At 60.2% G+C, this 54,736-nt stretch carries 58 protein-coding genes and 1 riboswitch (1 of these 59 cut by a window edge); of the genes, 36 read left to right on the top strand and 22 right to left on the bottom strand.

The features are described 5' to 3' along the window. Positions 1–356 carry the 3' portion of a C40 family peptidase gene (locus ACM110_RS25465; RefSeq protein ID WP_338582302.1) on the top strand. 181 nt of this gene lie to the left of the window's left edge, so 356 of the gene's 537 nt are visible here — the last part of the coding sequence; its start codon lies beyond the left edge, outside the window; it ends in the stop codon at positions 354–356. 18 nt (positions 357–374) lie between these two features. Beyond that, positions 375–1,028 (top strand): O-methyltransferase, encoded by a 654-nt coding sequence (locus ACM110_RS25460; RefSeq protein ID WP_416129932.1) that lies wholly within the window; start codon positions 375–377, stop codon positions 1,026–1,028. A gap of 117 nt (positions 1,029–1,145) precedes the next feature. On the opposite strand, the gene ACM110_RS25455 is transcribed toward ACM110_RS25460, so the two are convergent. Next, complete coding sequence (locus ACM110_RS25455; RefSeq protein ID WP_416129931.1) at positions 1,146–2,459, bottom strand: PQQ-dependent sugar dehydrogenase; 1,314 nt, start codon at positions 2,457–2,459, stop codon at positions 1,146–1,148. A 67-nt stretch (positions 2,460–2,526) separates the two neighbouring features. Then, entirely contained in the window at positions 2,527–3,111 is a 585-nt protein-coding gene (locus tag ACM110_RS25450) for a hypothetical protein (protein WP_416129930.1), read from the bottom strand. 152 nt (positions 3,112–3,263) lie between these two features. Then, positions 3,264–3,496, top strand: a riboswitch (cobalamin riboswitch). A gap of 82 nt (positions 3,497–3,578) precedes the next feature. On the opposite strand from ACM110_RS25450, the gene cobO reads away from it, so the two are divergent. The 14 genes from cobO (at position 3,579) to ACM110_RS25380 (ending at position 15,063) form a co-directional block, all read left to right on the top strand. Then, on the top strand, positions 3,579–4,190 hold the full coding sequence (gene cobO, locus ACM110_RS25445; RefSeq protein WP_416129929.1) for a cob(I)yrinic acid a,c-diamide adenosyltransferase: 612 nt from the start codon (positions 3,579–3,581) through the stop codon (positions 4,188–4,190). 10 nt (positions 4,191–4,200) lie between these two features. Beyond that, positions 4,201–5,601: a cobyrinate a,c-diamide synthase gene (locus ACM110_RS25440; RefSeq protein ID WP_416129928.1), complete on the top strand. Its 1,401-nt coding sequence runs from the start codon at positions 4,201–4,203 to the stop codon at positions 5,599–5,601. Continuing rightward, positions 5,598–6,248, top strand: a complete 651-nt coding sequence (gene bluB / locus ACM110_RS25435) for a 5,6-dimethylbenzimidazole synthase (protein ID WP_416129927.1) — start codon at positions 5,598–5,600, stop codon at positions 6,246–6,248. Before ACM110_RS25440 ends, bluB begins: the two co-directional genes overlap by 4 nt. Further along, the gene (cbiB, locus tag ACM110_RS25430; RefSeq protein ID WP_416129926.1) at positions 6,245–7,153 is read left to right on the top strand and encodes an adenosylcobinamide-phosphate synthase CbiB; all 909 of its coding nucleotides are present in this window, start codon (positions 6,245–6,247) and stop codon (positions 7,151–7,153) included. Before bluB ends, cbiB begins: the two co-directional genes overlap by 4 nt. Further along, positions 7,146–8,138, top strand: a complete 993-nt coding sequence (cobD, locus tag ACM110_RS25425) for a threonine-phosphate decarboxylase CobD (RefSeq protein ID WP_416129925.1) — start codon at positions 7,146–7,148, stop codon at positions 8,136–8,138. The genes cbiB and cobD overlap by 8 nt, the downstream gene beginning before the upstream one ends. Beyond that, the gene (locus tag ACM110_RS25420) at positions 8,135–9,586 is read left to right on the top strand and encodes a cobyric acid synthase (RefSeq protein WP_416129924.1); all 1,452 of its coding nucleotides are present in this window, start codon (positions 8,135–8,137) and stop codon (positions 9,584–9,586) included. The genes cobD and ACM110_RS25420 overlap by 4 nt, the downstream gene beginning before the upstream one ends. A 145-nt stretch (positions 9,587–9,731) precedes the next feature. Further along, positions 9,732–10,253, top strand: a complete 522-nt coding sequence (gene cobU, locus ACM110_RS25415) for a bifunctional adenosylcobinamide kinase/adenosylcobinamide-phosphate guanylyltransferase (protein ID WP_416129923.1) — start codon at positions 9,732–9,734, stop codon at positions 10,251–10,253. Then, positions 10,250–11,305: a nicotinate-nucleotide--dimethylbenzimidazole phosphoribosyltransferase gene (gene cobT, locus ACM110_RS25410; RefSeq protein WP_416129922.1), complete on the top strand. Its 1,056-nt coding sequence runs from the start codon at positions 10,250–10,252 to the stop codon at positions 11,303–11,305. Before cobU ends, cobT begins: the two co-directional genes overlap by 4 nt. After that, the gene (gene cobC, locus ACM110_RS25405) at positions 11,302–11,877 is read left to right on the top strand and encodes an alpha-ribazole phosphatase family protein (RefSeq protein ID WP_416129921.1); all 576 of its coding nucleotides are present in this window, start codon (positions 11,302–11,304) and stop codon (positions 11,875–11,877) included. Before cobT ends, cobC begins: the two co-directional genes overlap by 4 nt. Positions 11,878–11,879: 2 nt before the next feature. Further along, the gene (locus tag ACM110_RS25400) at positions 11,880–12,611 is read left to right on the top strand and encodes an adenosylcobinamide-GDP ribazoletransferase (RefSeq protein WP_416129920.1); all 732 of its coding nucleotides are present in this window, start codon (positions 11,880–11,882) and stop codon (positions 12,609–12,611) included. A 54-nt stretch (positions 12,612–12,665) separates the two neighbouring features. After that, positions 12,666–13,070 (top strand): MarR family winged helix-turn-helix transcriptional regulator, encoded by a 405-nt coding sequence (locus tag ACM110_RS25395; RefSeq protein ID WP_416129919.1) that lies wholly within the window; start codon positions 12,666–12,668, stop codon positions 13,068–13,070. Between the two features lie 52 nt (positions 13,071–13,122). Continuing rightward, positions 13,123–14,331 (top strand): MFS transporter, encoded by a 1,209-nt coding sequence (locus ACM110_RS25390; protein WP_416129918.1) that lies wholly within the window; start codon positions 13,123–13,125, stop codon positions 14,329–14,331. Next, positions 14,328–14,450: a hypothetical protein gene (locus tag ACM110_RS25385; protein ID WP_338582286.1), complete on the top strand. Its 123-nt coding sequence runs from the start codon at positions 14,328–14,330 to the stop codon at positions 14,448–14,450. The genes ACM110_RS25390 and ACM110_RS25385 overlap by 4 nt, the downstream gene beginning before the upstream one ends. Positions 14,451–14,493: 43 nt before the next feature. Further along, positions 14,494–15,063, top strand: a complete 570-nt coding sequence (locus ACM110_RS25380; protein ID WP_416129917.1) for a glutathione peroxidase — start codon at positions 14,494–14,496, stop codon at positions 15,061–15,063. Between the two features lie 89 nt (positions 15,064–15,152). Here the strand turns inward: ACM110_RS25380 and ACM110_RS25375 are convergent, their stop codons facing one another. The 3 genes from ACM110_RS25375 to ACM110_RS25365 form a co-directional block, all read right to left on the bottom strand. Beyond that, positions 15,153–16,433 (bottom strand): OmpP1/FadL family transporter, encoded by a 1,281-nt coding sequence (locus ACM110_RS25375; RefSeq protein WP_416129916.1) that lies wholly within the window; start codon positions 16,431–16,433, stop codon positions 15,153–15,155. A 147-nt stretch (positions 16,434–16,580) separates the two neighbouring features. Further along, positions 16,581–17,063: a hypothetical protein gene (locus ACM110_RS25370; RefSeq protein WP_416129915.1), complete on the bottom strand. Its 483-nt coding sequence runs from the start codon at positions 17,061–17,063 to the stop codon at positions 16,581–16,583. Positions 17,064–17,335: 272 nt separating this feature from the next. After that, on the bottom strand, positions 17,336–17,560 hold the full coding sequence (locus ACM110_RS25365; protein ID WP_130908481.1) for a hypothetical protein: 225 nt from the start codon (positions 17,558–17,560) through the stop codon (positions 17,336–17,338). 995 nt (positions 17,561–18,555) lie between these two features. On the opposite strand from ACM110_RS25365, the gene ACM110_RS25360 reads away from it, so the two are divergent. Continuing rightward, on the top strand, positions 18,556–18,879 hold the full coding sequence (locus tag ACM110_RS25360) for a sel1 repeat family protein (protein WP_416129914.1): 324 nt from the start codon (positions 18,556–18,558) through the stop codon (positions 18,877–18,879). Positions 18,880–19,054: 175 nt separating this feature from the next. Beyond that, positions 19,055–20,419 carry a DNA recombination protein RmuC gene (gene rmuC / locus ACM110_RS25355; protein ID WP_416129975.1) on the top strand — a complete coding sequence of 455 codons (1,365 nt, stop codon included), beginning with the start codon at positions 19,055–19,057 and terminating at the stop codon, positions 20,417–20,419. A gap of 108 nt (positions 20,420–20,527) precedes the next feature. On the opposite strand, the gene ACM110_RS25350 is transcribed toward rmuC, so the two are convergent. The 3 genes from ACM110_RS25350 to ACM110_RS25340 form a co-directional block, all read right to left on the bottom strand. Then, positions 20,528–23,998, bottom strand: a complete 3,471-nt coding sequence (locus ACM110_RS25350; RefSeq protein ID WP_416129913.1) for a NahK/ErcS family hybrid sensor histidine kinase/response regulator — start codon at positions 23,996–23,998, stop codon at positions 20,528–20,530. 147 nt (positions 23,999–24,145) lie between these two features. Then, the gene (locus ACM110_RS25345) at positions 24,146–25,627 is read right to left on the bottom strand and encodes a methyl-accepting chemotaxis protein (RefSeq protein ID WP_416129912.1); all 1,482 of its coding nucleotides are present in this window, start codon (positions 25,625–25,627) and stop codon (positions 24,146–24,148) included. A 102-nt stretch (positions 25,628–25,729) separates the two neighbouring features. Continuing rightward, positions 25,730–26,539: a TatD family hydrolase gene (locus ACM110_RS25340; RefSeq protein ID WP_338582280.1), complete on the bottom strand. Its 810-nt coding sequence runs from the start codon at positions 26,537–26,539 to the stop codon at positions 25,730–25,732. A gap of 235 nt (positions 26,540–26,774) precedes the next feature. Between ACM110_RS25340 and ACM110_RS25335 the strand changes: the two genes are divergently transcribed. From ACM110_RS25335 to ACM110_RS25325, 3 genes are all read left to right on the top strand, one after another. Further along, entirely contained in the window at positions 26,775–28,196 is a 1,422-nt protein-coding gene (locus tag ACM110_RS25335) for a transglycosylase SLT domain-containing protein (protein WP_416129911.1), read from the top strand. Between the two features lie 103 nt (positions 28,197–28,299). After that, entirely contained in the window at positions 28,300–28,734 is a 435-nt protein-coding gene (locus tag ACM110_RS25330) for a DoxX family protein (protein ID WP_338582278.1), read from the top strand. 248 nt (positions 28,735–28,982) lie between these two features. Further along, a complete protein-coding gene (locus ACM110_RS25325; protein ID WP_338582277.1) occupies positions 28,983–29,291 on the top strand; it encodes a class I SAM-dependent methyltransferase in 309 nt (102 codons plus the stop codon). A 5-nt stretch (positions 29,292–29,296) separates the two neighbouring features. Here ACM110_RS25325 and greB read toward each other — a convergent pair whose 3' ends face one another. From greB to ACM110_RS25310, 3 genes are read right to left on the bottom strand one after another with little or no spacing between them, the layout of a single operon-like run. Further along, positions 29,297–29,794, bottom strand: a complete 498-nt coding sequence (greB, locus tag ACM110_RS25320; protein ID WP_416129910.1) for a transcription elongation factor GreB — start codon at positions 29,792–29,794, stop codon at positions 29,297–29,299. A gap of 34 nt (positions 29,795–29,828) precedes the next feature. Next, the gene (locus tag ACM110_RS25315; protein ID WP_416129909.1) at positions 29,829–32,333 is read right to left on the bottom strand and encodes an ABC transporter permease; all 2,505 of its coding nucleotides are present in this window, start codon (positions 32,331–32,333) and stop codon (positions 29,829–29,831) included. After that, positions 32,333–33,016, bottom strand: coding sequence for an ABC transporter ATP-binding protein (locus tag ACM110_RS25310; RefSeq protein ID WP_034150171.1), 684 nt, complete (start codon positions 33,014–33,016; stop codon positions 32,333–32,335). The genes ACM110_RS25315 and ACM110_RS25310 overlap by 1 nt, the downstream gene beginning before the upstream one ends. Positions 33,017–33,026: 10 nt before the next feature. Between ACM110_RS25310 and ACM110_RS25305 the strand changes: the two genes are divergently transcribed. The 3 genes from ACM110_RS25305 (at position 33,027) to ACM110_RS25295 (ending at position 35,635) form a co-directional block, all read left to right on the top strand. Beyond that, positions 33,027–33,632 carry an arylesterase gene (locus ACM110_RS25305; RefSeq protein ID WP_416129908.1) on the top strand — a complete coding sequence of 202 codons (606 nt, stop codon included), beginning with the start codon at positions 33,027–33,029 and terminating at the stop codon, positions 33,630–33,632. A 56-nt stretch (positions 33,633–33,688) separates the two neighbouring features. Then, positions 33,689–33,982, top strand: coding sequence for a hypothetical protein (locus ACM110_RS25300; protein WP_003226812.1), 294 nt, complete (start codon positions 33,689–33,691; stop codon positions 33,980–33,982). 681 nt (positions 33,983–34,663) lie between these two features. Continuing rightward, complete coding sequence (locus ACM110_RS25295; protein WP_416129907.1) at positions 34,664–35,635, top strand: L,D-transpeptidase family protein; 972 nt, start codon at positions 34,664–34,666, stop codon at positions 35,633–35,635. A gap of 123 nt (positions 35,636–35,758) precedes the next feature. Here the strand turns inward: ACM110_RS25295 and oprI are convergent, their stop codons facing one another. After that, on the bottom strand, positions 35,759–36,010 hold the full coding sequence (gene oprI / locus ACM110_RS25290) for an outer membrane lipoprotei OprI (protein WP_003183784.1): 252 nt from the start codon (positions 36,008–36,010) through the stop codon (positions 35,759–35,761). Positions 36,011–36,649: 639 nt separating this feature from the next. On the opposite strand from oprI, the gene ACM110_RS25285 reads away from it, so the two are divergent. Beyond that, positions 36,650–36,937, top strand: a complete 288-nt coding sequence (locus ACM110_RS25285) for a GNAT family N-acetyltransferase (protein WP_416129906.1) — start codon at positions 36,650–36,652, stop codon at positions 36,935–36,937. Positions 36,938–37,020: 83 nt separating this feature from the next. On the opposite strand, the gene ACM110_RS25280 is transcribed toward ACM110_RS25285, so the two are convergent. Both ACM110_RS25280 and ACM110_RS25275 read right to left on the bottom strand, forming a co-directional pair. Further along, positions 37,021–38,097 (bottom strand): 3-deoxy-7-phosphoheptulonate synthase, encoded by a 1,077-nt coding sequence (locus ACM110_RS25280; protein WP_095634708.1) that lies wholly within the window; start codon positions 38,095–38,097, stop codon positions 37,021–37,023. A gap of 128 nt (positions 38,098–38,225) precedes the next feature. Continuing rightward, positions 38,226–38,669 (bottom strand): PilZ domain-containing protein, encoded by a 444-nt coding sequence (locus tag ACM110_RS25275; RefSeq protein WP_416129905.1) that lies wholly within the window; start codon positions 38,667–38,669, stop codon positions 38,226–38,228. Here ACM110_RS25275 and ACM110_RS25270 point away from each other — a divergent pair. The 5 genes from ACM110_RS25270 to cysB all read left to right on the top strand — a co-directional run bounded on the left by ACM110_RS25270 (position 38,668) and on the right by cysB (position 42,624). Beyond that, a complete protein-coding gene (locus ACM110_RS25270) occupies positions 38,668–39,054 on the top strand; it encodes a thioredoxin family protein (protein ID WP_416129904.1) in 387 nt (128 codons plus the stop codon). The two genes, ACM110_RS25275 and ACM110_RS25270, sit on opposite strands and share 2 nt — an antisense overlap. Next, a complete protein-coding gene (locus ACM110_RS25265) occupies positions 39,051–40,007 on the top strand; it encodes a putative 2-dehydropantoate 2-reductase (protein WP_416129903.1) in 957 nt (318 codons plus the stop codon). Before ACM110_RS25270 ends, ACM110_RS25265 begins: the two co-directional genes overlap by 4 nt. A 25-nt stretch (positions 40,008–40,032) precedes the next feature. Beyond that, complete coding sequence (locus ACM110_RS25260; RefSeq protein ID WP_416129902.1) at positions 40,033–40,938, top strand: 5'-nucleotidase; 906 nt, start codon at positions 40,033–40,035, stop codon at positions 40,936–40,938. A gap of 94 nt (positions 40,939–41,032) precedes the next feature. Beyond that, positions 41,033–41,536 (top strand): universal stress protein, encoded by a 504-nt coding sequence (locus ACM110_RS25255; protein WP_416129901.1) that lies wholly within the window; start codon positions 41,033–41,035, stop codon positions 41,534–41,536. 113 nt (positions 41,537–41,649) lie between these two features. After that, on the top strand, positions 41,650–42,624 hold the full coding sequence (cysB, locus tag ACM110_RS25250; RefSeq protein ID WP_008049066.1) for an HTH-type transcriptional regulator CysB: 975 nt from the start codon (positions 41,650–41,652) through the stop codon (positions 42,622–42,624). A gap of 6 nt (positions 42,625–42,630) precedes the next feature. Here the strand turns inward: cysB and ACM110_RS25245 are convergent, their stop codons facing one another. Together ACM110_RS25245 and ACM110_RS25240 are read right to left on the bottom strand one after the other, a co-directional pair. Further along, positions 42,631–43,113 carry a GreA/GreB family elongation factor gene (locus ACM110_RS25245; RefSeq protein ID WP_416129900.1) on the bottom strand — a complete coding sequence of 161 codons (483 nt, stop codon included), beginning with the start codon at positions 43,111–43,113 and terminating at the stop codon, positions 42,631–42,633. 2 nt (positions 43,114–43,115) lie between these two features. Next, complete coding sequence (locus ACM110_RS25240; RefSeq protein WP_416129899.1) at positions 43,116–43,523, bottom strand: hypothetical protein; 408 nt, start codon at positions 43,521–43,523, stop codon at positions 43,116–43,118. A gap of 124 nt (positions 43,524–43,647) precedes the next feature. Here ACM110_RS25240 and earP point away from each other — a divergent pair, with 124 nt between their 5' ends. Continuing rightward, positions 43,648–44,805 carry an elongation factor P maturation arginine rhamnosyltransferase EarP gene (gene earP / locus ACM110_RS25235; protein WP_416129898.1) on the top strand — a complete coding sequence of 386 codons (1,158 nt, stop codon included), beginning with the start codon at positions 43,648–43,650 and terminating at the stop codon, positions 44,803–44,805. 48 nt (positions 44,806–44,853) lie between these two features. Beyond that, positions 44,854–45,423, top strand: a complete 570-nt coding sequence (locus ACM110_RS25230; protein WP_007943632.1) for an elongation factor P — start codon at positions 44,854–44,856, stop codon at positions 45,421–45,423. Between the two features lie 166 nt (positions 45,424–45,589). On the opposite strand, the gene ACM110_RS25225 is transcribed toward ACM110_RS25230, so the two are convergent. From ACM110_RS25225 to ACM110_RS25210, 4 genes are all read right to left on the bottom strand, one after another. Further along, positions 45,590–46,600 (bottom strand): alpha/beta hydrolase fold domain-containing protein, encoded by a 1,011-nt coding sequence (locus ACM110_RS25225; protein WP_416129897.1) that lies wholly within the window; start codon positions 46,598–46,600, stop codon positions 45,590–45,592. A 37-nt stretch (positions 46,601–46,637) separates the two neighbouring features. Beyond that, the gene (locus ACM110_RS25220; protein WP_416129896.1) at positions 46,638–47,057 is read right to left on the bottom strand and encodes an organic hydroperoxide resistance protein; all 420 of its coding nucleotides are present in this window, start codon (positions 47,055–47,057) and stop codon (positions 46,638–46,640) included. Positions 47,058–47,406: 349 nt separating this feature from the next. Continuing rightward, the gene (locus ACM110_RS25215) at positions 47,407–47,871 is read right to left on the bottom strand and encodes a MarR family winged helix-turn-helix transcriptional regulator (protein WP_416129895.1); all 465 of its coding nucleotides are present in this window, start codon (positions 47,869–47,871) and stop codon (positions 47,407–47,409) included. Positions 47,872–47,941: 70 nt separating this feature from the next. Beyond that, positions 47,942–48,898 carry a LysR family transcriptional regulator gene (locus ACM110_RS25210; protein WP_416129894.1) on the bottom strand — a complete coding sequence of 319 codons (957 nt, stop codon included), beginning with the start codon at positions 48,896–48,898 and terminating at the stop codon, positions 47,942–47,944. Between the two features lie 109 nt (positions 48,899–49,007). Between ACM110_RS25210 and ACM110_RS25205 the strand changes: the two genes are divergently transcribed. Beyond that, on the top strand, positions 49,008–49,757 hold the full coding sequence (locus ACM110_RS25205) for a sulfite exporter TauE/SafE family protein (RefSeq protein WP_416129893.1): 750 nt from the start codon (positions 49,008–49,010) through the stop codon (positions 49,755–49,757). On the opposite strand, the gene ACM110_RS25200 is transcribed toward ACM110_RS25205, so the two are convergent. Continuing rightward, complete coding sequence (locus ACM110_RS25200) at positions 49,747–50,601, bottom strand: LysR substrate-binding domain-containing protein (protein ID WP_416129892.1); 855 nt, start codon at positions 50,599–50,601, stop codon at positions 49,747–49,749. The genes ACM110_RS25205 and ACM110_RS25200 overlap by 11 nt on opposite strands. Before the next feature lie 95 nt (positions 50,602–50,696). Here ACM110_RS25200 and ACM110_RS25195 point away from each other — a divergent pair, with 95 nt between their 5' ends. Both ACM110_RS25195 and ACM110_RS25190 read left to right on the top strand, forming a co-directional pair. Then, a complete protein-coding gene (locus ACM110_RS25195; RefSeq protein ID WP_416129891.1) occupies positions 50,697–50,912 on the top strand; it encodes a DUF1127 domain-containing protein in 216 nt (71 codons plus the stop codon). Between the two features lie 79 nt (positions 50,913–50,991). Further along, positions 50,992–52,221: a winged helix-turn-helix domain-containing protein gene (locus ACM110_RS25190; RefSeq protein WP_416129890.1), complete on the top strand. Its 1,230-nt coding sequence runs from the start codon at positions 50,992–50,994 to the stop codon at positions 52,219–52,221. Positions 52,222–52,329: 108 nt separating this feature from the next. Here the strand turns inward: ACM110_RS25190 and ACM110_RS25185 are convergent, their stop codons facing one another. Continuing rightward, complete coding sequence (locus tag ACM110_RS25185) at positions 52,330–53,676, bottom strand: class II 3-deoxy-7-phosphoheptulonate synthase (RefSeq protein ID WP_416129889.1); 1,347 nt, start codon at positions 53,674–53,676, stop codon at positions 52,330–52,332. Between the two features lie 114 nt (positions 53,677–53,790). On the opposite strand from ACM110_RS25185, the gene ACM110_RS25180 reads away from it, so the two are divergent. Then, positions 53,791–54,546 (top strand): spermidine synthase, encoded by a 756-nt coding sequence (locus ACM110_RS25180; RefSeq protein WP_416129888.1) that lies wholly within the window; start codon positions 53,791–53,793, stop codon positions 54,544–54,546. The last annotated feature ends 190 nt before the right edge of the window (positions 54,547–54,736 follow it).

Genomic DNA, 54,736 nt, shown 5'->3' with positions numbered 1-54,736 from the left:
ATCGCTGGGGCGGCAACACGCCGGATTCAGGTTTCGATTGCAGTGGGCTGATCGGCTACGTGTACCGTGATGTCACTGGCATTTCCCTGCCGCGCACGACCCGTGAAATGATTTCCATGCAAGCGGCCAACGTCGGCAAGGAAGGCCTGCAAACGGGTGACCTGGTGTTCTTCGCCACCAATGGCGGTTCCCAGGTCAGTCACGCTGGCATCTACGTCGGCGAAGGTCGTTTCGTGCATGCGCCAGCCACGGGTGGCACGGTCAAGCTGGATAGCTTGTCCAAGGCGTATTGGCAGAAAGCCTACCTGAGCGCCAAACGCGTCCTGCAACCGGAGCACCTGGCGCGCAATCCGTAATAGCCGGAGGTTGTGGTCATGACCGCTCGCACGCTCAATCTCGACGATTCGCTGTACCAATATCTGCTCGACGTGTCCCTGCGCGAAACGCCGCTGCTCAAGCGTTTGCGCGACGAAACCCAGGCGCTGCCCATGGCGCGCTGGCAGATTGCGCCGGAGCAGGGGCAGTTTCTCGCGTTGCTGGTGAAACTCACCGGCGCCCGGCGATTGCTGGAAGTCGGCACCTTCACCGGTTACAGCGCCCTGTGCATGGCGGCGGCATTGCCGGATGACGGTTCCCTGATCTGTTGCGACATTCCCGGCGATTACAATGCCACGGCCCGCCGTTATTGGCAGGAAGCCGGATTGGCCGGGCGAATCGATCTGCGTCTGGCGCCTGCGCTGGAGACCCTCGGCAAGCTGGACGAGCCCGGCCAGTTCGATCTGATGTTCATCGATGCCGACAAGGCCAACTATCCCGCCTATCTGGAGCATGCTTTGCGGTTGCTGCGGGTCGGTGGGCTGGCGGTGTTCGATAACACGCTGTGGAGCGGGCGGGTGCTGGAGGACAATCCAGATAGCGCGGACACCCGCGCCATCCAACAACTCAATCGAGCGTTGAAGGATGATGCGCGAGTGGATTTGTCGTTGTTGCCGCTGGGTGATGGGCTGACGCTTTGTCGTAAGCGCTGAATGCCGACCCTGTGGGAGCGAGCTTGCTCGCGATAGCGCCGGCTCATTCAGCAAGGATGTCGTCTGACACGACGCCATCGCGAGCAAGCTCGCTCCCACAAGGTACGCGGTTTGCAGTTACTTAATTGCGGACACCCGCCACACCTTGTTCCCCACATCATCCGCCACCAGCAAATCGCCCTGCTGATCAATCACCACGCCCACCGGCCGGCCCATGGCTTTTTCATCTTCATTGAGGAAACCAGTAAGCACGTCCACCGGTTGCCCGGTCGGCTTGCCGGCGCTGAAGGGTACAAAAATCACTTTGTAGCCACTGTGCGGCTTGCGGTTCCATGAGCCGTGCTGGCCGATGAATGCGCCTTCCTTGAATTGCGCCGGCAACGTGTTGCCTTTGGCAAACGTCAGGCCCAGTGACGCGGTATGTGGCCCGATCGCGTAGTCCGGCGCAATTGCCTTGGCCACCAGGTCCGGGTTTTGCGGTTCGACGCGCACGTCGACGTGCTGGCCGTAGTAGCTGAACGGCCAGCCATAGAACCCGCCGTCCTTGACCGAGGTGATGTAGTCCGGCACCAGGTCGCTGCCGATTTCATCGCGCTCGTTTACCGCCGTCCACAATGCACCGCTTTGCGGTTCCCAGGCCATGCCGTTGGGATTGCGCAAGCCTGAGGCGAAGATCCGGTGGTTGCCGGTGGCGCGGTCCACTTCCCAGATCGCCGCGCGTCCTTCTTCCTGATTCATGCCGTTTTCGCCGACGTTGCTGTTCGAGCCGACGGTAACGTACAGCTTGCTGCCGTCCTGGCTGGCGATGACGTTTTTGGTCCAGTGGTGATTCAGCGTTCCGCCCGGCAGGTCGACGACTTTGATCGGCTGCGACTTGATGGTCGTGTCGCCGGTTTCATAATGGAAACGCAGCAGTCGATCGGTATCGGCGACGTACAGATCATTGCCGACGAGGGTCATGCCGAAGGGCGAATTGAGATTTTCCAGGAACACCGTGCGGGTTTCGGCGATGCCATCGTGGTTGGTGTCGCGCAATAGTATGATGCGGTTCGGGCTTGGTACGCCCGCCCCGGCGCGGCTCATGACCTTTTTGGTGATCCAGCCCTTGATGCCTTTGTTGTCATCGGGTTTGGGCGGCGCATTGGTTTCGGCGACCAGTACGTCGCCATTGGGCAACACGTATAACCAGCGTGGATGATCGAGGCCTTCGGCAAACGCGGCGACTTGCGTGCCGCTGGCGGCGACGGGTTTTACGCCGTCCGGCCAGCCGATCGCCGGGGCGATGTTCATCGTCGGGAACAGGGTTTTGTTGGGTTCGGGCAGCTTGGGCGACGGGCCGGTGCCGTCGGAGACTTGCAGGCTGGAGGTTTCACCGCAAGCGGCGAGCCCTCCGGCGAGAGCGACAACGAATACGAGCTGAGACGTGCGCATTGCTGATCTTCCCTATGAGTGCCTTGATTTAATCATAGAGAAGCGTGGACGCAGGATGGTTCAACCTTCAGCTACGCGCCTCCTTGAGCAGCACGGCGATACCAGGGTGATAGTGACCCGCTTCGTTGCGCAATTTGCGATAGGCGTAGGGGAAATACCAGGCCACGGCGCAGGTGTGCTCTTTTTGCAGATCGTCGACCATGTCCTGGAGTTCTTCCGGGGTGGCGCCATGCTGGAGTTTTTGCGGTGCGACGAACAGGCAGCCGAGTTTCAGGTCGCTGGCGTAGCTGATGCGCTTGGCATCGCTGGTAATGTCGTGCAGCGCCTGGGTCAGGTTCAGGCTGTTGACCCGCGGCCAGCGTTGCGTGGCCTGCAGCCAGGCGCGTGTTTCGGCGGTGGCGATGAACAGGTCGGCGCGAGCGTTGCGTTCGCCTTCTTCGATCTGTTTGCGGGTGGGCGATTGTTGCAGGGTGATCATCTCGGCCATCCACGCGGCGGAGGAAAGCAGGCCGAGGTTGGCCTTTTCGTCGAGCCAGTAGGGCGTTTCGTTATCGCCGCGCACGGCGTTGTAGCGGTCGATACAGTCAAACCAGCGCTCCAGCACCGGGCGCAGGAATTCGAGCTTCGGATTGCTGATGATCATGCCTTGCATGGGGCTCACCCTTGTTATTGTGTTGTGAGGTTGTGGCTCTTTGATATCACTGCTCGGAGTGTGGCACAAGATTGACGTCAAATTGCTGATCGGCGGCAGTAATTCGCTTTCGCGCCCCGTCTTCAATTGACGCTCCACCCCCAACCCTCTAACCTTCGCGGCTTGTTTCAGGTGCTCTGTGGCTTGGGTCGACAGAGTGAAACAGGGAAGTCGGTGAGTGGTCGCTTCAATACATGAAGCCCGCGATCCCGGCGCTGCCCCCGCAACGGTAAATGAGTGAAAACTGCGTCTTGCGCCACTGTGTCGACTGTCGACATGGGAAGGCACGCAGTCCGGCCAACGCCGCTCATGAGCCCGGAGACCGGCCTGATCCATCCAAGCGGCATCACGGTGGGCGATGCCAGGCTTCTTGCCATCTATTCTTGTGCCTGCCCGCCGTTATTCCTGCCTCAACGGAGAGCTCCCCCATGACTGATACCCCTGATCGTGACGAACGTCATCTGGCGCGCATGCTGCGCAAAAAAGCCGTGATCGACGAGCGCATCGCCAATTCCCCGAACGAATGCGGCCTGCTGCTGGTGCTGACCGGCAACGGCAAAGGCAAGAGCAGCTCGGCGTTCGGCATGCTCGCTCGCGCCATGGGCCACGGCATGCAGTGTGGCGTTGTGCAGTTCATCAAGGGCCGCAACAGCACGGGCGAAGAACTGTTCTTCCGGCGCTTCCCGGAGCAGGTGCGTTTCCATGTGATGGGCGAGGGCTTCACCTGGGAAACCCAGGATCGCCAACGCGACATCGCTGCCGCTGAAGCCGCGTGGGCCGTGTCGCAGGAACTGCTGCGCGATCCGTCCATCGGCCTGGTGGTGCTGGATGAATTGAACATCGCCCTCAAGCACGGCTACCTCGTTCTCGATCAAGTGCTCAGCGATTTGCAGGCGCGCCCACCGATGCAGCACGTGGTGGTCACCGGTCGCGGCGCCAAGCCGGAGATGATCGAACTGGCTGATACCGTCACCGAGATGGGCATGATCAAGCACGCCTTCCAGGCCGGCATCAAAGCGCAAAAAGGCGTCGAGCTGTGAATACTATTTTATGAAAAGCAGTCGACACTGCCCGGCAGTACTGATTGCCGCGCCGGCCTCCGGTCAGGGCAAGACCACCGTCACTGCCGCGCTCGCCCGTTTGCATCGCAATCAAGGGCGCAAGGTGCGCGTGTTCAAATGCGGCCCGGACTTTCTCGACCCGATGATCCTCGAGCGCGCCAGCGGTGCGCCGGTCTATCAACTGGACATGTGGATGGTCGGCGAGCAGGAAAGTCGTCGCCTGTTGTGGGAAGCGGCGGGCGAAGCCGATCTGATTCTGATCGAGGGCGTGATGGGGCTGTTCGACGGCACGCCGTCCAGCGCTGATCTGGCGCGACACTTCGGTGTGCCGGTGCTCGGCGTGATCGACGGCACGGCCATGGCCCAGACCTTTGGCGCATTGGCTTTGGGATTGGCGCGTTATCAGCCGGACTTGCCGTTTGCCGGGGTCCTGGCCAATCGCGTCGGCACCCTGCGTCATGCGCAATTGCTCGAAGGCAGCCTGACAGAAGGTCTGCGTTGGTACGGTGCGTTGTCCCGGGAAACCGGGATCGAATTGCCGAGTCGGCACTTGGGACTGGTGCAGGCCAGCGAGTTGAACGATCTCGATGTGCGTCTCGACGCGGCGGCCGATGCCTTGGCCAGCAGTTGCGAGGTAGCGCTGCCGCCAGCAGTTGAGTTCGCCGCGCCGGACGTAATTACGGCCGAGCCGCTGCTAGCCGGCGTGCGCATTGCCGTCGCCCGGGACGAAGCGTTTGCCTTCACCTATGGCGCCAGTCTGGATTTGCTGCGGGCGATGGGCGCCGAGCTGCTGTTTTTCTCGCCAATCCGTGACGCGCAATTGCCGGAAGCAGACAGCTTGTATCTGCCCGGTGGTTATCCGGAATTGCACCATGTGGCCCTGTCGCAAAACACGTCGATGCTGAACGCAATTCGCGCGCACCACGCAGCGGGTAAACCGTTGTTGGCCGAATGTGGCGGCATGCTTTATCTGCTCGACTCGTTGACCGATGTCGAAGGCACTCGTGCCGAATTGGTGGGTTTATTGAGCGGTGACGCGGTGATGCAAAAACGCCTCGCCGCCCTGGCCTTGCAAGCGGTTGATCTGCCGGAAGGTTCGCTGCGCGGGCACACCTATCACCATTCGCTGACCACCACCGAACTGACGCCGATTGCCCGTGGCTTGAGTCCTAACGGTGGTCGTGGGGCGGAGGCTGTTTATCGCGAGGGGCGGATGACGGCTTCTTATGTGCATTTTTATTTTCCGTCGAATCCACAGGCGATCGCCGCGCTGTTTGCGCCGGACCTTGAGGCCGCTATCGCGAGCAGGCTCACTCCTACAGGGGACCGCGTCTCTTCAGGCGATACATCTTCAAATGTGGGAGCGAGCTTGCTCGCGAAGAGGCCATGACTGACAACGCTTTCTCCGGAGCCGAACGCGCAGCCGTCTACCGCGCCATCGCCGAGCGCCGCGACATGCGTCACTTCAGCGGCGGCACCGTCGAGCCCGAGTTGCTCCGGCGCCTGCTCGAAGCGGCGCACCAGGCGCCGAGTGTCGGCCTGATGCAGCCCTGGCGTTTCATCCGCATCAGCAACCGCGATTTACGCGGCAAGATCCAGGCGCTGGTGGAAGAAGAGCGCATCCGCACCGCCGAAGCCCTCGGCGAGCGCACCGACGAGTTCATGCAACTCAAGGTCGAAGGCATCAACGACTGCGCGGAAGTGTTGGTCGCCGCGCTGATGGATGATCGCGAGCGACATATCTTCGGGCGTCGTACCTTGCCGGAAATGGATTTGGCTTCGTTGTCCTGCGCGATCCAGAACCTGTGGCTGGCATCCCGTGCCGAAGGATTGGGCATGGGCTGGGTTTCATTGTTCGAACCGCAAGCCCTCGCGGATTTGCTGGGCCTGCCATCCGGCGCCAAGCCACTGGCCATTTTGTGCCTGGGACCGGTCAAGGAATTCTATCCGGCGCCGATGCTGGTGCTCGAAGGCTGGGCGCAGGCGCGCCCGCTGAGCGAATTGTTGTATGAGAATTTTTGGGGAGTGAGTCAATGAGTGTGGCGTTGTTGAGTGTCGCCGCGGTGGCGCTGGATGCGCTGCTGGGTGAACCCAAACGCTGGCATCCGCTGGTGGCGTTCGGCCGATTTGCCGAACGCATCGAGCAACGTTTCAACGGCGGTGGTCGTGGTTGGCGCAGTCATGGCGTCACTGCGTGGGTGATCGCGGTGTTGCCGCTGACGTTGCTCGCCACGGCATTTTCCTGGGCGCCTTACGTAGGCTGGATCGTCGAGATTCTCGCGCTCTATTGCGCCCTCGGCATGCGCAGCCTCGGTGAACACGTCGAGCCTGTGGCAAAAGCCCTGCGCAGCGGCGATCTTGAAGAAGCACGCAAACGCGTCAGTTATCTGGTCAGCCGCAAAACCAGTGAGCTGGATGAAACCGAAGTCGCCCGCGCCGCCACCGAATCGGTGCTGGAGAACGGTAGCGACGCGGTGTTCGCCGCGTTGTTCTGGTTTGCCGTAGCCGGTGCGCCGGGCGTGGTGCTCTATCGTTTGAGCAATACGCTGGATGCGATGTGGGGCTATCGCAACGAGCGCTTCGAGCGCTTCGGTTGGGCGGCGGCGAAAATCGACGACGTCCTCAATTACATTCCCGCGCGTCTGGTGGCATTGACCTACGCGCTGCTGGGCAAAACCCGACTGGCCATGAAATGCTGGCGAACCCAAGGACCCACCTGGGACAGTCCGAATGCCGGTCCGGTGATGGCGGCGGGCGCCGGTGCGTTGGGTGTCGAGTTGGGCGGGCCGGCGATTTATCACGGTGAACTGCATCAGCGCCCGCAACTGGGCGAAGGTGTGCCGGCGGATGCCGACTCCATCGACCGTGGCTGGCAATTGGTCCAGCGCGGGGTATGGTTATGGCTGCTGATTCTCTGCGTGGGAGCTGAATTTTATGCTTGAACACGGTGGACGGTTGCGCAAGGCGGCGCTCGAATACGGCATCGAGGAAGCCGATTGGCTTGACTTGTCCAGCGGCCTCGCGCCCTGGCCGTTTCCGGTTCCGGATATCCCGCTGCGGGCCTGGGCGCGGCTGCCGGAAACCGATGATGGTCTGGAGCAGGCAGCCTGTGATTACTACGGCACCTTGCAGGCATTGCCGGTGGCCGGTTCGCAGATGGCCATCCAGTTACTGCCGCGTTTGCGTCGCGCCGGCAAGGTCGGCGTGCTGTCACCGTGTTACGCCGAACATGCCGAAGCCTGGCGCCGCAATGGCTACATCGTGCGTGAAGTGCTGGAGCAGGAAGTCGATTTCTTTGTCGACAGCCTCGATGTGCTGGTAGTGGTCAATCCGAACAATCCCACGGGCCTGAGCCTGACGCCCGCCCGGTTGCTGGACTGGCACGCGCGTCTGGCGCAGCGCGGTGGCTGGCTGGTGGTGGACGAGGCCTTCATGGACAACACGCCGCACCTGAGTGTGGCGCCGTTTGCCCATCAGGTCGGTTTGATCGTGCTGCGTTCGTTCGGCAAGTTTTTCGGCCTGGCCGGCGTGCGTTTGGGATTCGTGCTGGCTGAGCGCAAGTTGCTCAAGTTGCTTGCTGAACAGGTGGGACCGTGGGCGGTCAGCGGCCCGACCCGTGTGCTGGGTCAGGCGTGCCTGCGCGATACCGAAGGGCATATGCGGCAACGGGTTCGCGCCGACGAGGCCAGCGAGCGTCTCGCGTCATTGCTGGCGCTGCACGGGTTCCAACCACAGGGCGGCTGTGCGTTGTTCCAATGGCTGATCACCGAACGCGCCGAAGAATTGCATGAATTCATGGCCCGGCGCGGCATTCTGCTGCGCTTGTTCGCGCACAACAGCAGCCTGCGCTTTGGCCTGCCGGGCGAGGAAGCGGACTGGACGCGTCTCGCCGCAGCCTTCGAAGCCTTTGCCAAGGACAGCCAATGACCACGTTGATGGTGCAAGGCACGACGTCCGATGCCGGTAAAAGCACGCTGGTCACGGCACTCTGCCGCTGGGTTACGCGTCAGGGCGTGAGCGTGGTGCCGTTCAAACCGCAGAACATGGCGCTCAACAGCGCGGTGACTGCCGACGGTGGCGAGATCGGTCGCGCGCAAGCGGTGCAGGCCCAGGCCGCGTATCTCGAACCGCACACCGACATGAACCCGGTGCTGCTCAAACCCAACAGCGACACTGGCGCTCAGGTGATCATCCACGGTCGTGCGGTCACGACGATGAACGCCGTGGCTTATCACGACTACAAAGCCATCGCCATGCAAGCGGTGCTGGCCTCCCACGAACGGTTGAGCGCGGCGTATCCGGTGGTGATGGTCGAAGGCGCGGGCTCGCCGGCCGAGATCAACCTGCGTGCCGGTGACATCGCCAACATGGGTTTCGCCGAAGCGGTGGATTGCCCGGTGGTGCTGATCGCCGACATTAATCGTGGCGGGGTATTCGCGCATTTGGTGGGCACGCTGGAGCTGCTGTCGCCGAGCGAACAGACGCGGGTCAAAGGCTTCATCATCAACCGTTTTCGCGGCGACATCGCTTTGCTGCAACCCGGTCTCGACTGGCTTGAGGAGCGCACCGGCAAACCGGTGATCGGTGTGCTGCCCTACGTGATGGACCTGCATCTGGAGGCCGAGGACGGCATCGATCAGCGCCAGGCCGACAAGGCCGAGCAGGTCCTCAAAGTCGTGGTGCCGGTGCTGCCGCGCATCAGCAACCATACCGATTTCGACCCGCTGCGCCTGCACCCGCAAGTGGACCTGCAATTCATCGGGCCCGGCCAGGCGATTCCACCGGCAGACCTGATCATTCTCCCCGGCTCGAAAAGCGTGCGCAGCGACCTAGCGTACCTGCGCGCCAATGGCTGGGAAACGGTGATTTTCCGGCATTTGCGCTACGGCGGAAAAGTCTTGGGTATTTGTGGCGGCCTGCAGATGCTCGGCGAGCAAGTTCACGATCCATTGGGCCTTGAAGGCGCGCCGGGTTCCAGTGCGGGGCTTGGATTGCTGGCGTTCGAGACGCAGCTCGAACAGGACAAGCAACTGCGCAATGTACGCGGGCGTCTGGCGCTGGAAGATGCCGAAGTCAGCGGCTATGAAATTCATGCCGGCGTGACCACCGGCCCGGCGCTGGAACACGCTGCCGTGCAACTGGATGACGGTCGTTGCGATGGCGCGCAGAGCGTCGACGGGCAGATTTTCGGCACCTATCTGCATGGTCTGTTCGAGTCCCCGGCGGCGTGCAGTGCGCTGCTGCGCTGGGCTGGTTTGCAGGCGGTGCAGGATGTGGATTACCACGGGTTGCGCGAGCGTGATATCGAACGGTTGGCGGATCTGGTGGAGAAGCATCTGGATACCGGGCTGTTGCGCGAGCTCTGTGGGATTTGAGGTGGTTGTGCTGGCCTCATCGCGGGCAAGCCTTGCTCCTACATGATCGCGGCGAGCCGTAATGGTGTGGGCGACACAAAACTGTAGGAGCAAGGCTTGCCCGCGATGACGTCAGTCGCTTCACCAACATTTATAGGATGTAACCATGCTGCAACTGATCCTCGGCGGCGCCCGCTCCGGCAAAAGTCGCCTGGCCGAAAAACTGGCGACTGACAGTCAATTGTCGGTGACCTACATCGCCACCAGCCAGCCGATGGACGGCGAAATGAACGATCGGGTCGCCCATCACCGTGCCCGTCGTCCAGCCGAATGGGCGCTGATCGAAGAGCCGCTCGAACTCGCCCGCGTCCTGCGTGAAAACGCCCGCGCCGATCATTGCCTGTTGGTGGATTGCCTGACGCTGTGGCTGACCAATCTGCTGATGCTCGACGATGCCGAACGCCTGAGCGCCGAGCGTGATGCCTTGCTGGAGTGCCTGGCGTCGCTGCCGGGTGAAATCATTTTTGTCAGCAACGAAACCGGAATGGGTGTCGTGCCGCTGGGCGAATTGACTCGCCGCTATGTCGATGAAGCCGGTTGGCTGCATCAAGCTCTGGCCGAGCGCTGTCAGCGAGTCGTCCTGACCGTCGCCGGCCTGCCCCTGACTCTGAAAGGAACTGCGTTATGACTCAATCCTGGTGGCTGAACCCGTGTCAATCGATCGACGCCCAGGCGGTCGAGCAGGCGCAGGCCCGGCAACAGCAATTGACCAAACCGGCCGGGTCGCTCGGCCAACTCGAATCGGTGGCGGTGCAACTCGCCGGGTTGCAAGGACAGGTCAAGCCAAGCCTGGAACAGCTGTGGATTGCGATTTTTGCCGGTGACCATGGTGTGGTCGCCGAAGGGGTTTCGGCATTTCCCCAGGAAGTCACCGGGCAGATGCTGCACAACTTCGTCAACGGCGGTGCGGCGATCAGCGTGCTGGCGCGGCAGTTGGGAGCGTCCCTCGAAGTGGTCGACCTCGGCACAGTCACCCCGTCCCTGAATCTGCCGGGAGTGCGTCACTTGAACGTTGGTCCGGGCACGGCGAATTTTGTGCAAGGCCCGGCGATGGCTGTGGCTCAAGGTGAGCGTGCGTTGCAGGCCGGTCGCGACAGTGTGCTGCGGGCGAAAGCGGCGGGTGCGCAATTGTTCATCGGCGGCGAAATGGGTATCGGCAACACCACGGCCGCCAGTGCGCTGGCCTGTGCCTTGCTCGATTGCCCGGTGGCGCATTTGACTGGGCCGGGCACTGGTTTGAACGCGGCGGGTGTCAGCCACAAAGGCGAAGTGATCGAGCGAGCATTGGCCCTGCACGGCGCTCAGCGTGGTGATGCGCTGCAAACATTGTTCAATCTTGGCGGGTTCGAAATTGCGGCGTTGGTCGGCGCTTATCTGGCTTGCGCTCAGGAAGGCGTTGCGGTGCTGGTGGACGGTTTCATTTGCAGCGTCGCGGCGGTGGTGGCGGTGCGTCTAAATCCTGATTGCCGGCAATGGCTGTTGTTCGGTCATCGTGGTGCCGAGCCGGGACATCGGCATGTCCTGGAAACCCTCAATGCGCAGCCGTTGCTCGACCTCGGCTTGCGTCTGGGCGAGGGCAGCGGTGCGGCATTGGCGGTGCCGCTGCTGCGCTTGGCCTGTGATCTGCACGGGCAGATGGCGACTTTCGCCGAAGCGGCGGTCGCGGATCGTCCGGCATGACCTTGCGTCTGGACCTGCTGCGCCACGGTGAAACCGAACTCGGCGGCGGCTTGCGCGGCAGTCTTGATGATGCGCTGACTGACAAGGGCTGGCAGCAGATGCGCGAGGCGGTGATTGAGCAGGGGCCTTGGGATCGCTTGGTCAGCTCGCCGTTACAGCGATGTGCGCGGTTCGCCGACGAACTCGGTGCCCGGTTGGCTGTGCCGGTGCAATTGGAGAAAGACCTGCAAGAGCTGCACTTCGGCGCATGGGAAGGGCAGAGTGCTGCCGAGTTGATGAAAACCGACGCACAAGCCTTGGGCCTGTTCTGGGCTGATCCTTATTCATTTACGCCGCCTGAAGGTGAGCCGGTTACGGACTTTTCGCTGCGGGTGTTATCGGCTGTGGCGCGATTGCGCGAGGCATACGCCGGCGAACGCGTGTTGCTGATCAGCCATGGCGGCGTCATGCGCTTGTTGCTGGCCCAGGCGCGAGGCTTGCCCCGTGAGCAGTTGCTCAACGTCGAGGTCGGCCATGGTGCGCTGTTCTCGCTAGCGGTCGAGTCCGATGGTTCGTTAAGGGAAGTGCGCTGATCATGTTGCCGTTCTGGATCGCCCTGCAATTTTTGAGCAGCCTGCCGATTCGTCTGCCGGGCATGCCGGCGCCGCAGGAGCTGGGGCGGTCGTTGCTGTTTTATCCGCTGGTGGGATTGTTGTTCGGCGGGATTTTGTGGGCGTCAAACTGGCTGTTGTCGGGCACACCGCTGTTGCTGCATGCGGCATTGTTGCTGACGGTTTGGGTGTTGCTCAGCGGTGCGCTGCACCTGGACGGACTGGCCGACAGCGCCGATGCATGGCTCGGCGGTTTCGGTGATCGCGAACGCACGCTGACGATCATGAAAGATCCGCGCAGCGGCCCGATCGCGGTGGTCACGCTGGCGCTGGTATTGCTGCTCAAATTCGCCGCACTGGTTGCGCTGATCGAGCAGCAGCACGCGCTGGTCTTGATCATCGTGCCCTTGATTGGTCGCAGTGCATTGCTGGGCTTGTTCCTGACCACGCCTTATGTGCGCGCGGGCGGTTTGGGTCAGGCACTGGCCGATCATCTTCCGCGTTTAGCGGGCAAGCAGGTGCTGGCGTTCAGTGCCCTGATTTGCGTGTTGATCGCAGGCGTCAGCGGTGTTCTGGCACTGCTGTTGGCGGCGGGGGTGTTTGTCTGGCTGCGGCAGGTGATGCTGCGACGCTTGGGCGGAACAACGGGTGACACCGCCGGTGCATTGCTGGAATTGCTGGAAGTTGCAGTGCTGGTGGGCTTGGCGATTTTCTGAACTTCCCACATCATGTAACTTGATTTAACACAACCGCGGGTATATACACGCACCATGCTCGACTCCCAATGTTTATGCATCAACCTGCGTCGCGCCGCCCGTGGCGTCAGCAGGCATTACGACGGCGCTCTCGATGGCTTCGGGATCAACGTTGCGCAGTATTCTTTGCTGTGCAATCTGCAGCGTCTGGATCAGCCGAGCATTTCTACCCTGGCCGAGGCCATGGGCCTGGATCGCAGCACGCTCGGGCGCAATCTGCGGGTGTTGGAGGGCGAAGGGTTGGTGACGCTGGTCGAGGGCGAGGACATGCGCAATCGCATCGTGAAGCTGACCGACGCCGGCGGTGAACGGTTGAAAGCCGCCTTGCCGGCCTGGGAGGCGGCGCAACAGCGATTGATCGATCGCCTGGGCGCCGAAAAACGCGAAACATTATTGAAGTTGCTGGACGAACTGGCTTGATGCCGGTTTGTTCGATCTTAAGCGGGTATATACCCGCGCCCGGAGAACAAGAATGACATCGATGTGGCGTACGTGCGGTTGGGTTTTGTTGGGGAGTGCGCTGATTCTTGCGTTGTCTCTGGGAGTTCGCCACGGCTTCGGGTTGTTTCTGGCGCCGATGAGTGCCGAATTCGGCTGGGGGCGTGAGGTGTTCGCGTTTGCCATCGCCCTGCAAAACCTGATCTGGGGCCTGGCCCAGCCCTTTACCGGCGCGTTGGCCGACCGCTTCGGTGCGGCGAAAGTGGTGCTTGTCGGTGGCGTTCTGTACGCCCTGGGCCTGGTGTTCATGGGCCTGTCCGACTCGGCGGTGACCTTGTCCTTGAGTGCCGGTCTGTTGATCGGTATTGGTCTGTCCGGCACTTCATTCTCGGTGATCCTTGGCGTGGTTGGCCGGGCTGTCCCACCGGAGAAACGCAGCATGGGCATGGGCATTGCCAGCGCCGCCGGTTCGTTCGGCCAATTCGCCATGTTGCCCGGCACGCTGGGGTTGATCGGCTGGCTCGGCTGGTCTGCGGCGCTGCTGGTGCTGGGCCTGTTGGTGGCGCTGATCGTGCCGCTGGTGGGCATGCTCAAGGACAAGCCATTGCCTGTCCTCGGGCATGAGCAAACCCTTTCCGAGGCACTGCGCGAAGCCTGTTCCCACTCGGGGTTCTGGCTGCTCGCGTTCGGCTTTTTTGTCTGCGGTTTCCAGGTGGTGTTCATCGGCGTGCACCTGCCGGCGTACCTGGTGGATCAACATCTGCCGGCGACGGTCGGCACGACGGTGTTGGCGTTGATTGGCTTGTTCAACATTTTCGGCACCTACACTGCTGGTTGGCTGGGCGGGCGCATGTCCAAACCGCGTTTGCTGACCGGTTTGTATCTGCTGCGGGCGGTGGTAATCGGGCTGTTCCTGTGGGCGCCGGTGACCACGACCACCGCGTACCTGTTCGGCATGGCCATGGGTTTTCTGTGGTTGTCGACGGTGCCTTTGACCAACGGCACGGTGGCGACCTTGTTCGGCGTGCGAAATCTGTCCATGCTCGGAGGGATCGTGTTCCTGTTTCACCAGCTCGGTTCATTCCTCGGCGGCTGGTTGGGCGGGGTGGTGTATGACCGGACCGGGAGCTATGACTTGATCTGGCAGGTAGCGATTCTATTGAGCCTGATGGCCGCTGCGCTGAACTGGCCGGTACGGGAACGGCCGGTGGCACGTCTGCAAAGCCAAATGAGTGCGACATGAACAGTCTCTGGCCGCGTATCACGATCCTGGCTGTTTGTGCCTTGCTGTTGGCTCTTGCGTGGTGGGGCTGGCATCAGGGCGGGCTGGCCCTGATGCAGTTGGGCATGGGGGCCTGCTAAAGTAAGTTCCAATCCTGACGATTCCTCACAAGGAAGCACCGATATGCTGATGCGCTGGCTAGCAGTTCCCGCGTTACTGGTGGCGTTTACCGGATTGGCTCAAGCGGCGGATTGCCCGGCGCTGCTGCAAGGTTCTTTGCCCAAGTTGCGCGCCAATGAATCCATCGATTTGTGCAAGAGCTTTGCCGGCAAGCCGTTGGTGGTGGTCAATACCGCCAGCTTCTGTGGCTTTGCCCCTCAGTTCAAAAGCCTTGAAGCGTTGAATCAGCGTTACAAGGATCAAGGGCTGGCGGTGATTGGTGTGCCTTCCAACGACTTCAAGCAGGAGTCCAAGGACGGTGCCGAGACCGCCAAGGTTTGCTACGTGAATTATGGCGTGACGTTCACCATGACCGAACCGCAGAAAGTCCGCGGCGACGATGCGACGAACCTGTTCAAGGTCCTCGCTAAACAGTCCAAAAATGCGCCGAAGTGGAATTTCTACAAATATGTGGTCGATCGCCAGGGCAAGGTGATCGCGAGTTTCTCCAGTCTGACCAAGCCTGATGATCTTGATTTCATCGCTGCCGTCGAGAAAGCCCTGGCTTCGCCACCGCTCGCCTCGGCCCCCTGATCGATGCCCACGAAAAAGCCCCGCCTCTGTAAAAGAGAGCGGGGCTTTTTTGATTCAGGTGGCGAGTGGTTCAGGCTCGCCGTGAATCATCAGAAGCGGTAGGTCGCACCGATACCGAAACCGTTCGCCCAGTTTTCATACTTGGCGCTGTAGCTCTGGTTGCGGGGAGCACCGTTGCTGTTGTTGACCTTGACCGACTCTTCACGCAGGTACGAGTACGCCACGTCGATGGTCAGGTCGTCGGTCGGGCTCCAGCCGGCGCCCAGGCTGAAAATCTTGCGATCGCCAGTCGGGATGCGTGGGGAGCGGTTTTCGTTGTTGGTTGGCGCCTGGTCAACGGACAGACCGGTACGCAGTACCCACTGCTTGTTCAGCTGATACGAAGCGCCAATGGCGTGAGCCCAGGTGTCGTGCCAGTTCTGTTCTTCAGTGATAGTGCCAAGCCCGCGTGCGGCCAGGGCAGCAGGAACGCCTTCGTTTTCAACAGAGATTTCTTTCAGGCGGCTCCAGCGAGTCCAGGTGCTGCCTGCGTAGAGGGTCCACTGGTCGTCCAGCTGATGGGTAACCGAGAAATCAACCGACTCAGGCGTGGTGATGTCCAGCGAGGCGTCGAACTTCTGGTTCGGGTTCTGACCCAGTGCGCCGAGCAGACCGTAGTTGACCTTGGTGTCACCGTCGAGTTTGTACTTCACTTTCGAGTGGTAGGTCAGGCCGACGCGGGTGCTGTCGGTAGCTTGTACCAGGATACCGACGTTGTAGCCCAGAGCAGTGTCGTCACCCTTGATCCGGACTTCGCCGTCCGGTGCGCGCGGGTCCAGCGACAGGTTCGATTCCAGCTTGCCGTCGATACGGTTGATAGTCGGACCGAAACCGATCGACACCTTGTCGTTAAAGGCATAGCTGACGGTTGGCTGCAGGGTGACGATCTTGACTTCGCTCTTGCTGCCGAAGTAACGGCCGGCAAAGCCGTTTTCATAATCTGTTACCAGACCGAACGGAGCGTACACGCCGAAACCGACCGCCCACTGGTCATCGAGTGGCTTGACGTAATAGCCCATCGGCACGCCCATGAAAGGGACCATGTCACCTTTGTTGGTGCCGCCGTTCGGACGAGAGCTGGCATCGCTGATGTCGGTGTGTGCGTCGATGAATGCAACACCGCCGGTCACTTGTTCGCGCTTGAGGCGAGACATGCCGGCAGGGTTGCCAACAATGGTGGATGCGTCGTCGGCAGAAGAAGATCGCCCGGCAAAACCAGTACCCATCCCGCTGATGCTTTGTTCGTTCAGGGCAAAGCCACTTGCAAAGATCTGGGTGGATGCCATGGCAACGGCGAGGCTAATGGTGGTTTTGAGCATTACTTTTTTCATTATTAGAACTCCTGGTGATCACCGGGGCGAAAATTACCAACATTTTCGTCCCAGCGCCATAGGCTGTATGGCTTGATTTAGAGCGGTTTTGTAGGACAATCCGACTAAAATCGCGACGTGTTACGCGATCTTTGGATCCAGGAGTGATCAGCAGGCAACCTGATTCAGCGGTGAAACACAAGTTTGCCAAGCGAAGGTGAAGTCTCTGAGGCGTCCTTGGGGCTGGAAGGTCTGGCGCCAGATTCGGGCCATGCCCAGCAGGTCGTCTGCTTCGGGGAGCGGAGTGTTCTGTTCTTCGACCAGCAGCCAGGCGATGGCTGTGGCGTAACGCAGGTTAACGGTCAATTCCAGGTGCGGGCCACTGAGAAAAGCATGTTGGCTGGCCAGGCCGCGAACCAGGCTGGCGCGCTCGGGGTCGAGTGCCAGGTAATGGTCCCAGAGTGCTTGGTGGCGGGGTTCGGCGATACGATACAGGCCGTGTCCACGGCGGTCATGCAGGGCGGAACCAAGGGCTGACTGACTGGCGGCGATGCCCAGCAGCAGGGATTCGGCAGTTGCGCTATGGCGTCCCAGGTAGATCAGCGTCGGACGGATCACATAACGGCACAGTTCGCTGGCAGCGATACCCATAAAACCCTCGAAACCATCAAATAGGGGCGAGGCCTGATGGGCTTTGGCAGCGGTGGATCGACTCAGGCTCGCCGGAAGCGGAACAAGCCGCTTGAGTTGAAGTGTAGTGTCATATTCGCTACGTAAAGGCCTGTTTTTAAAATATTTCCGGCTTCCAGTTATAACCGTTATATCGGTTGGTGCTAGCCATTGCGCACGCAATGTGAAATGTCGGGCAACAAAAAGCCCCGCTTTTTGAGCGGGGCTTTTGATGTTTCAGCCTTGCTGGCGTCTCAGGCAACCAGTGCCTGACGAGTACGTTCGATCACAGCCTGCAGCGGTTCGGCGCTGGAGTATTGATCGGGGTACAGGCGTTCGCTGTGACGGGCGATGCCGTGTTCGTTGACCAGGGTGAAGCTGAAGCAGCCTTTGCGAGCGGCCATGATCAGGCAGTTCATTGGTGCAAAAGCGTTGGTTAGGGTGCGGATGGCATCCTGTGCATGGATTTGAGTAGTCATTAATGGTGTTCCTGCAAGCGACACGGATAAGAACCGTGCAAAATTAAAACGTTCCAGTAACGACGACCACCATTGGTCGAACGAAGAACCCGACTGGAACAAAGCAGCCAGTTTGAAGCGCTATGATTTTTGCGCGCTTGGGCCGGCAGGTAGGTACTTAGGAGGGCAGGCAACACATCGAGGGCAAAGGTTCTGGGCCCGGGGTGAAGATCCTGATCAATTTGCAGGTTGGTTCGGTCAGAGTAAGTGAGCCTGGCAACACCCTTTGCTTTCGATTCAAAGGCTGTGTTGGCGCAAGATTTACCTGGAAACCATCGAGGTGGTCGATCCCGCTTGTTCGGTGGAAGGCTTCCTGTTGGAAGGCTGACCGGGGGGATTTGTTCGACCAGAATTGACTTTCAGCTTGGTACTAACGCCGCGGATACTAACGGATTGAACTGGCGAAGGGAAGTGTGTTAGCCAAAAAGATTACTGACTTGGGTTGTAAGCACCTGCGAAAGGTCTTTCATCGAAGGTCGTGAACCCCGGTAATGCTCTGAAACAGCTCAGAATCCGACCGATGGTCATCACCGCTCAGCGGGTAGCAAGCGGCCTGGATCACGGGTTTGCCAAGGTTTATCCCCAGGCAAAGAGACAAAGTGCGCCGAAAACGCGCATCGATATAACCGCTGCGAAGATACTTGTGCACATTAGTTGCGCAGTCTGTCACACCGCTGTCATGTAGCGTTCAAGCATAGTGGGTGCCTGTAACCAAAATTTAAGTCAATGAAAAACATCGCTTTTTTTAACTGGTGAAAAAATCGTCAGTTTGACTGCAGGCCCCATTCCACAGGGCTTTGCGCGAGTTCAGGGGCGGTTGTCCACTGAGTTATCCACAGCTTCTGTGGATTGTCCCGAGCGCTTGCTCTAGCACGGGCGTGCCGGGATTTTTTCGGCTTTACCTGTAAGAAAAAAAGAGTAGAGTGGCGCGCCTTCCGATCTGCCCACAGTGCTTTATGAAGTTTCGTACACCTTCCGATTCCTCTTCCTCCAAAACCACCACTGTTGTCCCGCCCAAGCGTTTTTCGATGCGGGTGGCAGAGTGGTTGCTGGACAGCCCGCGCCTGGGCGAAAACCCTAACGTCAAACACATCGCCGGACGATTGCTCAAGCAACCGGCCCGTGAAGGGATCGTGGCAGCGCAAAGTCGTCTCGGCCAGTTGATGTGCCGTGAATGCGGGAATGCCCGCGATCGACGGATCGGCCACGATCTTTTGCGTCAGGCCGCACGGGCAGGGGATCTGCGTGCGCAACAGGAACTGGGCCTGATCGAAGACTGAGCTGTCCAAGACCTGACGCCTTGGTTAACCTTCAAGCATTATTTCAATGGCAGGAATGGCTATGGCTATGGACTTGACCAGCGCATTGCTCGGTCTGGCGGGCGCTGCTCTGCCGTTACTGGTATTGGCCTGGCAGCTCCAGCGCCGGGCGGGCACCGCACAGGCCGACGCGGCGCTGCTGGAAGAGCGCCTCGCTACGGCGCATCTGGCGCAGGATGGCTTGAACGCGCAACTTGAAGCCAGTCGCGATGAGATTGCTGATCTGGGTCAGGCCAATGCCGCGAAACAGGCGGACCTCGCCGCCGTACGCCGTGAAGTCGAACTGCTGCAAATCGAGCGTGACGATGCGCGCGATGCCGCTCACGCCTGGAATATCGAACGTGCCGGCAAAGAAGCTGAATTGCGCCGTCTGGACGCGCAGGCCGCTTCGCTCAACGCCGAGCTGCGTGAGCAGCAGGAAAGCCATCAGCAACGCCTCAACGACTTGCAGGGCTCGCGAGACGAGCTACGTGCGCAGTTTGCCGAGCTGGCGGGGAAAATCTTCGATGAGCGTGAGCAGCGTTTCGCCGAAACCAGTCAGCAACGCCTCGGGCAGTTGCTCGATCCGTTGAAGGAACGCATCCAGTCTTTTGAAAAACGCGTCGAGGAAAGCTATCAGGCCGAGGCGCGTGAGCGCTTTTCCTTGGCCAAGGAGCTGGAGCGCCTGCAACAGTTGAATCTGCGCCTGAGCGACGAGGCCACCAACCTGACCCGTGCCTTGAAGGGGCAGAAGACCCAGGGCAACTGGGGTGAGCTGATTCTGGAACGGGTGCTTGAGCATGCCGGTCTGGAGAAGGGCCGCGAGTACCAGACCCAGGTCAATCTCAAAGGGCCGGACGGCGAACGGTTCCAGCCGGATGTGATCATCTATCTGCCGGGCGACAAGCAGGTGGTGGTCGACTCCAAGGTCAGCCTCACGGCTTATCAGCAATACGTGGCGGCCGAGGACGAAGGCATCGGCCAGATCGCCATCAAGCAACACGTGCTGTCCCTGCGCAATCACGTCAAAGGCTTGGCCGGAAAGGATTACAAGCGACTCGACGGCTTGCACAGTCTCGATTTCGTTCTGTTGTTCGTGCCGATTGAAGCAGCATTTTCCGCTGCATTGCAGGCCGAGCCGACGCTGTTCCAGGAAGCGTTCGACCGCAACATCGTGATTGTCAGCCCGACCACTTTGCTGGCGACCCTGCGTGTGATCGACAGCCTGTGGAAGCAGGAGCGGCAAAGCCAGAATGCCCGGGAAATCGCCGAACGCGCCGGGTGGCTGTACGACAAGTTCGTATTGTTCATTCAGGATCTGGACGAGGTCGGCAATCGCTTGCAGCAACTGGACAAAGCCTACAGCGCGGCGCGCAACAAACTGACAGAGGGCCGCGGTAATCTGGTCAGCCGCAGTGAGCAGCTCAAGTTGCTGGGGGCACGGGCGAGCAAAAGCCTGCCGGCGGATTTGCTGGAGCGGGCGATGACTGATGTCGATGGGTTGGTCGAGTTGCCGGAATAAAGATCAAAAGATCGCAGCCTTCGGCAGCTCCTACAGGAATACTCGATCCTCGTAGGAGCTGCCGAAGGCTGCGATCTTTTTTGAAGTCGCCTCCATCCAGCGAATCCCTTACAACGGCAAATGCCGACTCAACAACGCCCGCAACGCCGCCGGTTTCACCGGTTTTGCCAGGTAATCCAGCCCAGCCGCATGTACCTGGGCCATCGTTTCCGGCCGCCCATCGGCGCTGATCACCACGCCCGGCACCGGTTCGCCCAGTCGGGTGCGCAACCAGGCCATCAGCTCGGTTCCGGTTTCGCCGTCGTCGAGGTGGAAATCCACCAAGGCCAATTGCGGACGCACGCCGTCACTGAGCAGCGCCATGCATTCTTCACGATTGCGCGCCGTCCAGACCTGACAACCCCAGCGGGTCAGCAAGCTGTTCATGCCGATAAGGATGCTGTCTTCATTGTCGATGCACAGCACCTGTGCGCCGTTGAGCAATTTGCCGTTGAGTTCGGCCGCCTTGGCCGGCAACGCGGTTTGCGCGGGGGCTAGCGGAACCCTGACGCTGAACACACTGCCGCGACCCGGCCAGGAACGGACGAGCAAGGTGTGCCCCAGCACTCGGCACAGTCCGTCGGCAATCGCCAGCCCCAATCCCAGACCTTTTTCGGCGCGTGTCTGATGGCTGTCCAGGCGTTTGAATTCTTCGAAGATCACCCGCTGCTTGTCTTCGGGAATGCCCGGCCCGCGGTCCCAGACTTCCAGGCACAACTCGCCCTTGCGCCGGCGAACCCCCAGCAGCACCGGGCCTTTGGCGTAGCGGAAGGCGTTGGTGAGGAAGTTTTGCAGGATCCGGCGCAACAGTTTGATGTCGCTGTCGATGCGCAGCGAGCTGCTTCTGACGCGGAACTCCAGTCCTTGATCCCGCGCCAGCGCCTTGAATTCGGCGCCGAGGGGGGCGAACAACTCGTTGAGCGCGAAGGGTTTGGGGTCGGGGTTGATCTTGCCGTTTTCCAAACGGGAAATGTCCAGCAAATCACTGATCAGGTCTTCGGCCGAACGCAGCGAACTATCCAGGTGATGGATCAGTTTTTGCGCTTCGCCGGACAAGCCGTCGTCCTGGTGGGTGAGGGCGGCGGAGAACAGTCGCGCGGCGTTCAACGGTTGCATCAAGTCATGGCTGACGGCCGCCAGGAATCGGGTTTTCGACTGGTTCGCCGCTTCGGCGGTGCCCTTGGCTTCGGTCAGGGCCACATTGAGCTGCGACAGTTCGTGGGTGCGCTCGGCCACCCTTTGTTCCAGGCCCTCGTTGGCTTCGGTCAACGCCTGCTCGGCTTCGCGGAACGGGGTAATGTCGGTGAAGCTCATGACGAAGCCGCCGCCGGGCATCGGGTTGCCGATCAGCTCGATCACCCGGCCATTGGGGAACAAACGCTCGGACGTGTGCGCCCGGCCCTGACGCATCCAGTGCAGGCGTCGGGCGACATGCACTTCGGCTTCGCCGGGGCCGCACAAGCCACGCTCGGCATTGTGGCGAATGATGTCGGCGATCGGCCGGCCAACGCTGATCAAACCGTCCGGGTAGTTGAACAGTTCGAGATAGCGACGGTTCCAGGCCACCAGTTTCAGCGACTGATCGACCACGCTGATGCCCTGGGTGATGTTCTCGATCGCCCCTTGCAGCAGCGCGCGGTTGAATTGCAGAACTTCCGAGGCTTCGTCGGCAATGCGCACGACGTCCTCCAGTTGCATCTCCCGGCCTTCGATGGCGGCTTTAACCACCGCGCGGGTCGACGAAGCCCCCAGTACACCGGCCAGCAAACGTTCGGTGTGAGCGATCCATTCACCGTCGGCGTTCTGGCTCGGGTTGAAGCCCTTGCCCTGACGGTAGGCAAAGCGAATGAAACTCTGACGGGCGCGTTCCTCGCCGACGAAGCGCGCCGCGAGTTGCAGCAGATCGTCGATCTGTACCGCGAGCATCGAGCGTGCGCTGGGCCGGGCACTGATTTCCTGGCCGATGAAACGACCGGCCTGCCAGTGTTCCGAGACCCGTGTGCGCGACAGCACCGAGACCCAGGCGAACAACGTGAAGTTACCGGCCAGGGACAGGACCACGCCTTGGGTCAGCGGGGTGATCGGCAGGTTCAGCGGGTTGCTGTGCAGCCAGGCGAGGCCCGGAAAACTGTTCAGGGACATGCCGAGGCTGTGGGCGGCGATCGGCAGGATCAGCGTGTAGAACCACAGGAACGTCCCGGCGGCGAGGCCGGCAAAGACGCCGCGACGGTTGGCCTGTTTCCAGTACAGCGCGCCGAGCATGGCCGGCGCCAGTTGCGTCACGGCGGCGAAGGCGATCTGGCCGATGGTTGCCAGGCTGGCGGTCGAACCCAACAGTCGATAGGCGACGTAGGCCAGAAGCAGAATGACCACGATGCTCACGCGGCGCACCGAGAGCATCCATTGGCGGAACACTTCGAACGGGCGCTCGGCATTGTTGCGGCGCAGCAGCCACGGCAACAGCATGTCGTTGGACACCATGGTCGATAGCGCCACACTGGCCACGATCACCATGCCGGTGGCCGCCGACGCACCGCCGATAAAGGCCAGCAACGCCAGCGCCGGATGAGCCTGGGCCAGCGGCAGGCTGATGACGAAGGAGTCCGGCAGTACGGAGCTTGGCAGCAGCATCTGGCCCGCAAGCGCGATCGGTACGACGAACAACGCCGCCAAAGCGAGATAAGCCGGGAACACCCATTTGGCCAGACGCAAATCCTGCGGGTCGATGTTCTCGACGACAGTCACGTGGAACTGTCGCGGCAGGCAGATGATCGCCATCATCGCCACACCGGTCTGCACCACCATCGATGGCCAGTTGATGGTTTCTTTCCAGTATTCCTCTAAGCGCGGGGCGAGCATGGCCTGATTGAACAGATCATCGAAACCGTCATACAGCCCGAAGGTCACGAACGCGCCGACTGCCAGGAACGCGAACAGCTTCACCAACGATTCGAACGCAATCGCCAGCACCATGCCGCGGTGGTGTTCCGTGGCGTCGAGGTTGCGCGTACCGAAGACGATGGTGAACAGCGCCAGCACCAGCGATACGATCAATGCCGTGTCTTGCGCGCGAACCCCCATGGCATCGGCGCCAGCACCGATCAGCAGGTTCACGCCAAGCACGATGCCCTTCAGTTGCAGGGCAATGTAGGGCAGCACGCCGACCAGGCAGATCAGCGCCACCACCACCGCCAGCGACTGGGATTTGCCATAGCGCGCGGCGATGAAGTCAGCGATGGAGGTAATGTTCTCCTGCTTGCTGATCATCACCATTTTTTGCAGGACCCACGGCGCACCGATCAGCAGCAGGATCGGCCCGAGGTAGATCGGCAGGAATGACCACAGCTGTTCGGCCGCCTGGCCCACCGCACCAAAGAATGTCCAACTGGTGCAGTACACCGCCAGCGACAGGCTATACACCCAGGCACGCACCCGCGGCGGCAACGGCGCGCTGCGACGGTCACCATAAAAGGCGATGGCGAACATGATGGCCATATAGGCCAGGGCGACGGCGGCAATCAGCCCGCTGGACAGCGACATGGGAACTCCAGGCAACCAAAGACACCCGGGCCTCCCGCCCGGACAGACAGTCTCGCACGACAGCCCGGGTTAGTCAGTGTCGACCAAGGTCGTGGAGCGGCGCGGTGTCGCAGGGAATCTTTGGCGGATTCGCTCGCGAAGTAACCGTTAAAGTTTGAGTTGCCCGATGGCCTTGCTCAATTCGCCAGCCAATGCCGCCAGTTCATTACTGGTGGTCGCCGAACTGATCGTCTGCTGCACCGTGTTCTCGGTGACGTCGCGGATGCTCACCACTGCGCGGTTCATTTCTTCTGCGACCTGGCTTTGCTGCTCGGCCGCCACCGCGATCTGCGTGTTGCTTTCACGCATCTGCGCCACCGCTCCGGTGATTTCCGCCAGAGCAGCGCCGGCCTCCTGCGCCTGTTGTACACAGTCGTCAGCCTTGAACGAGCTCTCCTGCATGAAGTCCACGGCGTCCCGTGTGCCGGCCTGCAACGCCGAGACCATCACGGTAATTTCGTCAGTGGACGTCTGTACGCGCTTGGCCAGGTTGCGCACTTCATCGGCGACCACGGCAAAACCACGACCCATTTCACCGGCCCGGGCCGCTTCAATGGCGGCGTTCAGCGCCAAAAGATTGGTCTGCTCGGCAATGCTGTGAATCACATTGACCACGCCGTTGATCTTCTGGCTGTCCTCGGCCAGACGCTGGATCATCTCGGCGGTCTGCTGCACGCCGGTGGACAGCCCGGCAATCGACTTCTGTACACGCATGACCACTGCCTGCCCGCTGCCGGCGAGGGTATCGGCCGACTGTGAGAGGTCGCGGGTGGCGCCGGCGTGTTGGGCGATGTGGTAGACCGTGGCGGTCATTTCGTTGATCGCGGTTGCGGCTTGGTCGGTTTCACTCTGCTGATCAAGCATGCCGTGGCGTACTTCGTCCATGCTCGACGCCAGCCGAGCAGCGCCGTCGTCCAATTGCCGCGCGGTACCGGCGACGGTGTTGACCACCCGTTGATAACCGGCCTGCATCGCGTTGAAGGCATTGGCCATTTGCCCGACTTCGTCGCGGCACGCCAGCGGGACGCGGGCCGAGAGGTCGCCGGTTTTCTCGACGTGCAGCATCACGTCTTTCAAGGTGTTGAGCTGGCTGAGCAGAAAGCGGATCAACAATTGCGAAGCGCCGAGCATCGCCAGCATCAGGATGAGCACCGCTACCGCATAGTTGGCAAAGCGTTCACTGAGTAGCTGGCTGAGGCTCGGGCCATGGGCAATCACCGCGACCTGTTGGCCGTCCGCCCGAGTGAATACCTGGGCTCCTATCAGCAGGTTTTTGCCCAGCAGCGGCATGGCATTTATATCGACCCAACCATTGGCATTGGTCAGTTGCGGCACCGCTTGCTCGTTCAGCATCGGAACCTGTCCGCGATTGAACGTCAGCAGGTTTTCGGCTTTGGGTAACGGCTGCCCGGCAGGCCAGGTGCCGAGCAATCGGGCCTGAGCCTGTGCCGAAGCCTGCACGGCCTGGTTCAGGGCTTGCTGTTCGAGCTGCACTGCGTACACCACCAGCAGCAGAGTGGTGATGAACGCGACGGCATTCACCGCCCAGAATTTGTACTTCAACGAGATATTGCTAAGCCAGGCACCCATGGAGGTCTTCTCTGATAGCGGAAACAGTATTGGCAAGGTGCCAGTATTGTGCCGCTATGCAGGGTTCAGATCTTGATGCAGGTCAATGTGTGCGAGCTGTGTTTACAGGGGGATGGTGGGCAAACCATAAAATGCCCGTGCACATGCAGTCGTGTGCGCCGCCAGATCTTCCTCTGTCTCCCCGCGATGCAACGCCACCTCACGCAACACTTCGGTCAGATACGCCGGCTCATTACGGCCGTTCTTCGGCTTCGGCCGCAGGCTGCGCGGCAGCAAGTACGGCGCATCGCTTTCAAGCATCAGGCGCCCGCGCTTGATCTCTTTCACCAGTGGATGCAGATGAGTGCCGCGGCGCTCGTCGCAAATCCAGCCGGTAATGCCGATGTGCAGGTCCATATCGAGGTAACTGAACAGCGCGGATTTTTCCCCGGTGAAGCAGTGCACCACGGCGGCCGGCAATTGGTCGCGGTAGTCGCGCAGGATTTCCAGCAGACGCTGGCTGGCATCACGCTCGTGCAGGAACACCGGCATCTGCAACTCGACCGCCAGCGCCAGATGCTCTTCGAGGACTTTTTCCTGTTGCGGGCGCGGCGAGAAATCGCGGTTGAAATCCAGGCCGCATTCGCCCACGGCGACTACGTTCGATTCCTTGAGCAGGCTGCGCAGTCGACTGGCGCTGTCGGCGTTCCAGTCGCTGGCCGCGTGGGGATGAATGCCGGCGGTGGCGAATAGCCGTTGCGCGCTTTCATCCAGTTGCTGGCACAGTTCCAGCGCCTGTTCGCTGCCCTCGACGTTGGTGCCGGTCAGCACCAATTGGCAGACGCCGGCAGCATAAGCGCGGTCGAGTACAGCCTGATGCTTGTCGGCAAAACTGGGGTTGGTCAGGTTGACGCCGATATCGATGAGTTGCATGGTGCTACCTCGGACCAAAGGCCGGAAAGCATATCAGAGCTGTAGATTTATAAGAAAAACCAAGAACTACAACGAGTTATAGCTGTCTTTTGATTCCGCGGGATTGGGTGGGGTGGTCAGAGTGCCATCACTGTGCCAGTCTCTCGCACTTTGCCAGCGCTCAGGCGCTCTGTTTTTGTCGTGTGATTTCATGAAATCACTCATGTGATCAACCCGAATTCTTTGCGGAGAGTGGATGATTCGTCCCTCGGTTTTGCTCCTGCTGTGCTGTTCGCTGCTGCTGCCGGTTTCGGCGGTCGCGCGTCTGCCCGGGCCGCTGCAAGCCGTGCCGGCGGCCAAGGTCCGGGACCTGACGGAAATCCGCAGCAGTCGCGTGCTCCGGGTGCTGGTCAACCAGAGCCGCAACAGCTCCGGCGAAGTCCAGGGCCAGGCCATCGGCGTCGAATACCATCGTTTGCGCGCCTTCGAGCAATACCTCAACGGTCACGCCCGTGACGGTCAGGAAATCACCCTCAAGATCATCCCCAAGGCCAAGGATCAGTTGCTCGGCGCGTTGCAGCGCGGGGAGGGCGATCTGGTGGCGCCGGGTGAATTGCTCGACCTGCGAGCCGGTTACGCTGTCAGTACGAGTGAGCCGATTGCCAGCAACATTCCGCTGGTGCTGGTCGGCATCAAGGGCGAACGCCGCTATACCCGTCTCGAACAACTGTCGGGCAAAACCCTGGCACTGCCGACCGGCAGCGCCGCCGGAGACGCCGTCAGCCAGATCAATCAAAAGCTCGCGCTGCATAAATTGCCACCGGTGACCATCGAGTGGGTCGATCCGAGCCTGGCGGTCGAGGACGTGCTGGAGATGGTCCAGGGCGGGATTTTTCACCTGACCATCGTCGAACAACCGATTGCCGAGCGCTGGAGCAAGATCCTGCCGAAATTGCGTCTCGACCGGCAGGTGCTGATCAGCGAGCCAGGCGAGGAGTTCTGGTTTGTGCGCCGCGATGCCTCGATGTTGCGGGCCAGCATTGACCGTTTCCTCGCCGGTTACAAAAAGCCGTCGGATCAGGACGTCGCTTTCCTGCGCATCTATCGGCGTCTCTATCAAGTGCACTATCCCTTGGCCAAGGCTGACCGGCAGCGTCTGGAAAAACTTCGCCCGGTGCTGCAAAAACATGCCGACGCCCAGGGCATGGACTGGCTGAACCTGGCGGCGTTGGCGTTCAAGGAGTCAGGCCTGCAACCCAAGGCGCGCAGTGGCGGCGCGCCGACCGGCCTGATGCAGATCACGCCTTCCGCAGCGCAGCGAGTCGGCGTCAGCAACATTCAGGATCTCGATGCCAATGTGCAGGCTGGGGCCAAATACCTGGCGATGATTCGTCGCAAGTTCTTCGCCAGCCCCAAACTCAACGAGCGCGAGCGCATGGCGTTCGTGCTGGCGGCCTACAACATCGGTCCCGAGCGGGTTCAGGGGATGCGCGCCGAGGCACGGCGACGCGGGTTGAATCCCAATCAGTGGTTCTTTCAGGTTGAGCGCATCGCCATGGAGCAGGTGGGAATGGGACCTGTCAGCTATGTTAATAGCGTGAACAAGTATTACCTGGCGTTCGATCGGGAGCGGGAGTCGTTGGAGCCCCAGGGGCAGAAGGTTGCCCTTCGTAAGTGATCGAATAAACTGATTGTTAAGGTGGATTTTTTGCGCTTTTAACATGAAATTTACTGATTAATATAGCGGCCAACCAACACACACAAACAATGGATGACATGGCATGAGCACACTGATCAACAAGGTTCTGTTTACCCGCGCTGGCTACGGCCTGACTGTTCTGCGAATTTTCGTCGGTATCATCTTCGCTGCCCACGGCTCACAGAAACTCTTTGGTGCATTTGGCGGCTACGGTCTGGCCGGCACCGCACAGTACATGGAAAGCATCGGCCTGGCGCCGGGCTACCTGATGGCGACACTGGCGGGCGGTACTGAGTTCTTCGCCGGTCTGGCATTGATCATTGGCCTGCTGGCTCGTCCGGCGGCGTTGGGCCTGACCTTCCTCTCGCTGGTGGCGATTTTCTCGGTGCACATCAGCAACGGTCTGTTCATGGCCAACAACGGCTACGAGTTCGCACTGGCCTTGCTTGGTGGCAGCATCGCGGTACTGATCGAAGGCGCCGGCAAGCTCTCGGCCGACCGTGCCATCGCTGGCTGACCGCTCTGGCTCAAGCAAAAGGCCTGCATTGCGCAGGCCTTTTTTGTTGTGCGTCATTCTTGACACTGTCCGGTCAGCTTCTCTAGGATGCCGCTCATGCGCCGATTTAAACAGCTACTTGCGGGGCGCCAGGTGACTCATTCAGTTGCCGATAGAAGCTTGAAACAGGCTTCGAAATACCGCTAAAGCGCTGGTTCGGTGTTGCCTCTCACCTGCCATGCAGACTTTTGAGGCAGAGACACGACACGATGAATGCACTAAGCCCCGTTATACGTCCCGCGCCGATCACGGCACATCTCACCCAGCGCAATCCAAAAATCCTGCTTGGCGGTAAACATCAGCCGACGCTCTTGCGCTACCTCGATGGCTGGCCACGTCGCACCGGTGGTCCGGCAGCCTTCCTGATCCAGTTTGTTGAAGATGGTGAATCCCTGGCTCGCTTTGCCGGCGACAGTTTCGACCTGGCAGTGATCCAGTCGCCCAGCGCTGAAGATGCTCCTGAAATGATCCGGCAACTGACCCGCGTCGCCCGCCAAGGGCTGATTACCCGGCGCTGAAGCGTTCAGGGATAATCGATCGCCACGATATACACGCACTGTTCGCCGGTAGGCGTCTGGACCCGAACCTCGGCGTCCAGTGGCTTGCCGATCAGGGCGCGGGCCAGCGGTGAGTCGATGCTGATCAGACCTTGCTTCAAATCGAGTTCATCCGGCCCGACGATGCGATAGCGCGACTCTTTGCCGTCTTCGTCTTCGATGGTGACCCACGCGCCAAAATAGACTTTGTTCGGATCGCTGGGTTTTTCGCTGACGACCTTCAGGGCTTCCAGACGTTTGGTGAGAAAACGCACGCGACTGTCGATTTCGCGCAGCATTTTTTTGCCGTAGGTGTATTCGGCGTTCTCCGAACGATCGCCTTGCGCCGCCGCTTCGCTGACAGACTGCGTCACTTGCGGTCGGCGGACGTGCCAGAGCTCATGAAACTCGGCGCGCATCCGCGCTTCACCTTCAGGGGTGATCAGCGCGGTGCCGGCGGTGCGGGGAGGGCGATAACGGCTCATGGCGACTTCTTGTGATTAAGAGCGCTTGAGTCTATCAACCCTCGCGCAGAACTGTCAGCGGGCTGGCGTTCAAGGCGCGTCGGGTGCCAAACACACCGGCGCCGCCGATCAGCACGGCGCCGATCAGCGGCAGCACCAACAACCAAGGGTGCGGATGCCAGGGCAGGTCAAACGCATAACGGTACAGCACCAGGCTCACAACTTCCGAGCCGAGCGCCGCCAACAAACCACTGACCGCGCCGAGCAAACCGAACTCGATCCGCCGCGCCTTCACCAGCAATTGCCGCTCCGCCCCCAGCGCACGCAGCAGCGCGCCCTGACGGATGCGTTCATCCAGCGTCGCTTGCAGGCCGGAGAACAACACTGCCATCCCGGCCGCCAATACAAACAACAGCACATACTCCACCGCCAGGGTGACCTGCGCGAGGATGCTGCGCAGCTGCGCCAGCAGCGCTTCGACTTGCAGGATGGTCACCGCCGGGAAAGACCGCGACAGATCGACGATCTGCTGATCGTGACCCGCCGCCAGATAGAAGCTGGTCAGGTAAGTCGCCGGCAGATCCTTCAAGGTGCCTGGCTGGAAAATCATGAAGAAGTTCGGCTGGAAGTTGTCCCAGTTGATCTCCCGCAGGCTGGTGACTTTCGCTTCGCGATTGGCCCCGCCGACGGTAAAGATCAGGTGATCGCCGAGTTTGAGCTTCAGGCTCTCGGCGACTTTGCCCTCCACCGAGACTCCGGGAATCTCATCCGGTGTCTGTTCCGGCCACCAGTTGCCCGCAGTGAGTTTGTTGCCCGCCGGCAGGTCCGCTGCCCAGGTCAGGCTCAGGTCACGCTGGATCGCCCGGTCTCCGGCCGACTCTTTGGTGACGATTTGCTGCACCGGTTCGCCGTTGATGCTGATCAGTCGCCCCGGCACCACGGGGTATAGCGGCGCCGATTGTGCCGACAGTTCCATCAGGCGATCAGCGAAGGCTTGCTTGTCCGCGGGCAGGATGTTCAGGGCGAAATAGTTGGGTGCGTTCTTCGGAAGCTGGTTTTGCCAGGTGTCGAGCAATTCGCCACGGAGCAAGGCGATCAATGCCATCGACAGCAGGATCAGGCCGAATGCCAGCGACTGTCCGGCAGCGGCCAGAGGATGACGCAACAATTGGCCCAACCCGAGGCGCCAGGGCAAGGAGGCGCGGGCGAGCATGCGCCGCAGGCTTTTGAGCAGCAGCAACAGCAAACCGCCCAGCACCAGCGCGGCAATGACGCCGCCACCGAGCAGGGCGAAGGTCAGCACCAGGTCCAGACTCAGGCGCCACATGATCAGGCCGAGGGCGCCCAACGCGGCGCCGTAGACCATCCAGGTGCTGGAGGGAATCGGCAGCAAGTCTCTGCGCAATACCCGCAACGGTGGCACCCGACCCAGCGCCGCCAGCGGCGGCAAGGCAAAGCCGGCCAGTGCCACCAGCCCGGTGCCGATCCCGGCGATGGCCGGAAACAGGCCACCCGGTGGTACGTCGCTGGGCAGCAAATCATGCAGCAGTGCAAACAGCCCCAGTTGTGCCAGCCAGCCGATGACGGCACCGCTGATGCTGGCGAGCAATCCGAGGACCGTCAGTTGCAAACTGAACAGCAACAGGGTTTCCCGGCGGGACAAACCCAGGCAACGCAACAGTGCACTGGCATCGAAGCGGCGAGTGGCGAAGCGCGTCGCCGACAGCGCCACCGCCACCCCGGCCAGCAACACGGCCACCAGACTGGCCATGTTCAAGTAACGCTCAGCCTTGCCCAAGGCACCACCGATCTGCCGGTTGCCGTCGCGGGCATCCTGAATTCTCTGGTTCGCAGCCAGGCCCGGTTTGATCAGTTGCCGATAGGTTTCCAGCGCCGTGGCGTTGCCGCGCCAGAGTTCGCGGTAACTGACCCGGCTGCCGGGTTGCACCACGCCGGTGGCTTGAAGATCGCTGAGGTTGATCAGCACCCGTGGCGTCAGGCTGTAGAAGTTACCGGCACGGTCCGGCTCATAGGTCAGCACGCGTGCCAGTGTCAGGGTTTTCATGCCGACATCGATGCTGTCGCCGATCTTCAGGTCAAGTGCCGTCAGCAACCGCGCTTCGACCCAGGCTTCGCCGGGTTTCGGCCCGCCACCGGACTCTTCCGGGGCGAAGGGTGCAGGTGCGCTCTTCAGTTCGCCGCGCAACGGGTAGACGCTATCGGCGGCCTTGATGCTGGACAGTTGAATGCCGTTGTCGGTGGCGATGACGCTGGAGAACTCCACCACTTGCGCGTGTTCGAGTCCCAGTTCGGTGCCACTTCTGATCTGCTCGGTTCGCGCGGGCGAGCTGCCTTCAAGCACCAGATCGGCACCGAGGAACTCTGTGGCGCGCAGCATCATGGCGCCGTTGAGGCGGGCGCCGAAATAACCGATGGCGGTACTCGCGGCCACGGCCACCAGCAGTGCGAAAAACAACACGCGCAATTCACCGGCACGCGCATCACGCAGCAATTGGCGGATGGCGAGACTGAACAGGCGCAACAGCGGCAGACGTGCCATCAAGGCTCCAGAGGGGCGACCAGCAGGCCGGCTTCAAGACGGATCAGGCGCCGGCAGCGATGTGCCAGGCGTTCATCGTGAGTCACCAGCACCAAGGTCGTGCCGCGCTCCTTGTTGAGTTCGAACAACAGATCGCTGATGCGCTCGCCCGTGTGGCTGTCGAGGTTGCCGGTCGGTTCATCGGCAAACAACACGTCGGGCTCGGCGGCAAACGCTCGGGCAATTGCCACGCGCTGTTGTTCACCGCCGGAGAGCTGGCGAGGCGAGTGGGTCAGGCGCTGGCCCAGGCCGACCCGTTGCAGCAGTTCGGTGGCACGGCCACGGGCGTCTTTACGGCCATCGAGTTCCAGTGGCAGCATGACGTTTTCCAGGGCGTTGAGGCTGTCGAGCAACTGGAATGACTGGAATACAAAACCCACGTGCTCGGCGCGGATGCGCGCGCGTTGGTCTTCATCGAGATTGCTCAGGCCTTGGCCGGCGAGGGTGACTTCGCCGCTGCTGGGCAGGTCGAGGCCGGCAAGCAAGCCGAGCAGGGTGGATTTGCCGGAACCGGACGCGCCGACGATGGCCAGGCTGTCGCCCTTGTTCAGTTCCAGGCTCAGTTCGTGCAGGATAGTCAGTTCACCTTCCGCGCTGGGAACCACTTTGCTGAGGTTCTTCGCGGTGAGAATGCTTGCGCCCATGGAGAATCCGATGCGTGTGTGGTTTTTGAGTGCTGGCCTGGCCTTGATGTGCATGGCCCAGAACGCAGCGGCGGGTACTGTCCTGATCGTTGGCGATAGTATCAGCGCCGGTTTCGGGCTGGATACCCGGCTGGGGTGGGTGTCGTTGCTTGAACAACGGCTCAAACACGAAGGTTTCGACGATAAGGTGGTCAATGCGTCCATCAGCGGCGACACCAGTGCCGGAGGCCAGGCGCGGCTGCCGGCGCTGCTTGCAGAGCATAAACCGGAGCTGGTTATCCTTGAGTTGGGTGGCAATGACGGGCTGCGCGGATTGCTGCCAACGCAATTGCAACAAAATCTTGCTTCGATGATCGACAGCTCCCGCGCCAGTGGCGCGAAGGTGCTGCTGCTCGGCATGCAATTGCCACCCAATTATGGTGCGCGTTACACCAAGGCTTTCGCTGATGTTTACAGCAGCCTGGCCGAAGAGAAGAAAATCCCGCTGGTGCCGTTTTTTCTCGACGGTGTGGGCGGTCATCCGGACCTGATGCAGGCCGATGGCATACACCCGGCGGCCGGGGCTCAGGACAAGTTGCTGGAAAATGTCTGGCCTACGCTAAAACCGCTGTTATGACACTTTTCTAGAGGCAGGCTTTCGGCTAAGGTGGCGCCCCCGATTTGGAGCCCCCGATGCCGCGTCCCGCCTGGTCACTTTTTGCCTATCAACTGATCGAGCCTGACGAACAGCTGGATCTGTTCGCCTGCCAGGAAGTGCGGGTGCATCTGGTGACTCGTCAGCTGGAGTTGGGTGGTTCGGCTGATCGCACGTTGTGCGGGAGCCTGTTGCCTGCGCAGCCGCGTTGGTCGAGTGTTGATCGGCGGGTGTTTCAGGATCAGCGGTTGTGTTCGTTGTGCCGGGCGATTCTGGAGTCCCAGAAACGTGGGACTTCGCCGATCTGGCCTGAGTTGCGGTTTGAGCTTTGATCTGAAATCGCGTTTTGATTGTGTACATATCCGTTGCTGCGGTAACGGCGGCTTAGGGTTTCGCCCTTACGGCGACTCACTTTTTTGACAAACGCCTCAAAAAAGTAAGCAAAAAAACGCTCGCCCCTTACGTACGGCCCCTCGCTAAGGCTCGGTGTTCCTTCGCTCCGGCATTCATCCGGGGACACTGCCCTCCGGTCTGCTGCGCGACGACCTACATGCAGCGTGTTCGACTGCGTCGAACGGCGCTGCGCGCCACTCCCCGGATAAACGCCTCCACTCAGCCTTCCGATGGGGCGGGTGGATCAAGATCAAGAGCGGCAGGCGAGCTAACGCTCGGCCTGTTGAGTGGTGAAAAGCTTGGGTGTACGCCGATCCATTGTAGGAGTGAGCCTGCTCGCGATGGCGGCCTGACAGCCGACCAATCTCTTCCAGATGTACCCAATCCAAACTGTGGGAGCCAGCCTGGCGGTCGACCAGAGTTTTGCGGATGCATCAGATCAAAGCTAGCAGACTCGCTCCGCTCGACAACTGCGACAGGGGTTACGGCGCGATGGGTATGTACCCCACGCATAAAACGCCTTGCATCGCCTGCACTCGCGGCGACCTCCCCGAAATAACAGACAGCGGTGTACAATCGCGTTCTTATACCCTCTGTTGATCATGCGAAGGATTTTCCGGATGTTGCCGCGCTTTCCTGCCGTCACCCGCTGCCTGACTCTTGCCGCCCTCTGCGTCGCGGGTCCCGTTGCAGCTTTGGAGCTGCCACTACCACCGCCTGGGGAAGACATCGTCGGCCAGGTACAAGTGATCAAGGCCAAGTACGAAGATACCTTCGCTGACCTTGGCACCACTTACGACCTGGGCTACACGGAGATGGTCGCGGCCAACCCTGGCGTCGATCCGTGGTTGCCGGGTGCCGGCACCGAAATCGTGTTGCCGACCCGTTTCATCCTGCCGCCAGGCCCGCGTGAAGGCATCGTCATCAACCTGGCCGAGTATCGCCTCTACTACTACCCGAAAGGCAAGAACACGGTATACACCTTCCCGCTGGGTATCGGCCGTGAAGGCTGGGGCTCGCCGATTGCCCACACCAGCATCATCGCCAAGACGCCGAACCCGACCTGGACGCCTCCAGCGTCGATCAAGGCCGAGCACGCCGCTGACGGTGATCCGTTGCCCAACGTGGTGCCAGCAGGTCCGGACAACCCGCTGGGGCCGTTCAAGTTCACTCTGGGTACGCCTGGCTACCTGATTCATGGTTCGAACAAGAAGTTCGGCATCGGCATGCGCACCAGCCACGGTTGCTTCCGCATGTTCAACAACAACGTGCTGGAAATGGCCGGCATGGTGCCAGTCGGGACGTCCGTACGCATTCTCAACGACTCGTACAAGTTCGGCGTGAGTGGCGGCAAGGTTTACCTGGAAGCGCATACGCCGCTGGACGACAAGGGCAACCCGTCGGTGGTCGACAAGCACACTGCCGTGATCAACGCGATGCTCAAGCGTGAAGACATCACCAACAACCTGCGCATGAACTGGGATGTGGTGCGTGATGTGGTCGCGGCCGAAGACGGTCTGCCGGTGGAAATCGGCGTACCGAGCGGTGCAGCGCCAATGGTGTCGAGCGCACCTCTCGACCCGCTGCAGTAAGGCTTTAAAGGACCCCGTCGGTGCTGATCGCATCGACGGGTTTTTTATTGCCTGCAACAAATGCCGGGCAATAAAAAAGCCGACCCAAAAATGGGTCGGCTTGATAACAATCCCGAAGGACTATTACTTGCGGCTAGCTTTTTCCAGCATGCGCAGAGCACGCTCGTTAGCTTCGTCAGCAGTCTGTTGTGCTTTTTGAGCAGCAGCCAGAGCTTCATCAGCTTTACGGTAAGCTTCGTCTGCACGAGCCTGGGAGCGAGCAGCTGCGTCTTCAGTAGCGGTCAGACGTGCTTCGGTTTCTTTCGATGCGCTGCTGCAACCGGTAGCCAGAACTGCGGCCAGAGCCAGAGCAGAGAATTTCAGAACGTTGTTCATCGTGTTCCCCTTCAAGGACTTTCTATTAAGTAGCTGTCTCCTCAGAGTGAGGAAATAGCCGGCGTACATACTACCCATAACTTGTAGTAAGTAAAACTGACGTGAAGCAAGAAGCAAAAAAAATTGTAGGCGTTGATTCTTTTTCGAGCAACTTTTAACTGCACTGTTTAAAAAATATCCAGCTGGGAGGCCCGAGATGAGCGAGCCGGATAAGAAAAGTTCCCTATGCCAACAGCTCTTTTTGCAGTCTTGGATAAAGTCTGGCTAGATGGATTCGTCTACACTTTTGTTCGGGTTTTGCGCGGCGCCTCTCAATATCTTTCTCCATGTTCAGGTGACTTTAACTACGGGCGCTCGTCTTAAGTCTCAACATCCGGCAATGTTCAGGCTATCGACCTTGGAAAACCTCCGGTCGAGCCGTTCCTGCGTATCCCGGAGCAGCACCCTCCAATCTGCACGATGACGAGCGCACCTTGAGCATTTCGGTCAATGGTGGCTACTATTTGTACGTGCTCGGTTGCGCGAGATCGGTGTAGCTCTTCTCGGTGTCCATTCAGGCACGGGGTGGCGTAGATGTTCCTTCGCCGGAAAAACATCGGTAAGGTAGGGGTCGGAATTCAAGACCCGCGAGGAGTAGTGATGAGCGAGGCGTTGTCCATCCACCATGACCAGGCTGGTCATCAGTTCGAGACCAATGTGGACGGTCATCGTGCCTACCTGACTTATATGGATCTGGGGAAACAGACCCTGGATATCTATCGCACCTTTGTGCCTAACGCCTTGCGCGGTCGTGGCATCGCCGCCGCGTTGACCGAGAAGGCGCTGCAGTACGCCGAGGAAATGGGCTACACCGTCATTCCATCGTGCTCCTACGTCGAGCGCTACATGGAGCGTCACCAGCGGCATGCGGCCAAGCTGAGCCAGTGACATTCAGCAAAACGAACACATAAAAAAACGCCGGGCATTGCCCGGCGTTTTTTTGTCTGCGGATTATCCACGCAGCATGGCGATCAGGTGCGATCGCGTTTCGGCAGTACGTCCTTGAGCTTGGCATGCATGCTGCGCAAGGTGTTCTCGGTCGCGGTCCAGTCGATGCAGGCATCGGTGATCGACACGCCGTATTGCAGGTCGGCGAGGTCTTTCGGGATGGCCTGGCAGCCCCAGTTCAGGTGGCTCTCGACCATCAGGCCGATGATCGACTGGTTGCCTTCGAGGATCTGGTTGGCGACGTTTTCCATCACCAGCGGTTGCAGGGCCGGGTCCTTGTTGGAGTTGGCGTGGCTGCAATCGACCATGATGTTCGGCTTGATCTTGGCCTTGTTCAGCGCCTGCTCGCACAGGGCGACGCTGACCGAATCGTAGTTCGGCTTGCCGTTGCCGCCGCGCAGTACGACGTGACCGTAGGCGTTGCCCTTGGTGGTCACGATCGACACGCCACCTTCCTGGTTGATCCCCAGGAAGCGGTGCGGGCTGGAAACCGATTGCAGGGCGTTGATCGCCACGGTCAGGCCGCCATCGGTGCCGTTCTTGAAGCCGACGGCCGAGGACAGGCCCGAAGCCATTTCACGGTGAGTCTGGGATTCGGTGGTGCGGGCGCCGATGGCCGACCAGCTGATCAGGTCCTGCAAGTATTGCGGGGAGATCGGGTCGAGGGCTTCGGTGGCGGTTGGCAGGCCCATTTCGGCCAGGTCCAGCAGCAGCTGACGGCCGATGTGCAGACCGTCCTGGATCTTGAACGAGTCGTCCAGGTACGGGTCGTTGATCAAGCCTTTCCAGCCGACGGTGGTGCGCGGCTTCTCGAAATACACGCGCATGACCAGATACAGGGTATCGGACACTTCCGCGGCGAGAGCCTTCAGACGCTCGGCGTATTCGTGGGCTGCCTTGATGTCGTGGATCGAGCAAGGCCCGATGACCACGAACAGACGGTGGTCGGTGCCATCCAGAATGTTGCGAATGACTTCGCGGCCCTTGGTGACGGTGCGCAGGGCGGCGTCGCTCAGGGGGATGTCACGCTTGAGCTGGTCGGGAGTGATCAGCGTCTCATTGGAGGCGACGTTTAGGTCGTTGATCGGTAAATCAGCCATCGTTTACTCGTCAGGTCACGGGTGCCGGCCGCCAGCGAACCCGCGCGGCGGAGCACAGCAAATTAAGCGCGTCGGGGAGCCGAACCTTAGCGCGTTACACCGTGGCTAGACAATGGGCTGGCCGCTGTTTAATCCACCACAGACTGGGCAAATGCCTTGCGAACCGTTTCGTGAGAGAACTCGTCGGCGTGCTCCTGAACCCATTCAAGGGCCAGCGCCTGAACTTCCTGCAAGTCATTATGGGCGTCGTGCTGGCGGCAATAACGCTCGATCTGGCACACCTGCTCGCCCATCCGGGCACTGAACAGCGTCTGCTCGTCGACGAAGGCAATGCCCACCAGATAGCCGCGTTTTCGTCGCAGACACCAGGCCACGTAGCCCAGAAAGCGCATGTCGGGGCTCAGCGTCGGCATGCGCACTTCCAGCGCCGTACCGTGGCGCCATGCGCGGTGATAATTGCAAGCCATGCCCCCGAGGCTGATAGTGTGCAGCTGGCGCCGCGAAATACACTCAGGTGTGAGCAGCGTTAATTCCACAGGCACATCGTCAGGATGAGGAATAAATCGTCCCATGAACACGGACTCCATGTGTCGGCCATCTGACATTGTTTCCCCCAGTATAGTGGTCGAATTGGAACTGACCGATTTCGACGCCGACCAACGGCTGCTGACGATGAATGGTGTGTCACTGGTTATTTTCACCAGTGTCGGCTGTTCCAGTTGCCGTTTTGCCCGTGAGCAATTGCCGGCACTCGATCTGGCCGTCGATCGACTGTGCTGGATCGATGCCGGGAACAATGGCGGGGTGGTCGAGCGTTATCAGGTCTTTCATTTGCCGGCGCTGTTTGTGGTGCGCGACGGTGAGTTCTTCGGGGCATTGCATTCGCGCCTGACCGGCACCGAGCTCAATCGGGCGATACGTCAGGCGCTGAGTCGAACAGCAGAGGAGTTGCCATGATGGGGGCAGTTGCCAAACCGACTATCGGGATTATCGGGACCGGTGCAATCGGCGGGTTCTACGGGGTGATGCTGGCGCGTGCCGGTTTCGATGTGCATTTTCTGTTGCGCAGCGAATTTTCTGCCGTGGTCGAACGCGGGCTGCAAGTCGACAGTGCGCCGCATGGCGCGTTGACGCTGAACCCGGTCCAGGCGTATTCGAATGCCGAAGACATGCCGCCCTGTGACTGGCTGCTGGTGGGCGCGAAAACCACCAGCAATGCGGATCTGGCACCGGCCATCCTGAAAGCCGCCGCGCCGAATGCCAAAGTGCTGCTGTTGCAAAACGGTCTGGACGTCGAGGACAGCCTGCGCGAGTTGCTTCCCGATTCACTGCATGTGCTCGGCGGGCTCTGCTATATCTGCGTCCATCGCGAAGGTCCTGGCGTGATCACCCATCAGGCCCTCGGCGCAGTGCATGTCGGCTACCACAGCGGTTCGGCAGCGGATGACGCGACGCGAACAGCGATTGTTGAGGAGGGCGTCGGACTGTTCCGCGCTGCGGGCATCGACTCTCAAGCCATGGCGAACCTGCATCAGGCACGCTGGCAAAAACTGGTCTGGAATATTCCCTATAACGGTCTGTCGGTGTTGCTGGGGGCGAGCACCACACCGCTGATGGCCGATGCCGACAGCCGCGAGCTGATCAAGGCGCTGATGGCCGAAGTGGTCCAGGGCGCCATCGCTTGCGGGCACGACGTTCCGCCAGGCTATGCCGACCACTTGTTTATGGTGACCGAAAAAATGCCCGACTATTGGCCGAGCATGTACCACGATTATCTGCACAAACGGCCGCTGGAACTGGACGCCATCTATGCCCGGCCACTGGCCGCCGCGAAAGCGGCAGGCTGCGAGTTGCCGCGTATCGAGGCCTTGTATCGCAGCCTGGGTTTTATCGATCGACGTAACCGGTAAGTAGATCCACTGGAGGGGGAAAGGCATGGCGAAGAACATCGACGACAAACTGGTGCTGGCGATTTCCTCGCGCGCTCTGTTCGATCTGAGCGAAAGTCATAAGGTCTACTTGTCGAGTGGCGTCGAGGCCTATCGGCAGTATCAGATCGAGCATGAGGACGAAATCCTCGAACCCGGCGATGCCTTCCCTTTGGTGCAGAAACTCCTGAATCTCAATGCCCACCTGGGACGCGCCCGGGTCGAAGTGATCCTGGTCTCGCGCAACAGCGCAGACACCGGTCTGCGGGTGTTCAATTCGATCGATCACTACGGGCTGGCGATTTCCCGTGCTGCGTTCGTCGGCGGACGCAGTCCTTATCCGTACCTCAAGGCCTTTGGTTGCGACCTGTTTCTGTCGACCCACGCCGAAGACGTGCGCAGTGCGCTGGACGCAGGCTTCGCTGCGGCGACCATTCTGTCGGGAGGCGCCAGCCGCGCCGCCAGTGATGAATTGCGCATCGCCTTCGACGGTGATGCGGTGCTGTTTTCCGACGAATCGGAGCGCGTGTACCAATCCGGTGGCCTGGAAGCGTTTCAGGCCAGCGAACGTGAAGCCGCCCGCGAACCGTTGCGTGGCGGGCCGTTCAAAGGTTTCCTCGCGGCGCTCAACCTGTTGCAGCGCGAGTTCCCGGATGGTGCCTGCCCGATCCGCACGGCGCTGGTGACGGCCCGTTCGGCGCCGGCCCACGAGCGCGTGATCCGCACCTTGCGTGAATGGGACATTCGCCTGGATGAATCGCTGTTCCTCGGCGGCCTGACCAAATCAGCGTTTCTCGAAGCCTTCGCCGCCGATGTGTTTTTCGATGACCAGGCTGGCCACTGCGAGTTGGCCCGCGAAGTCGTCGCCACCGGTCATGTGCCCCATGGCATAAGCAACGAGCAAAAGGTTTAAGCCCGCCGATCAACGTGTTGCGCCGGACGTCGTACTCGCCAAGGCACTGCTAAGCTGAATCAATCTCCGCCATGTTGGCAATCGAGGAGGTCATATGATTCGCTCGATGCTCTATGCCACTGACCTCGGCCTGTACGCACCTTTGGTGATGCAGCATGCCCTGGCATTGGCCCGGACATTCAATGCCGACCTGTACGTGGTGCATGCGGTGGAACCCATGGGGCTGTTCGCGGAATCGGTGCTGCAGAGTTATCTCGATGAGCAGGCGTTGAACGAGTTTCACAGTCAGGGACTGAACACGGTCATCGCCAATATCGAGCAGCGGGTACTCGACAGTTTTCGTGAAGAGCTGGGGGAAGAAGGGGAGTTGGACCTGGAGCGGATTCAGGCGGTGCGGGTGCTGCAAGGCGATCCGTCGCAGGTGATTCTCGACCAGGCGCAGAAACTCTCCGTGGATTTGTTGATCGTAGGTAGTCATAGCCATGGTGCTGGCGCGGAAACGCCTTTGGGCCGGACCGCAGCGCGGGTGTTGCAGTTGGCTCGGGTCCCGGTCTATCTGGTGCCGCTGGTGGAACGCCGTCGCCAAGGGGATCGCTAGAACACGAATAGTGGCACTTCGACAAAAAAGTTCTAGATTTATTCTTCAAACCATTAATATAGTTATATACCGTCGCTGATGCCCGTGGCGTCTATCTGCTTTGAGGGATTCATATGAAGCTTCAACAATTGCGCTACATCTGGGAAGTGGCGCACCACGACCTCAACGTTTCCGCTACAGCCCAAAGCCTTTACACCTCGCAACCGGGCATCAGCAAACAGATCCGTCTGCTGGAAGACGAACTGGGCGTCGAGGTCTTCGCCCGCAGCGGCAAGCACCTGACCCGCGTCACTCCCGCCGGCGAGCGCATCATCACCACCGCTGGCGAGATCCTGCGCAAGGTGGAAAGCATCAAGCAGATCGCCCAGGAATTCTCCAACGAGAAGAAAGGCACCCTGTCGATCGCCACCACCCACACCCAGGCGCGTTATGCGTTGCCGCCGGTGATCAGCAATTTCATCAAGCAGTACCCGGACGTTGCCCTGCACATGCACCAGGGGTCGCCAATGCAGATCGCCGAAATGGCCGCTGACGGTACCGTGGATTTCGCCATCGCCACCGAAGCGCTGGAGTTGTTCGGCGACCTGGTGATGATGCCGTGCTACCGCTGGAACCGCTGCGTGGTCGTGCCGCAGGGTCACCCCCTGACCAAGCTGTCGAAGTTGACCCTCGAAGCCCTGGCCGAATACCCGATCGTGACTTACGTGTTCGGTTTCACCGGCCGTTCGAAACTCGACGAAGCCTTCAGCCATCGCGGCCTGACGCCGAAAGTGGTGTTCACCGCCGCCGACGCCGACGTGATCAAGACTTATGTTCGCCTGGGCCTGGGCGTGGGTATCGTGGCGAAAATGGCCGTCGACACCAAGCTCGACAGCGACCTGGTAGTACTCGATGCCAGCGAATTGTTTGAATCCAGCGTGACCAAGATCGGCTTCCGTCGCGGCACATTCTTGCGTGGTTTCATGTGCGATTTCATCGAGAAGTTCGCCCCGCACCTGACCCGCGAAGTCATGGCCAAAGCCATCCAGTGCCACAACAAGCAGGAACTGGAAGAGCTGTTCGACGGCGTCGAACTGCCCGTCCATTAATCCTTTCTAGATGACCTCGGTGACAGCAAACTGTTGCCGAGCGCCCGCCACCAGAATCTCCACCTCATCGCCCTCGAACTTGCCCAGCAGGCTTTTGCCCAGCGGTGAACGCGGGGTGATGACGGTAATCATCTGCCCGACCAGATCGACTTTCAGGCCCGCTGCATCAGGTGCCAGAAACAGCCACTGTTCGCGACCCTTTTCGTCTTCCAGCCCCAGCAGTGCGCCGACTTCAATGCCACGTTGCTCGTCATATGGGCGCAGCGCCAGGTTCTGGCAAAGCGTCAGCGACTGGCGAATTTCCTCCACACGCCTGGCCTGCCCAGCGGCCAGATACGACGCTTCCAGACCCAGCGTGTCGTACTTGTTTTCGGCGATGTTTTCTTCGTGGGTCGCAGTTTCGTAAGCGGTCTGCGCGGCCCGTTCGGCGATGTCGAGGTCGACTCGCAGTTTGTCGAGAATCAGTTGGTGGACGGTTTGCTTATTCATGATCAATCGCAGAATTGCTGGACGTTGGCGCGACTTTTTTCGCTCGGGGCCGTCTGGTCCTGTTGTAGCCAGAACTGGCATTTGGCGTTCGACAGATTGCGGTTGCTGCTGCGCGCCTGATCGAGCCGTTGCGCCTGCTCGTTTTTGCGCAGGTTCTCTTCGTATTGCTCGAACAGAGGGCTTTGAGGCGGAATGTCCGGCGCCTGTTGAACCACCGGCGGCTTGGCCAGTTGCTGCACAGCTTGGGCCACGGGGGCCAGTTGTTCGCTGAAGAACAGGCGCGAGGCGAGCCAGCAGGTCAGTGCGATGGCAATGAACCCCAGCCACAAACCGAGGGCAATGCTGCCGGTCAGTTGCACGGCATTAAGCTGGATCGGCAACGGACGACGCGGGTTGGGACGGTAGGGCATGACTGCCTCCTGGCGGTAGGTCGCGGGCAAGTGGCGATTGTCGCACGAAGATTAATCGTCGTCGGCTCTTCTGCGCGGGGTAATTTATGCGGACAATCGCGGCTTTTGCCAACGGGAGCCTGGAATGCCTGAAATGCCTCAAATGAAAAAAAACAGGCGCTGGGACATTTTTTGCACCGTGGTCGACAACTACGGTGACATCGGCGTGACCTGGCGTCTGGCCCGGCAACTGGTGGCAGAGCATGGGTTGGCGGTGCGTTTGTGGGTCGATGATCTGCGCGCTTTCGAGCGCATGTGCCCGGAAATCGACATCCATGTTTCGCAGCAATGGCAGCAAGGTGTCGAGGTGCGACAGTGGCCGGCGCAGTGGCTGCCGACTGAAGCCGCGGATGTGGTGATCGCCGCGTTCGCCTGTCAGTTACCGAGCGCCTACATGGACGCCATGGCCGAACGGGAAAAACCGCCGCTGTGGATGAACCTCGATTACCTGAGCGCCGAGGACTGGGTGATCGGCTGCCACGGTCTGCCGTCGGTCAAGTACAAGCATGTGCAGAAGTTCTTCTTCTTTCCAGGGTTCCAGAAAGGCACGGGCGGCTTGTTGCGTGAAAGCGGTTTACTGGAACGTCGTCGACAGTTTCAGCAAAGTCCCGAGGCTCAGCGAGAATTCCTGCAAAGCCTGGGGATTGATCGAGCGCCAGGTACGCAGCTGATTTCGTTGTTTGCCTACGAAAATACCGGGCTGGCCAGTTGGCTGGACGAATTGGCGGGCGATTCGTCACCCACGCATCTGCTGGTCCCGGAAGGGCGGGTGCTCGGCGATGTCGAGCGCTGGCTCGGCGTGAGCGATCTGAAGGCCGGCGCGCTGCATGTGCGCGATGCCTTGACCGTGCAAGTGCTGCCGTTCGTCCGACAGGATCAGTATGACCTGTTGCTGTGGAGCTGTGATTTCAACGCGGTGCGCGGTGAAGATTCCTTCGTTCGCGCCCAATGGGCGGGCCGGCCGTTGCTCTGGCACATCTATCAGCAGGAAGAAGACGTCCATCTGGACAAGCTTGAAGCCTTCCTCGCGCTCTATGTGAAAGACCTTTCAGCGCCTGCCCGCGAGGCGATCAGCGGTCTTTGGCGGGCATGGAACGCCGGTGAAAAAATGACCGACCACTGGCAATCCACCCGTAAACACTGGCCAGAGCTGGAAAAACATGCCGAGACGTGGTGTCTGGAACAGGCCTTGCAGGCCGATCTTGCCACGGCGCTGGTACAGTTTTATGGAAATTGGATATGATACGCGGCCTAGATTTTTGTAAATCCCATCCAAATTCGGATATTCGCAATGAAAACTGGTAAAGAACTGAAACCCGGTACCGTGATCCGTCTCGAAAACGATCCTTGGCTGGTTCAGAAAGCTGAATTCACCAAGTCGGGTCGTAACAGCGCGATCATGAAGACCAAGCTGAAAAACCTGCTGACCGGTTACAAGACCGAGATCGTTTACAGCGCCGATGACAAACTGGACGACGTAATCCTCGACCGCAAAGAAGCGACCCTGTCCTTCATCAGCGGCGACACCTACACGTTCATGGACACCACCGACTACACCATGTACGAGCTGAACGCTGAAGACATCGAAGCCGTTCTGCCTTTCGTTGAAGAAGGCATGACCGATGTTTGCGAAGCGATCTTCTTCGAAGAGCGTCTGGTTTCCGTAGAGCTGCCGACCACCATCGTGCGTCAGGTTGACTACACCGAAGGTTCCGCTCGCGGTGACACTTCCGGCAAGGTAATGAAGCCTGCCAAACTGAAGAACGGCACCGAACTGTCGGTTGCTGACTTCATCGAAATCGGCGACATGATCGAGATCGATACCCGCGAAGGCGGTTCCTACAAAGGCCGTGCTAAATAAGCACAGCTTCAGGAATGAAAAAGCCCGACCATTGAGTCGGGCTTTTTTGTGCCTGAAAGATCAAAAGATCGCAGCCTCGCTTCGCTCGACAGCTCCTACAGGGAAAATGCAAAACCCATGTAGGAGCTGTCGAGTGAAACGAGGCTGCGATCTTCTGCTTTTAGCGTTATTTCAGGTGTTCCTTGAGCTCTTGGGAAGCCTGCAACATTGCCGACCGCACCGCTGGCACCTGGCTCACCACGTTGAGCAAACCGTAATCGTGGATCATGCCGTTGTAGCGAACCGAGGTTACCGGCACGCCGGCCTCATCGAGTTTGCGGGCGTAGGCTTCGCCTTCATCACGCAGTACGTCGGCGCCTGCGGTTTGCACCAGGGCTGGTGGCAAGCCCTTGAGTTGCGCCGGGGTTGCCCGCAACGGTGAGGCGTAGATCTCGTTACGTTGCTTGGCATCGGTGGTGTAGTTGTCCCAGAACCACTTCATCATGTTTCTGGTGAGGAAGTGCCCTTCGGCAAACTGGTTGTAGGAACCGGTATCGAAGTTGGCATCGGTCACCGGCCACAGCAGTACCTGGAACTTGATCGCCGGTGTGCCCTTGTCTTTGGCCATCAGTGCGACCACGGCCGCCATGTTGCCGCCGACGCTGTTGCCGGCCACGGCCAGGCGTTTGCCATCGACGTTGATCTCTTTACCGTGCTCGGCCACCCATTTGGTCGCGGCGTAAGCCTGGTTGATCGCCACCGGGTAATGCGCTTCCGGCGACGGTGTGTAATTGACGAAAACCGCTGCTGCACCCGAACCGACAACCATGTCACGAACCAGTCGTTCGTGGGTCGGGAAGTCCCCCAGTACCCAGCCACCACCGTGGAAGAACATGAACACCGGCAACTCGCCCTTGACCCCGGCGGGACGGACGATGGTCAAGCTCAGTGGTTGGCCATCGACCTGAATGGTCTTCTGGCTAACGTCGGCTTTCGGCAGCGTCAGTTTGACCCCGGCCTGCGCACCCACCAGTACGGCGCGGGCATCGGCAGGCGTCATCTGCTCCATCGGTTTGCCGGTGCCGGCATTCAGCACATCAAGGAATGCCTGGGTGTTGTGTTCAACGTCGCCGGCAAATGCGCTGTGTACGGACAGAGCGAGAAGGGTACCGGTCAAGACTTTGCTGAAAGTGTTCATGTTCATTTCCTGTTCGGGCCTGAGTGGATATCAATGGTTAGACGGTGACGTGCAAGCGCACTTCGACGTTGCCGCGGGTGGCGTTGGAGTACGGGCAGACCTGGTGGGCAGCGTCGACCAGGGTTTGTGCATCGGCTTGTTCAAGACCCGGCAGTTTGATGTGCAGGTCGATGTCCAGACCGAAACCGCCAGGGATTTGGCCGATGCCGACGTGTGCGGTGATCGATGCGTCGTTCGGGATGCTGCGCTTGGTCTGGCTGGCGACGAATTTCAGGGCGCCGATGAAGCAAGCCGAGTAGCCGGCTGCAAACAGTTGTTCAGGGTTGGTCGCCGCACCGCCAGCACCGCCGAGTTCTTTTGGGGTGGCGAGTTTGACGTCGAGAATGTTGTCACTGGAAATCGCACGACCGTCACGGCCACCGGTGGAAGTTGCGATCGCGGTGTAGAGAGTTTGCATGGTGAAAGCCTCGTTCGGGTTTGATTGATTTGCGCTAAATGTTTGCGCGCTAAGTAAGTGCGAGATGAATGTATCGCGCTAATGTTTAGTGCGCAATATAAATTTTTGAGAAAAATGTTATCCAACGGCGTCGTGGTGCACCGATTTTGAATGGAAGCTTTGATTTAGAGCTGCGGAGTGAGGGATAAGAAGGTCGAAAAAAATTTCGGGAAGGGCAATATTTCGGATAACAAAGTGATCATTGTGGGAGCGGGCTTGCCCGCGATAGCGTTCTGTCTGTCGACAACAATGTTGAATGACGTGCCGCAATCGCGGGCAAGCCCGCTCCCACTGGAATTGATGGCGTTCTTCAGATCAGGCTGTCTTGCAAGTGACGACGCAGCTCTTGCAGCTCCGCTTGCAGTTTCTGCAATCGCTCCAGGGTCATGCCGCTGGCGCCGAGGATGCACTGAGGAATGCCACGTGCCTTGTCGCGCAGGGCGCGACCTTTTTCGGTGAGTTCGATGATCACCACACGCTCGTCCTCACGGCTACGGGTGCGGCTGAGCACACCTTCGACTTCCAGGCGTTTGAGCAGCGGCGTGAGCGAGCCGGGATCGGTCAGCAGGCGAGCGCTGATTTCGCCTACGGTCAAACCGTCCTGTTCCCACAGCACCATCATCGCCAGGTATTGCGGATACGTCAGGCCCAACGCCTGCAACAAGGGTTTGTAGACCTTGGTCATCATCAGCGAAGTGGAGTGCAGGGCGAAGCAGGCCTGGTTGTCCAGCAGCAGGTCGTCGCAGTTGTCCGGGGTGTTGCGCTCGGTGGTCATTTCGAAGCCTTCGATCAGTGATCTTCATGAATCTAGCGGGCAAATCTTTAATGCGCCAGATAATTCTGGACTAGTGGTGGTGCAGATGGGTTTGCAGGACCAGATCCCACGGTGGAATTGGGCTGAAGCGGGTTTTCAGGTATTCCAGCAGCAGCCGACTGCGGGAACTGGGTTGCTGCTGTAGGCGCAAGGCATAGATGCCGGCGCTCTCTGGCTTGGGCAGGCCGTTTTCGCAGAACAGCGGCACCAGTTCACCGCGCAACAGGTACTCGCTGGCCAGCCACGTCGGCAAGTGCGCAATGCCCAGACCGGCCAGTGCGCCGCAGACCAGCGCTTCGGCGTTGTTGGCACTCATGCGCACGCGCGACGGGCGATACAACTGCATCTGGCCGTCCCGTTCGAAACGCCAGGCAAAGGGCGGGGCCAGGCCATCCCAGTCTAGGCCGTCGTGTTCAATCAGCTGCGCCGGGTCGGTTGGTATGCCACGGCGCTGCAAGTAGTCCGGGCTGGCGCAGGCGATGCGCACTATGCTCGCCAGCGGTGTGGCGACCAAACGGGTGTCGGCCATTTGCCCGGCGCGCAGCACCAGATCGACCTTGCCAAGGTTCAAGCCCTGCATGTCGACGAAACTATCGATCAGATGTAGCTGCACGTCGAGGCCGGGATACAACATCAGAAAATCGGCAATCACCGGGGCGAGATGCCGCCGGCCAAATGCGGCCGGAGCATCGATTCGAATCAGGCCTTCCGGCGCGCTGCTCAGCGACACCGCCTCTGCACGGGCCAAACGCAACTCCGCGACGATGCGCCGCGCGCGTTCGGCAAACGCCAGCCCCGCCGGTGTGGCGCGAACCGCGTGCGTACTGCGAATGAACAACTGACTACCGACCGCGCTTTCCAGGCTATCAATACGCCGGGCCACCGCTGAAGGGGTCATGGGATGACGACGTGACGCGGCGGAAAAGCTGCCGGTTTCCAGCACGTCGAGAAACAGGCCCAGTTGTTCGGTGAGTTGATTCGGGTTCATGGCGGTTCTGCGCTTATGCGAATTTGGCAAAGCCATTGTGCGTTGCTATGCGTTTCCGAGCCATAACCAACTGCGTAGGATAAACGGCATGATTTGAGAGGAAATCACTGTGATTGAGTTTTTGATGTATCTGGTCTTCGGCGCTGCGTTGGGCACGCTCGGTGGAATTTTCGGCATCGGCGGCGGCCTGATCGCCATTCCGCTGCTGGGCGTGTTGTGCGGCCTTGACCAGCAGATTGCCCAAGGCACGGCGCTGGTGATGGTAGTGCCGAACGTGATGCTGGCGCTGTGGCGCTATCACCAGCGCAACAAGATCGAGTTACGCCACGCGCTGCCGCTGGCCTCGATGGGTTTCTGCTTCGCCTGGATCGGTTCGATCTGGGCGGTGGGCATCGACGCGCAAACCATGCGCATCGGTTTTGTCGCGTTCCTTATCGCACTATCGGCCTACAACCTGGTGCGCATGTTCTTCGCCAGCGCACCGGCTTCTTCGCAGATGAATTACTCGTGGCCTTGGCTGGGTGTACTCGGAGCGGCGTCCGGCACCATGGGCGGATTGTTTGGTGTGGGCGGGGCGGTGGTGGCGACGCCGGTGTTGACCAGCCTGTTCGGCACCACTCAAGTGGTCGCCCAGGGCTTGTCGCTGGCGCTCGCGCTACCGAGCACAGGCGTCACGCTGGTGACATATGCCGTGCATCACCAGGTGAACTGGATGGTTGGCGTGCCGCTGGCGGTTGGCGGCCTGATGAGCATCAGTTGGGGCGTGAAGATCGCCCACGCTATGCCGGAACGCCTGCTGCGCGCGTTGTTCTGCGGTTTTCTGGTGCTCTGTGCGGTGATGCTCGCCTTTAAAGTTTGAAGCCTTCGATGATGTGTTCGGCCAGGCATTCGGTGATCGGCGACGGATTGTGCAGGTTGCGCACGAGCATGATGCTGGCTTCCGGTAGCAGCGGCAGATCTTCAGCTTCACCGAGGATGCGCATATCCGGGGTGATCAGGCTTTCCAGTTGTGCGGTGACGGCCAGACCGGCGCTGACCACCGCCATGATCGCCGACAGGCTGTCGCTGTTGTACGCCACGCGGTAATCGCGGCCCTGGGCATCGAGGGCGTTGCAGGCCCACAAGCGGCAGAAGCAATCACTGTTGAACATCGCCAGCGGCAGCGGTGTTTGCTCATGGGCGCTGTAGCATTGCGCTTCGGCCCAGACGAAACGCTCCTTGCGCAACAACTGGCCGATTTCGCTGCCCGGCTCGCGGGTGACGATGGACAGGTCCAGATCCTGTCGCATCAGCAATTGTTTTGATGATTCGCAATGCACTTCTATCTGGATCAGCGGGTAGGACTGGGCAAACCGTCGCAGAATCCCCGGCAGAAAACGCATCACGTAATCATCCGGCGTACCGATGCGCACGGTGCCGATCATGTCCGGTTCGCGCAGAGTGTTGAACACTTCGCTGTGCAACTTGAGGATGCGTCGTGCATAACCGAGCAGCACCTGGCCTTCAGCGGTGAGCCGCACGTGCCGCCCATCACGCTGGAACAACTGGCGCTGCAACACATCCTCTTCCAGCCGCTTCATCTGCATGCTGACGGCCGACTGGGTGCGATGCACCAATTCTCCAGCACGGGTAAAGCCACCTTGGTCGGCAATCGCGACAAAGGTGCGCAGCACTTCGGTATCGATCGTCGGGTAGCTCGACATACATCAATCTCCGAGATGGTTGCCATCAGAAACATTTGTTGGATTGATCTTAGACCCGGCGCGATATTGGAGCCATCCAAACGGAGGGCAACAAGATGAAAGGTCAACATGAGTTCCAAGGCGCAGAACACCATTCGGTTCACCTGATCTCCGATCTGCTGCACAAGATCAGCCGCTGGTACGAGTTGCATCGCGAGCGCGAACTGCTGGCAAGCTTGAGCGATGAAGCACTGAAGGACATCGGCATGAGTCGGGCGGATGTCGAGAACGAGTCGATCAAGCCGTTCTGGAGCGACCCGATGCATAAATGATCCATCAATAAATGATGAATACGACGCTACACAAACCACTTACCGGTGAGGTAGGTTGCGAGCAGACAAGGAGATGCTCATGCCCGCAACGTTGTCCTTTACCCTCAAACAGGCTCGGCGTCTGGCACTGGCCGCCCAAGGGTTCAACGGGCGCCAGTCGCCAGCGACGATCAAGGCATCCGGGCTCAACCGTCTGATCGAGCGGCTGGGTATCCTGCAAATCGATTCCGTCAACGCTGTGGTGCGCTCGCACTACCTTCCGCTGTTTTCCCGTCTGGGTTCCTATTCTTCTGACTTGCTCGACCAGGCTGCCTGGAGTTCGGGGCGTCGTCGCACGTTGTTTGAATACTGGGGCCACGAAGCTTCGTTGTTGCCCCTGTCGATGTATCCGCTGATGCACTGGCGCATGCGGCGCGCAACCCGTGGCGAAGATATCTATCAGCAACTCGCGCGTTTTGGTCGTGAGCAGCAGGACACGATTCGCCGGGTGCTGGCTGCGGTCGAGGAGCAGGGCGCGCTGGGCGCCGGCAGCCTGTCGACCCGTCAGGAACGGGCCGGGCCGTGGTGGGACTGGAGCGCGGAAAAACATGCACTGGAATGGTTGTTTGCCGCCGGAGAAGTGACGGTGGCCGGGCGGCGCGGGTTCGAGCGACTGTATGACTTGCCGGAGCGGGTGATTCCTTCAGCGATTCTGACGCAGCCCTTGCCCAATGAGGCTGAGGCCCAGCGCGGTCTGTTGATGCATGCCGCGACAGCGTTGGGCGTGGGCACCGAGAAGGACTTGCGCGACTATTTTCGCTTGAACCCTTCGGACAGTCGTCCGCGTCTGGCGGAACTAGTCGAGGCGGGCGAATTGGTCATTTGCGACGTTCAGGGCTGGAAACAACCCGCCTATTGTCTCCCTGAGCCGAAAGTGCCGCGCAAAGTCGAGGCCAGCGCGTTGCTATCACCGTTCGATTCGCTGATCTGGGAGCGCAGCCGCACCGAGCGACTGTTCGACTTTCGTTACCGGCTGGAGATTTACACGCCGCAGGACAAGCGGGTCTACGGCTATTACGTCTTGCCGTTTTTGCACAACGAACGGATTGCCGCACGTGTCGATCTGCGCGCCGAGCGGGCGGCGGGTCGGTTGGCGGTGCATGCGGTGCATGAGGAAGAGACGGGGCTGGATGACGAGGGGATGCTGGCGTTGGCGGTGAATCTGCGGCGGATGGCGGATTGGTTGGGGTTGGGGCAGGTTCAGTTGAACTGCCCGCGGGCGAGTGCGGATCGGTTGCGGGTGGCATTGGCACAGATTGAGGGTGATTGACCTGACGCCATCGCTGGCCAGCTCCCACAGTGGCCGCGTCGGACACAAATTATGTGTACGGCACAAATCCTGTGGGAGCTGGCTTGCCAGCGATAGTCATCACGCTATCTACCGCCGAACTTGTTTAAGTGTCTCGGCAATCAAAAACGCCAATTCCAGCGACTGATCGGCATTCATCCGCGGATCGCAATGGGTGTGATAACGATCCGACAAACCGTCTTCGGTAATCGGCCGCGCACCGCCGATGCACTCGGTGACGTTCTGTCCGGTCATCTCGATATGGATACCACCGGCATACGAGCCTTCCGCTTCGTGCACCTGGAAGAACTGCTTCACTTCGCCCAGGATCTGCGCAAAGTCGCGGGTCTTGTAGCCGCTGCTGGCCTTGATGGTGTTGCCGTGCATCGGGTCGGAACTCCACAGCACTTGCTTGCCTTCACGCTGCACCGCGCGAATCAACTGCGGCAAATGATCGCCGACCTTGTTCGCACCCATCCGCGCAATCAGGTTCAGGCGACCCGGATCGTTGTCCGGGTTGAGCGCGTCGATCAGGCGGATCAGGTCTTCAGGGTTCATGCTCGGGCCGACCTTGACCCCGATTGGATTGTTCACCCCGCGCAGGAACTCGACGTGAGCCCCGTCGAGCTGACGGGTGCGATCGCCGATCCACAGCATGTGGGCCGAGCAGTCATAGTAGTCGTTGGTCAGGCTGTCGCGCCGCACAAAGGCTTCTTCGTAGTTCAGCAGCAGCGCTTCGTGGGCGGTGAAGAAACTGGTTTCGCGCAGTTGCGGCGAGCTGTCCATGCCGCAGGCGCGCATGAAGGCCAGGGTTTCATCGATGCGATCGGCCAGGTGGCTGTATTTTTCCGCCAGCGCCGAGTTGGCGATGAAGTCCAGGTTCCACTTGTGCACCTGATGCAGGTCGGCAAACCCGCCCTGGGCGAAGGCGCGCAGCAGGTTCAGGGTCGCGGTGGACTGGTGATAGGACTGCAGCAGGCGTTCCGGGTCCGGCACGCGGCTTTTTTCGTCGAAACCGATGCCGTTGACGATATCGCCACGGTAGGCGGGCAGGGTCACGCCGTCGATGGTTTCGTCGTTGGCCGAGCGCGGCTTGGCGAACTGGCCGGCCATGCGCCCGACCTTGACCACCGGGCAACCGGCCGCGAAGGTCATGACAATCGCCATTTGCAGCAACACTTTGAAGGTGTCGCGGATTTTCGCGGCGGAGAACTCGGCGAAGCTTTCGGCGCAGTCGCCACCCTGCAACAGAAACGCGCGGCCCTGGGTCACTTCGGCAAACTGACGGCGCAACTCCCGGGCCTCACCGGCAAACACCAGCGGCGGATAGCTGGCCAGCGTTTGCTCGACCTGCTGCAAATGCGCGGCGTCGGGATATTGGGGTTGTTGCTGGATCGGCAAGGCGCGCCAGCTGTCAGGGCTCCAGGGTTGGCTCATCACGGTCTCTAATGTTTTACGCTCGGGCAGCCATGTTATCAGCAATTAGTGCGTGACCTGTTCCCGTCGCTTGGCCGACAATCGCGGTTTTGCCGCTGACAACCGGAAGACGAGATGACTGAGGAGCGCGTCGAGCATTTGCTCGCCGAGGTGCAGGACGAATTTGGCGTGATTCGCGTGCTGGAAGTGGCCGACTACCGTTTTCTCGAGTTCGGTGATGCTATCGAGCAAAGCTGTGTGTTCACGGCTGACCCGAGCTGGCTCGAATACGACTACACCCGGGCGATGCTGATCGGTGCGTTGTGCCATGAACAACCTGAAACCGCGCTTTTCCTTGGTCTCGGCGCCGGCACGCTGACCCAGGCCTGCCTCAAGTTCCTGCCGCTGGAAGATGTCGAAGCCATTGAGTTGCGCCCGGATGTGCCGCGCCTGGCTATCGAATATCTGGGTCTGGATGACGACCCTCGCCTGTATATCCGTGTGGGCGATGCGCTGGAACTGCTCGACACCGCCGAGCCTGCGGACCTGATTTTCGTCGACCTTTATACCGACGTCGGCCCGGGCGTCGGGCATCTGGCGTGGACCTTCCTGGAAAACTGCCAGAAACGCCTGAATCCGGGCGGCTGGCTGGTGATCAACCAATGGGCCACCGACGATGGCAAGCCGTTGGGCGCTGCGTTACTGCGTGGGCTTTACCATCGGCATTACTGGGAGCTGCCGGTGAAGGAGGGCAATGTGATTCTGATTGTGCCTTCGGAGCTGGATCAGGAACTGGATATGGAAGGGCTGACGGCCCGGGCTGAAGAGTTGGCGCTGCGGTTGGGGTATTCGTTGCAGGCATTGATCAAGGCGATTCGCCCGGCGACATAAGGAATACACCACACCTGTAGGAGCTGCCGAAGGCTGCGATCTTTTGATTTTGTTCTTCATGATCAAAAGATCGCAGCCTTCGGCAGCTCCTTGTATCTCGACTATCGCTCCATCAGGAGCGATAGTTCTCGACTGATCATCGAGGGAGGGATCTGGAAGCCGTGCAGCTCCTTAGGCTTTTTGCCTGTGA

The sequence above is a fragment of the Pseudomonas sp. NFX98 genome, from assembly GCF_047784845.1.
Taxonomy (GTDB): domain Bacteria; phylum Pseudomonadota; class Gammaproteobacteria; order Pseudomonadales; family Pseudomonadaceae; genus Aquipseudomonas.
Note: the sequence above shows the minus strand (reverse complement) of the source record. Positions and strands in the feature narration are given on the sequence as shown.

Excerpts from the sequence above, each read along its gene's own strand:
- ACM110_RS25350 (WP_416129913.1), bottom strand. The coding sequence starts at position 23,998 with ATGTCGCTGTCCAGCGGGCTGATTGCCGCCGTCGCCCTGGCCTATATG.
- ACM110_RS25380 (WP_416129917.1), top strand. The coding sequence starts at position 14,494 with ATGCTGATGCGCTGGCTAGCAGTTCCCGCGTTACTGGTGGCGTTTACC.
- ACM110_RS25220 (WP_416129896.1), bottom strand. The coding sequence starts at position 47,057 with ATGCAAACTCTCTACACCGCGATCGCAACTTCCACCGGTGGCCGTGAC.
- ACM110_RS25270 (WP_416129904.1), top strand. The coding sequence starts at position 38,668 with ATGAACACGGACTCCATGTGTCGGCCATCTGACATTGTTTCCCCCAGT.
- ACM110_RS25215 (WP_416129895.1), bottom strand. The coding sequence starts at position 47,871 with ATGACCACCGAGCGCAACACCCCGGACAACTGCGACGACCTGCTGCTG.
- ACM110_RS25310 (WP_034150171.1), bottom strand. The coding sequence starts at position 33,016 with ATGGGCGCAAGCATTCTCACCGCGAAGAACCTCAGCAAAGTGGTTCCC.
- ACM110_RS25330 (WP_338582278.1), top strand. The coding sequence starts at position 28,300 with ATGAGCACACTGATCAACAAGGTTCTGTTTACCCGCGCTGGCTACGGC.
- ACM110_RS25285 (WP_416129906.1), top strand. The coding sequence starts at position 36,650 with ATGAGCGAGGCGTTGTCCATCCACCATGACCAGGCTGGTCATCAGTTC.
- ACM110_RS25305 (WP_416129908.1), top strand. The coding sequence starts at position 33,027 with ATGCGTGTGTGGTTTTTGAGTGCTGGCCTGGCCTTGATGTGCATGGCC.
- ACM110_RS25185 (WP_416129889.1), bottom strand. The coding sequence starts at position 53,676 with ATGAGCCAACCCTGGAGCCCTGACAGCTGGCGCGCCTTGCCGATCCAG.
- ACM110_RS25345 (WP_416129912.1), bottom strand. The coding sequence starts at position 25,627 with ATGGGTGCCTGGCTTAGCAATATCTCGTTGAAGTACAAATTCTGGGCG.
- ACM110_RS25295 (WP_416129907.1), top strand. The coding sequence starts at position 34,664 with ATGTTGCCGCGCTTTCCTGCCGTCACCCGCTGCCTGACTCTTGCCGCC.
- ACM110_RS25180 (WP_416129888.1), top strand. The coding sequence starts at position 53,791 with ATGACTGAGGAGCGCGTCGAGCATTTGCTCGCCGAGGTGCAGGACGAA.
- earP (WP_416129898.1), top strand. The coding sequence starts at position 43,648 with ATGCCTGAAATGCCTCAAATGAAAAAAAACAGGCGCTGGGACATTTTT.
- ACM110_RS25375 (WP_416129916.1), bottom strand. The coding sequence starts at position 16,433 with ATGAAAAAAGTAATGCTCAAAACCACCATTAGCCTCGCCGTTGCCATG.
- ACM110_RS25460 (WP_416129932.1), top strand. The coding sequence starts at position 375 with ATGACCGCTCGCACGCTCAATCTCGACGATTCGCTGTACCAATATCTG.
- ACM110_RS25230 (WP_007943632.1), top strand. The coding sequence starts at position 44,854 with ATGAAAACTGGTAAAGAACTGAAACCCGGTACCGTGATCCGTCTCGAA.
- ACM110_RS25395 (WP_416129919.1), top strand. The coding sequence starts at position 12,666 with ATGCTCGACTCCCAATGTTTATGCATCAACCTGCGTCGCGCCGCCCGT.
- ACM110_RS25245 (WP_416129900.1), bottom strand. The coding sequence starts at position 43,113 with ATGAATAAGCAAACCGTCCACCAACTGATTCTCGACAAACTGCGAGTC.
- ACM110_RS25385 (WP_338582286.1), top strand. The coding sequence starts at position 14,328 with ATGAACAGTCTCTGGCCGCGTATCACGATCCTGGCTGTTTGTGCCTTG.
- ACM110_RS25225 (WP_416129897.1), bottom strand. The coding sequence starts at position 46,600 with ATGAACACTTTCAGCAAAGTCTTGACCGGTACCCTTCTCGCTCTGTCC.
- ACM110_RS25210 (WP_416129894.1), bottom strand. The coding sequence starts at position 48,898 with ATGAACCCGAATCAACTCACCGAACAACTGGGCCTGTTTCTCGACGTG.
- ACM110_RS25390 (WP_416129918.1), top strand. The coding sequence starts at position 13,123 with ATGACATCGATGTGGCGTACGTGCGGTTGGGTTTTGTTGGGGAGTGCG.
- ACM110_RS25275 (WP_416129905.1), bottom strand. The coding sequence starts at position 38,669 with ATGGGACGATTTATTCCTCATCCTGACGATGTGCCTGTGGAATTAACG.
- ACM110_RS25325 (WP_338582277.1), top strand. The coding sequence starts at position 28,983 with ATGAATGCACTAAGCCCCGTTATACGTCCCGCGCCGATCACGGCACAT.
- ACM110_RS25455 (WP_416129931.1), bottom strand. The coding sequence starts at position 2,459 with ATGCGCACGTCTCAGCTCGTATTCGTTGTCGCTCTCGCCGGAGGGCTC.
- ACM110_RS25190 (WP_416129890.1), top strand. The coding sequence starts at position 50,992 with ATGCCCGCAACGTTGTCCTTTACCCTCAAACAGGCTCGGCGTCTGGCA.
- ACM110_RS25195 (WP_416129891.1), top strand. The coding sequence starts at position 50,697 with ATGAAAGGTCAACATGAGTTCCAAGGCGCAGAACACCATTCGGTTCAC.
- oprI (WP_003183784.1), bottom strand. The coding sequence starts at position 36,010 with ATGAACAACGTTCTGAAATTCTCTGCTCTGGCTCTGGCCGCAGTTCTG.
- ACM110_RS25420 (WP_416129924.1), top strand. The coding sequence starts at position 8,135 with ATGACCACGTTGATGGTGCAAGGCACGACGTCCGATGCCGGTAAAAGC.
- ACM110_RS25365 (WP_130908481.1), bottom strand. The coding sequence starts at position 17,560 with ATGACTACTCAAATCCATGCACAGGATGCCATCCGCACCCTAACCAAC.
- ACM110_RS25300 (WP_003226812.1), top strand. The coding sequence starts at position 33,689 with ATGCCGCGTCCCGCCTGGTCACTTTTTGCCTATCAACTGATCGAGCCT.
- cobT (WP_416129922.1), top strand. The coding sequence starts at position 10,250 with ATGACTCAATCCTGGTGGCTGAACCCGTGTCAATCGATCGACGCCCAG.
- ACM110_RS25260 (WP_416129902.1), top strand. The coding sequence starts at position 40,033 with ATGGCGAAGAACATCGACGACAAACTGGTGCTGGCGATTTCCTCGCGC.
- cobD (WP_416129925.1), top strand. The coding sequence starts at position 7,146 with ATGCTTGAACACGGTGGACGGTTGCGCAAGGCGGCGCTCGAATACGGC.
- ACM110_RS25370 (WP_416129915.1), bottom strand. The coding sequence starts at position 17,063 with ATGGGTATCGCTGCCAGCGAACTGTGCCGTTATGTGATCCGTCCGACG.
- ACM110_RS25255 (WP_416129901.1), top strand. The coding sequence starts at position 41,033 with ATGATTCGCTCGATGCTCTATGCCACTGACCTCGGCCTGTACGCACCT.
- ACM110_RS25440 (WP_416129928.1), top strand. The coding sequence starts at position 4,201 with ATGAAAAGCAGTCGACACTGCCCGGCAGTACTGATTGCCGCGCCGGCC.
- ACM110_RS25450 (WP_416129930.1), bottom strand. The coding sequence starts at position 3,111 with ATGCAAGGCATGATCATCAGCAATCCGAAGCTCGAATTCCTGCGCCCG.
- ACM110_RS25315 (WP_416129909.1), bottom strand. The coding sequence starts at position 32,333 with ATGGCACGTCTGCCGCTGTTGCGCCTGTTCAGTCTCGCCATCCGCCAA.
- ACM110_RS25400 (WP_416129920.1), top strand. The coding sequence starts at position 11,880 with ATGTTGCCGTTCTGGATCGCCCTGCAATTTTTGAGCAGCCTGCCGATT.
- ACM110_RS25335 (WP_416129911.1), top strand. The coding sequence starts at position 26,775 with ATGATTCGTCCCTCGGTTTTGCTCCTGCTGTGCTGTTCGCTGCTGCTG.
- bluB (WP_416129927.1), top strand. The coding sequence starts at position 5,598 with ATGACTGACAACGCTTTCTCCGGAGCCGAACGCGCAGCCGTCTACCGC.
- ACM110_RS25360 (WP_416129914.1), top strand. The coding sequence starts at position 18,556 with ATGAAGTTTCGTACACCTTCCGATTCCTCTTCCTCCAAAACCACCACT.
- ACM110_RS25265 (WP_416129903.1), top strand. The coding sequence starts at position 39,051 with ATGATGGGGGCAGTTGCCAAACCGACTATCGGGATTATCGGGACCGGT.
- cysB (WP_008049066.1), top strand. The coding sequence starts at position 41,650 with ATGAAGCTTCAACAATTGCGCTACATCTGGGAAGTGGCGCACCACGAC.
- cobO (WP_416129929.1), top strand. The coding sequence starts at position 3,579 with ATGACTGATACCCCTGATCGTGACGAACGTCATCTGGCGCGCATGCTG.
- ACM110_RS25240 (WP_416129899.1), bottom strand. The coding sequence starts at position 43,523 with ATGCCCTACCGTCCCAACCCGCGTCGTCCGTTGCCGATCCAGCTTAAT.
- ACM110_RS25340 (WP_338582280.1), bottom strand. The coding sequence starts at position 26,539 with ATGCAACTCATCGATATCGGCGTCAACCTGACCAACCCCAGTTTTGCC.
- cbiB (WP_416129926.1), top strand. The coding sequence starts at position 6,245 with ATGAGTGTGGCGTTGTTGAGTGTCGCCGCGGTGGCGCTGGATGCGCTG.
- greB (WP_416129910.1), bottom strand. The coding sequence starts at position 29,794 with ATGAGCCGTTATCGCCCTCCCCGCACCGCCGGCACCGCGCTGATCACC.
- cobU (WP_416129923.1), top strand. The coding sequence starts at position 9,732 with ATGCTGCAACTGATCCTCGGCGGCGCCCGCTCCGGCAAAAGTCGCCTG.
- cobC (WP_416129921.1), top strand. The coding sequence starts at position 11,302 with ATGACCTTGCGTCTGGACCTGCTGCGCCACGGTGAAACCGAACTCGGC.
- ACM110_RS25200 (WP_416129892.1), bottom strand. The coding sequence starts at position 50,601 with ATGTCGAGCTACCCGACGATCGATACCGAAGTGCTGCGCACCTTTGTC.
- ACM110_RS25280 (WP_095634708.1), bottom strand. The coding sequence starts at position 38,097 with ATGGCTGATTTACCGATCAACGACCTAAACGTCGCCTCCAATGAGACG.